The 57,671-nt window shown below is 65.2% G+C and carries 51 protein-coding genes and 1 tRNA gene (2 of these 52 cut by a window edge); 20 read left to right on the top strand and 32 right to left on the bottom strand.

Going from position 1 to position 57,671, the window contains the following annotated elements:
* Window positions 1-240, top strand: the 3' portion of a protein-coding gene (locus Q0949_RS13430; protein WP_299373047.1) for a VOC family protein. 171 nt of this gene lie to the left of the window's left edge; only the last 240 of its 411 coding nucleotides appear in the window; the start codon falls outside the window, past its left edge; it ends in the stop codon at window positions 238-240.
* Here Q0949_RS13430 and Q0949_RS13425 read toward each other — a convergent pair.
* Window positions 222-863: a ceramidase domain-containing protein gene (locus tag Q0949_RS13425; RefSeq protein WP_299373652.1), complete on the bottom strand. Its 642-nt coding sequence runs from the start codon at window positions 861-863 to the stop codon at window positions 222-224. The genes Q0949_RS13430 and Q0949_RS13425 overlap by 19 nt on opposite strands.
* Window positions 864-991: 128 nt before the next feature.
* On the opposite strand from Q0949_RS13425, the gene Q0949_RS13420 reads away from it, so the two are divergent.
* The gene (locus tag Q0949_RS13420) at window positions 992-1,684 is read left to right on the top strand and encodes a metal-dependent hydrolase (RefSeq protein ID WP_299373044.1); all 693 of its coding nucleotides are present in this window, start codon (window positions 992-994) and stop codon (window positions 1,682-1,684) included.
* A 41-nt stretch (window positions 1,685-1,725) separates the two neighbouring features.
* Here Q0949_RS13420 and Q0949_RS13415 read toward each other — a convergent pair whose 3' ends face one another.
* Window positions 1,726-2,175, bottom strand: coding sequence for a nucleoside deaminase (locus tag Q0949_RS13415; protein ID WP_299373039.1), 450 nt, complete (start codon window positions 2,173-2,175; stop codon window positions 1,726-1,728).
* 57 nt (window positions 2,176-2,232) lie between these two features.
* On the opposite strand from Q0949_RS13415, the gene Q0949_RS13410 reads away from it, so the two are divergent.
* The 9 genes from Q0949_RS13410 to Q0949_RS13370 all read left to right on the top strand — a co-directional run bounded on the left by Q0949_RS13410 (window position 2,233) and on the right by Q0949_RS13370 (window position 10,587).
* Window positions 2,233-3,030, top strand: a complete 798-nt coding sequence (locus Q0949_RS13410; protein WP_299373037.1) for a pseudouridine synthase — start codon at window positions 2,233-2,235, stop codon at window positions 3,028-3,030.
* Window positions 3,031-3,144: 114 nt separating this feature from the next.
* Window positions 3,145-3,963: a tellurium resistance protein TerC gene (locus Q0949_RS13405; protein ID WP_299373034.1), complete on the top strand. Its 819-nt coding sequence runs from the start codon at window positions 3,145-3,147 to the stop codon at window positions 3,961-3,963.
* A gap of 144 nt (window positions 3,964-4,107) precedes the next feature.
* The gene (locus Q0949_RS13400; protein ID WP_299373031.1) at window positions 4,108-5,004 is read left to right on the top strand and encodes a 5-bromo-4-chloroindolyl phosphate hydrolysis family protein; all 897 of its coding nucleotides are present in this window, start codon (window positions 4,108-4,110) and stop codon (window positions 5,002-5,004) included.
* Between the two features lie 18 nt (window positions 5,005-5,022).
* Window positions 5,023-6,219, top strand: coding sequence for a toxic anion resistance protein (locus Q0949_RS13395; RefSeq protein WP_299373028.1), 1,197 nt, complete (start codon window positions 5,023-5,025; stop codon window positions 6,217-6,219).
* Between the two features lie 9 nt (window positions 6,220-6,228).
* Window positions 6,229-7,191, top strand: coding sequence for a DUF2927 domain-containing protein (locus Q0949_RS13390; RefSeq protein WP_299373027.1), 963 nt, complete (start codon window positions 6,229-6,231; stop codon window positions 7,189-7,191).
* Window positions 7,192-7,215: 24 nt separating this feature from the next.
* Complete coding sequence (locus Q0949_RS13385; protein WP_299373025.1) at window positions 7,216-8,325, top strand: SPFH domain-containing protein; 1,110 nt, start codon at window positions 7,216-7,218, stop codon at window positions 8,323-8,325.
* A gap of 62 nt (window positions 8,326-8,387) precedes the next feature.
* Window positions 8,388-8,801: a hypothetical protein gene (locus Q0949_RS13380; protein WP_299373023.1), complete on the top strand. Its 414-nt coding sequence runs from the start codon at window positions 8,388-8,390 to the stop codon at window positions 8,799-8,801.
* The gene (locus tag Q0949_RS13375; protein WP_299373021.1) at window positions 8,798-9,916 is read left to right on the top strand and encodes a TFIIB-type zinc finger domain-containing protein; all 1,119 of its coding nucleotides are present in this window, start codon (window positions 8,798-8,800) and stop codon (window positions 9,914-9,916) included. Before Q0949_RS13380 ends, Q0949_RS13375 begins: the two co-directional genes overlap by 4 nt.
* Entirely contained in the window at window positions 9,913-10,587 is a 675-nt protein-coding gene (locus Q0949_RS13370) for a nitroreductase (protein WP_299373020.1), read from the top strand. Before Q0949_RS13375 ends, Q0949_RS13370 begins: the two co-directional genes overlap by 4 nt.
* 67 nt (window positions 10,588-10,654) lie before the next feature.
* Here Q0949_RS13370 and Q0949_RS13365 read toward each other — a convergent pair whose 3' ends face one another.
* From Q0949_RS13365 to Q0949_RS13350, 4 genes are all read right to left on the bottom strand, one after another.
* The gene (locus Q0949_RS13365) at window positions 10,655-11,848 is read right to left on the bottom strand and encodes an HlyD family type I secretion periplasmic adaptor subunit (protein ID WP_299373019.1); all 1,194 of its coding nucleotides are present in this window, start codon (window positions 11,846-11,848) and stop codon (window positions 10,655-10,657) included.
* Window positions 11,845-14,079 (bottom strand): ATP-binding cassette domain-containing protein, encoded by a 2,235-nt coding sequence (locus Q0949_RS13360; protein WP_299373018.1) that lies wholly within the window; start codon window positions 14,077-14,079, stop codon window positions 11,845-11,847. Before Q0949_RS13360 ends, Q0949_RS13365 begins: the two co-directional genes overlap by 4 nt.
* Window positions 14,076-15,398, bottom strand: a complete 1,323-nt coding sequence (locus Q0949_RS13355; protein ID WP_299373017.1) for a TolC family protein — start codon at window positions 15,396-15,398, stop codon at window positions 14,076-14,078. Before Q0949_RS13355 ends, Q0949_RS13360 begins: the two co-directional genes overlap by 4 nt.
* Before the next feature lie 160 nt (window positions 15,399-15,558).
* Complete coding sequence (locus tag Q0949_RS13350) at window positions 15,559-19,311, bottom strand: Ig-like domain-containing protein (RefSeq protein ID WP_299373016.1); 3,753 nt, start codon at window positions 19,309-19,311, stop codon at window positions 15,559-15,561.
* 223 nt (window positions 19,312-19,534) lie between these two features.
* Here Q0949_RS13350 and Q0949_RS13345 point away from each other — a divergent pair, with 223 nt between their 5' ends.
* From Q0949_RS13345 to Q0949_RS13315, 7 genes are all read left to right on the top strand, one after another.
* Window positions 19,535-20,638, top strand: coding sequence for a DUF4147 domain-containing protein (locus Q0949_RS13345; RefSeq protein ID WP_299373014.1), 1,104 nt, complete (start codon window positions 19,535-19,537; stop codon window positions 20,636-20,638).
* Window positions 20,639-20,687: 49 nt separating this feature from the next.
* Window positions 20,688-22,676, top strand: a complete 1,989-nt coding sequence (locus Q0949_RS13340; RefSeq protein ID WP_299373012.1) for a CocE/NonD family hydrolase — start codon at window positions 20,688-20,690, stop codon at window positions 22,674-22,676.
* A 127-nt stretch (window positions 22,677-22,803) separates the two neighbouring features.
* On the top strand, window positions 22,804-24,399 hold the full coding sequence (locus tag Q0949_RS13335; RefSeq protein ID WP_299373010.1) for an ABC transporter substrate-binding protein: 1,596 nt from the start codon (window positions 22,804-22,806) through the stop codon (window positions 24,397-24,399).
* Window positions 24,400-24,493: 94 nt separating this feature from the next.
* Complete coding sequence (locus tag Q0949_RS13330; protein ID WP_299373007.1) at window positions 24,494-25,450, top strand: ABC transporter permease; 957 nt, start codon at window positions 24,494-24,496, stop codon at window positions 25,448-25,450.
* Window positions 25,451-25,580: 130 nt separating this feature from the next.
* The gene (locus tag Q0949_RS13325) at window positions 25,581-26,396 is read left to right on the top strand and encodes an ABC transporter permease (protein ID WP_299373649.1); all 816 of its coding nucleotides are present in this window, start codon (window positions 25,581-25,583) and stop codon (window positions 26,394-26,396) included.
* Window positions 26,397-26,481: 85 nt separating this feature from the next.
* Entirely contained in the window at window positions 26,482-28,116 is a 1,635-nt protein-coding gene (locus Q0949_RS13320; protein WP_299373004.1) for an ABC transporter ATP-binding protein, read from the top strand.
* A gap of 146 nt (window positions 28,117-28,262) precedes the next feature.
* A complete protein-coding gene (locus Q0949_RS13315; RefSeq protein ID WP_299373001.1) occupies window positions 28,263-29,099 on the top strand; it encodes an alkaline phosphatase family protein in 837 nt (278 codons plus the stop codon).
* Window positions 29,100-29,105: 6 nt separating this feature from the next.
* Here the strand turns inward: Q0949_RS13315 and Q0949_RS13310 are convergent, their stop codons facing one another.
* The 16 genes from Q0949_RS13310 to Q0949_RS13235 form a co-directional block, all read right to left on the bottom strand.
* Entirely contained in the window at window positions 29,106-29,573 is a 468-nt protein-coding gene (locus Q0949_RS13310; RefSeq protein ID WP_299372998.1) for a hypothetical protein, read from the bottom strand.
* A gap of 146 nt (window positions 29,574-29,719) precedes the next feature.
* Entirely contained in the window at window positions 29,720-31,618 is a 1,899-nt protein-coding gene (locus Q0949_RS13305) for an acyl-CoA synthetase (protein ID WP_299372996.1), read from the bottom strand.
* A 206-nt stretch (window positions 31,619-31,824) separates the two neighbouring features.
* Entirely contained in the window at window positions 31,825-32,253 is a 429-nt protein-coding gene (lysM, locus tag Q0949_RS13300; RefSeq protein WP_299373646.1) for a peptidoglycan-binding protein LysM, read from the bottom strand.
* 70 nt (window positions 32,254-32,323) lie between these two features.
* Window positions 32,324-34,135, bottom strand: a complete 1,812-nt coding sequence (locus Q0949_RS13295) for an ABC transporter transmembrane domain-containing protein (RefSeq protein ID WP_299372993.1) — start codon at window positions 34,133-34,135, stop codon at window positions 32,324-32,326.
* Between the two features lie 98 nt (window positions 34,136-34,233).
* Window positions 34,234-34,307: transfer RNA gene (locus Q0949_RS13290), tRNA-Gly, on the bottom strand.
* A 43-nt stretch (window positions 34,308-34,350) separates the two neighbouring features.
* Window positions 34,351-35,412 (bottom strand): sn-glycerol-3-phosphate ABC transporter ATP-binding protein UgpC, encoded by a 1,062-nt coding sequence (ugpC, locus tag Q0949_RS13285; RefSeq protein WP_299372990.1) that lies wholly within the window; start codon window positions 35,410-35,412, stop codon window positions 34,351-34,353.
* Between the two features lie 3 nt (window positions 35,413-35,415).
* Window positions 35,416-36,252: a sn-glycerol-3-phosphate ABC transporter permease UgpE gene (ugpE, locus tag Q0949_RS13280; protein ID WP_299373643.1), complete on the bottom strand. Its 837-nt coding sequence runs from the start codon at window positions 36,250-36,252 to the stop codon at window positions 35,416-35,418.
* Window positions 36,253-36,272: 20 nt separating this feature from the next.
* The gene (ugpA, locus tag Q0949_RS13275; RefSeq protein WP_299372987.1) at window positions 36,273-37,154 is read right to left on the bottom strand and encodes a sn-glycerol-3-phosphate ABC transporter permease UgpA; all 882 of its coding nucleotides are present in this window, start codon (window positions 37,152-37,154) and stop codon (window positions 36,273-36,275) included.
* Window positions 37,155-37,212: 58 nt separating this feature from the next.
* Window positions 37,213-38,526: a sn-glycerol-3-phosphate ABC transporter substrate-binding protein UgpB gene (ugpB, locus tag Q0949_RS13270; protein ID WP_299372984.1), complete on the bottom strand. Its 1,314-nt coding sequence runs from the start codon at window positions 38,524-38,526 to the stop codon at window positions 37,213-37,215.
* A 146-nt stretch (window positions 38,527-38,672) separates the two neighbouring features.
* Window positions 38,673-39,053, bottom strand: a complete 381-nt coding sequence (locus Q0949_RS13265; protein ID WP_299372981.1) for a VOC family protein — start codon at window positions 39,051-39,053, stop codon at window positions 38,673-38,675.
* 69 nt (window positions 39,054-39,122) lie between these two features.
* Window positions 39,123-40,091: a D-2-hydroxyacid dehydrogenase gene (locus Q0949_RS13260; RefSeq protein ID WP_299372978.1), complete on the bottom strand. Its 969-nt coding sequence runs from the start codon at window positions 40,089-40,091 to the stop codon at window positions 39,123-39,125.
* Window positions 40,084-41,433 carry an MmgE/PrpD family protein gene (locus Q0949_RS13255; protein WP_299372975.1) on the bottom strand — a complete coding sequence of 450 codons (1,350 nt, stop codon included), beginning with the start codon at window positions 41,431-41,433 and terminating at the stop codon, window positions 40,084-40,086. Before Q0949_RS13255 ends, Q0949_RS13260 begins: the two co-directional genes overlap by 8 nt.
* A complete protein-coding gene (locus Q0949_RS13250; RefSeq protein WP_299372972.1) occupies window positions 41,430-42,176 on the bottom strand; it encodes an Asp/Glu racemase in 747 nt (248 codons plus the stop codon). Before Q0949_RS13250 ends, Q0949_RS13255 begins: the two co-directional genes overlap by 4 nt.
* Window positions 42,173-43,261: a histidinol-phosphate transaminase gene (locus Q0949_RS13245; protein WP_299372969.1), complete on the bottom strand. Its 1,089-nt coding sequence runs from the start codon at window positions 43,259-43,261 to the stop codon at window positions 42,173-42,175. The genes Q0949_RS13250 and Q0949_RS13245 overlap by 4 nt, the downstream gene beginning before the upstream one ends.
* Window positions 43,258-44,907, bottom strand: coding sequence for a hydantoinase B/oxoprolinase family protein (locus Q0949_RS13240; protein ID WP_299372966.1), 1,650 nt, complete (start codon window positions 44,905-44,907; stop codon window positions 43,258-43,260). Before Q0949_RS13240 ends, Q0949_RS13245 begins: the two co-directional genes overlap by 4 nt.
* Window positions 44,904-47,000 carry a hydantoinase/oxoprolinase family protein gene (locus tag Q0949_RS13235; RefSeq protein ID WP_299372963.1) on the bottom strand — a complete coding sequence of 699 codons (2,097 nt, stop codon included), beginning with the start codon at window positions 46,998-47,000 and terminating at the stop codon, window positions 44,904-44,906. The genes Q0949_RS13240 and Q0949_RS13235 overlap by 4 nt, the downstream gene beginning before the upstream one ends.
* Here Q0949_RS13235 and Q0949_RS13230 point away from each other — a divergent pair.
* The gene (locus Q0949_RS13230; protein ID WP_299372961.1) at window positions 46,999-47,124 is read left to right on the top strand and encodes a hypothetical protein; all 126 of its coding nucleotides are present in this window, start codon (window positions 46,999-47,001) and stop codon (window positions 47,122-47,124) included. The genes Q0949_RS13235 and Q0949_RS13230 overlap by 2 nt on opposite strands.
* 88 nt (window positions 47,125-47,212) lie before the next feature.
* Here the strand turns inward: Q0949_RS13230 and ccoS are convergent, their stop codons facing one another.
* The 10 genes from ccoS to fnrL all read right to left on the bottom strand — a co-directional run bounded on the left by ccoS (window position 47,213) and on the right by fnrL (window position 56,333).
* Window positions 47,213-47,365 carry a cbb3-type cytochrome oxidase assembly protein CcoS gene (gene ccoS / locus Q0949_RS13225; protein ID WP_299372958.1) on the bottom strand — a complete coding sequence of 51 codons (153 nt, stop codon included), beginning with the start codon at window positions 47,363-47,365 and terminating at the stop codon, window positions 47,213-47,215.
* Window positions 47,362-49,491, bottom strand: coding sequence for a heavy metal translocating P-type ATPase (locus Q0949_RS13220; protein ID WP_299372955.1), 2,130 nt, complete (start codon window positions 49,489-49,491; stop codon window positions 47,362-47,364). The genes ccoS and Q0949_RS13220 overlap by 4 nt, the downstream gene beginning before the upstream one ends.
* Window positions 49,488-49,943: a FixH family protein gene (locus Q0949_RS13215; protein ID WP_299372953.1), complete on the bottom strand. Its 456-nt coding sequence runs from the start codon at window positions 49,941-49,943 to the stop codon at window positions 49,488-49,490. The genes Q0949_RS13220 and Q0949_RS13215 overlap by 4 nt, the downstream gene beginning before the upstream one ends.
* 3 nt (window positions 49,944-49,946) lie before the next feature.
* The gene (gene ccoG / locus Q0949_RS13210; protein WP_299372951.1) at window positions 49,947-51,377 is read right to left on the bottom strand and encodes a cytochrome c oxidase accessory protein CcoG; all 1,431 of its coding nucleotides are present in this window, start codon (window positions 51,375-51,377) and stop codon (window positions 49,947-49,949) included.
* Window positions 51,378-51,549: 172 nt separating this feature from the next.
* Window positions 51,550-52,413, bottom strand: a complete 864-nt coding sequence (gene ccoP, locus Q0949_RS13205) for a cytochrome-c oxidase, cbb3-type subunit III (protein ID WP_299372949.1) — start codon at window positions 52,411-52,413, stop codon at window positions 51,550-51,552.
* A complete protein-coding gene (locus Q0949_RS13200; RefSeq protein ID WP_299144378.1) occupies window positions 52,413-52,604 on the bottom strand; it encodes a cbb3-type cytochrome c oxidase subunit 3 in 192 nt (63 codons plus the stop codon). The genes ccoP and Q0949_RS13200 overlap by 1 nt, the downstream gene beginning before the upstream one ends.
* Window positions 52,605-52,613: 9 nt before the next feature.
* On the bottom strand, window positions 52,614-53,339 hold the full coding sequence (gene ccoO, locus Q0949_RS13195) for a cytochrome-c oxidase, cbb3-type subunit II (protein ID WP_299372947.1): 726 nt from the start codon (window positions 53,337-53,339) through the stop codon (window positions 52,614-52,616).
* 12 nt (window positions 53,340-53,351) lie between these two features.
* A complete protein-coding gene (ccoN, locus tag Q0949_RS13190) occupies window positions 53,352-54,953 on the bottom strand; it encodes a cytochrome-c oxidase, cbb3-type subunit I (protein ID WP_299372945.1) in 1,602 nt (533 codons plus the stop codon).
* Window positions 54,954-55,106: 153 nt separating this feature from the next.
* Window positions 55,107-55,514, bottom strand: a complete 408-nt coding sequence (locus Q0949_RS13185) for a universal stress protein (protein WP_299372943.1) — start codon at window positions 55,512-55,514, stop codon at window positions 55,107-55,109.
* Window positions 55,515-55,592: 78 nt separating this feature from the next.
* A complete protein-coding gene (fnrL, locus tag Q0949_RS13180) occupies window positions 55,593-56,333 on the bottom strand; it encodes a transcriptional regulator FnrL (RefSeq protein WP_299372941.1) in 741 nt (246 codons plus the stop codon).
* Between the two features lie 59 nt (window positions 56,334-56,392).
* On the opposite strand from fnrL, the gene hemN reads away from it, so the two are divergent.
* Window positions 56,393-57,671 carry the 5' portion of an oxygen-independent coproporphyrinogen III oxidase gene (gene hemN / locus Q0949_RS13175; protein WP_299372939.1) on the top strand. Its footprint extends 74 nt past the window's final position, so the window shows 1,279 of its 1,353 coding nt (coding positions 1-1,279); it begins with the start codon at window positions 56,393-56,395; the stop codon falls past the right edge of the window.

Here is a 57,671-nt window from a genome sequence, read left to right as displayed (position 1 = left end):
ACGCATCTGGCGCAGAAGGATCCGCTGGCCGGGTTCAACGCGGGCCAGATGGTGAACCCGGTCAGCCATGGGCACATCGCCTACCGGACGGACGATCTGGCCGCGTTTCGCGCACATCTTGAGGAACAGGGCGTGCCCTATGCCGATTGGGGCAACCGGGCCGTGGCGGGGTGGGACCAGATCTTTTTCTACGACCCGGACGGCAATGTGATCGAGGTGCATCAGGTGTCAGAGACGTAGCGGCGATAGACCTCGATCATCCAGCCGAGCATGACCGCGTTCAGGATGTGCCACAGGAAATGCGTGCCCAGCGGCAGCTGTGTGCACAGCGCCTCATCCACCGATCGCGCGGTCAGCGACACCAGTAGGATAACGGCCCCGAGGACAAAGCCACGCGCGAGCCGTGGCGCGCGCCACCAGAGCAGGGCCGCATAGATCAGGATCAGGACCGGCACCGGCACATAGCCCGCCGACACGCCCAGCACCGGCAGGTATTGAAACAGCGGTATCGTCAAAGCGGCATAGGGCACGAAGAGCGCCGTGGCCCCCACCGCCCATACCGTCCGCATCCCCCAGACGTCGCGGTTGACGGCAAAGATATAGAACAGGATGAACGCCCCGATGGGTGCGACATCGGCGATGGCCGACCAGACCTGCGCATGGGTGTGAAACAGGTAACTGCCGATCCCGATCAGGCCCAGCACGACGCTCAGCACCCGCGCCATGGGCACGCCCGCGCTGCGCCGCCACATCCAGAGTGCGACAAGGACAAACGCCGCATTGGTCACGGCGTTCACCGGCTCGGCCCAGTAATCCGGCCCGACCCGTTCGCAATAGCCGTCGATCTGACGCAAGAGTTCCATGGCGTTCAGGTACGCCATAGCACCGGGTGGTCAAGATACGCGCCGCAGCACAGGTGAAAAATTTTGGGCCCAAGCCTTCCAAGGCCGTCCAGAGGCGGTAAGGTCATGCAAAACGAAAGGCGCATGACATGAACATTATCTGGCTGGGTCACGGCAGTTTCCGCATCGAGATCGGGGATCAGGTTCTGCTGATCGATCCATGGATAAACGGCAACCCGATGCTGCCCGAGTATCAGGTACCGGCCGCCACCGTGGGGGCCACGCATATCCTCGTCACCCATGGGCATTTCGACCACACGCAGGATGTTGCGGCCCTCAGCAAGGACACCGGCGTGCCGGTATCAGGGATGTACGAGCTGGCGCAGTTTCTCTTTGGTCAGGGCGCGGTCGAGGGGCACGCGTTCAACAAGGGCGGCACCATCGCCCTGGGCGACGTAACCGTGACGCTGGTGCCTGCCTCGCACAGCTCGTCCATCGTGGTGGACGGGCGCGCCGTCTATATGGGGCAGGAATGCGGGCTGATCATCCGCGGCGAGGACAAGTGCATCTACCTGTCCGGCGACACCGACATCATGGCCGACATGGACTGGATCGGGGATTTTCACAAACCGGATATCGGCATTCTGTCGGCGGGCGGGTATTTCACGATGGACATGGCGGGGGCGGCCTATGCGGCGCGGCGCTACTTCCACTTTGACACCGTCATTCCGTGCCATTACCGGACGTTCCCCCTGCTGGAGCAGTCGGACGCGGTGCTGCGCGATGGCTTGCCGGGCGTGACAGTGATCACCCCTGAGCCGATGCAGCCGATCACCCTCTAGCCTTTTTGAGCCATACGTCGGGCGTTGACCACCCCGGCTCCCTAGCGCCGTGCGGCAAAGAAATCCTGCAACAGGGTCTCGGCCTCGGCGGCGGCCAGGCCGTCGTAGACCTCGGGCGCGTGATGGGCCTGGGGGTGGGAAAAAACCCGCGCGCCGTGCGCGACGCCGCCCGATTTCGGATCCGACGCGCCGTAATACAGCCGCGCGATGCGGGCCGCGGCGATGGCACCGGCGCACATCGCGCAGGGTTCCAGCGTGACATAGAGGTCGTGCCCTATCAGCCGCTCGGACCCGGCGGCGGCACAGGCGGCGCGGATGGCCAGCAGCTCTGCGTGGGCGGACGGGTCGGACAGTTCACGGGTGCGGTTGCCAGCCTGCGCCACGATCTGTCCCCGCGGGGACACCACCACAGCGCCCACCGGCACCTCGCCCCGCGCGGCGGCGGCGCGCGCCTCCGCCAGCGCTTCTTGCATGAAAGACCGAAACTCCATCCCCCGTCCCTGCCACACCGCTTGCCCCGGACGCAAGCCACGGCTATTGCCCATCCCATGAGCAATGACACAAAACCCGGCGCGCGCATCGCCAAGGTGCTGGCCCGTGCCGGTATCGCCAGCCGTCGCGGTGCCGAAGAGATCATCACCGCAGGCCGCGTTGCCGTGAACGGCAAGGTCATCGACAGCCCCGCGCTGAACGTGACGGAGGCCGACCGGATCACCGTGGACGGCAAGCCGCTGGCCGCACCGGAGCCGGAGCGGCTGTGGCTCTATCACAAGCCCATCGGGCTGGTCACGACCGACCGGGACGAGAAAGACCGCAAGACGATCTATGACGCCCTGCCCGAGGACTTGCCGCGGGTGATGTCGGTCGGGCGGCTCGACATCAACTCCGAGGGGTTGTTGCTGCTGACCAATGACGGCGGCGTCAAACGCAAGCTGGAGCTGCCCTCGACCGGGTGGATGCGGCGCTACCGCGTGCGGATCAACGGGCGACCCACCGATGCCACGCTGGAGCCGTTGCGCCGGGGTGTCACGCTGGAGGACGGTGAGCGGTTCCAGCCGATGCAGATCACGCTGGACCGCCAGCAAGGCGCCAACGCATGGCTGACCGTGGGCCTGCGCGAGGGCAAGAACCGCGAGATCCGCCGCGCGATGGAAAGCGTCGGGCTGGTGGTGAACCGGCTGATCCGGGTGAGCTATGGCCCGTTCCAGCTGGGCGATCTGAAACCCGGCGCGGTCGAAGAAGTGCGCCGCCGCATTGTCCGCGATCAGCTGGGTCTGGAACCCGAAGTCAAGCCCACAGGCACCGCCACCAAGGCCCGCCCGCAGCGCCGCCGCCCGCGCCGCTAGGCCCAGATTTGCGCCCTTTGGCGCAGAATTCCCCCTTGCCCGCGCGGACGCACTGTCACATTCCTGTACCGGGGAACTGACACGCTGCGTGCGTATGGAACTGGGGAACGATCCATGGCCGACCTTTTGACAATTGAAAACCTTGGCAACCTGCTGATGCTCTGTTTCTTGCAGGCGGTGCTGGGGTTCGACAACCTGTTGTATATCTCGATCGAGAGCCAGCGCGCGCCGGTTGCGCAACAGGCCGCCGTGCGGCGCTGGGGCATCATTCTGGCCGTTGTGCTGCGGGTTGTGCTGCTGTTCACGATGATCCAGCTGATTGACGCGATGGCCGAACCCTTTGTGGTGCTGGATTGGGAGGGTGTGATCACAGGCGGTGTGAACTTTGCCACCTGCGTGTTCATCTTTGGCGGTATTTTCATCATGTACACGGCCGTCAAGGAGATCGGCCACATGCTGACCATCGAACATCTGGACACGGATGTGGAGGCCAAATCAGGCAAGTCCGCAGCCCAGGTGGTGATGCTGATCGTGTTGATGAACCTGATTTTCTCGTTTGATTCCGTGTTGTCGGCGCTGGCGATCACCGATGTCTTCATCATCCTCGCCACCGCGATCCTGCTGTCGGGGCTGGCGATGCTGCTGCTTGCCGACGGGGTGACGCGGTTTCTTGAGAAGAACCGGATGTACGAGGTGCTTGGCCTGTTCATCCTGCTGATTGTCGGCGTCGTCCTTTTGGGCGAGGCCGGACAGGCCGCGGCCCATGCGATGCATGACGACACACTTGCGCTGCGCGTCTTTGGCTACGAAGTCATTCCGATGTCCAAAACGACCTTCTATTTCTCGGTTCTGGTGTTGGTCGCGGTCGAGGTGATCCAATCGGGCTATACCCGCAAGTTGAACGCTGAACGCCGCACCGGCGCGCGCCACTAGTGCAGCACCGTCAAAGCACCTATACTTATGTGATCTGTTCGGGGGACATGATGGAAACTACGGCCTTTCAGAAGATTGCCTTTGTCGTGCTGCTGGCGCTGATGTTCGGTGTGACCACCGGCGCGCTCGGGGGGCTTTGAGGCGATGGCCAAACGTTTTGGCGGCAAATACAGCCCCGACGGGGCGGCACCCGAGGCCACCGAACGCGCGGCCTATGACCGGGCGCGGGTCGACCCGGTGGGCGCGCGTGCAAACCTGATGTTTCTGCCTGCGGTGCCGATGGTGTTCCTGTCGCTGAATGACGGGGCCATTGGTCTGATGCTGGGGCTGGTCGCGGCGGGCATCCTGACGCTGGGCGCGTGGCTGCTGCGCGGCGGGTTGGTGGCCGAGGCCGCCTATCACGAGCGCAAGGTGGCGCGGCGGCCTGCGATCCCGCGCAAGCTCTTTTCCGCCGTGCTGACCGGTGTGGGCATCGCCATCGCCGCCTACAGGTCCGAGCCGGGGTTGGTGGCGCCGATCCTCTTTGGCGCGGCAAGTCTGGGTCTGCACATCGCGGCCTTTGGTCTGGACCCGATGCGCGACAAGGGCATGGAAGGGGTCGATACGTTCCAGCAGGACCGCGTGGCCCGCGTCGTCGACGAGGCAGAAGCGCATCTGCGCGCCATGACGGATGCGATGAAACGCGCCGAGGATCGCCAGATGGAGCGCAAGCTGGAGCAGTTCCAGACCGTGGCCCGCGACCTCATTCGCACGGTCGAGGAAGACCCGCGCGACCTGACGGCGGCGCGCAAGTATCTGGGCGTGTACCTGATGGGTGCGCGTGATGCGACGGTCAAGTTCGCCGACATCTACGCGCGCACCCGTGATGCGCAGGCCCGCACCGATTATGCCACGCTGCTGGATGATCTGAGCGACAATTTCGCCGCGCGCACGCGCAAGCTGTTGGTCGAGGACCGCAGCGATCTGAATATCGAAATCGACGTGTTGCGCGACCGGCTGCAACGCGAAGGGGTGCGCATTGCCCCTGACGACAACTCTTGAACAGTAAGGTGACCCATCATGTCTGATACCATCCGTCAAAAGGCTGAAAGCGCGCTGGCGCAAGTCGAGGAAGTGACCGCCGTGGTCCTGCCTGAACCCAAGGACGCGAACGCAATCGTGCCGCTGGAGCAGGCCGACGCGCCGCTGGGTGCCGAGATCCGCGCCCGCATGGACGAGATCGACATGGGCGACACGCAGTCCATCGTGGCCTTTGGCTCCGCCGCGCAGGCCGAGTTGCAGACGATTTCGCAGGCCATGCTGACGGATGTGCGCAACAAGGATGTGGGCCCTGCGGGCGACAGCCTGCGCAACATCGTGACCACGATCCGCGGCTTTTCCATCTCGGAACTCGATGTGCGGCGCGACAGGTCGTGGTGGGAAAAACTGCTCGGCCGGGCCGCGCCCTTTGCCAAGTTCACCGCGCGTTTCGAGACGGTGCAGGGGCAGATCGACAAGATCACCGACAACCTGCTGGCGCATGAGCATACGCTGCTCAAGGACATCAAGTCGCTCGATCTGCTCTATGAAAAGACCCTGCAATTCTACGATGAACTCGCCCTCTACATCGCTGCGGGCGAAGAGAAGATTTCCGAGTTGGATACGACGGTAATCCCTGCCAAGGAGGCTGATGTCGAGGCCGCGGCCGAGGATGACAAGGTCATGGTGGCGCAAGAGCTGCGCGATCTGCGGGCTGCGCGCGACGATCTGGAGCGTCGGGTGCACGACCTGAAACTGACGCGGCAGGTGACGATGCAGTCGCTGCCCTCGATCCGCCTGGTGCAGGAGAACGACAAGAGTCTCGTGACCAAGATCAACTCGACCCTCGTGAACACCGTTCCGCTGTGGGAAACCCAACTGGCGCAGGCCGTCACCATCCAGCGCAGCGCCGAGGCCGCCGCCGCCGTGCGGGACGCCAATGATCTGACGAATGAGCTGTTGACCTCGAACGCGGCGAACCTGCGGACGAGCAACGCCGCCATCCGTCAGGAGATGGAGCGCGGTGTCTTTGACATCGAAGCGGTCAAGAAGGCCAATGCCGACCTGATCGGCACCATCGAGGACAGCCTGCGCATCGCCGACGAGGGCAAGGCCAAGCGGGCCGCCGCCGAAGAGGACCTCAAGAAGATGGAAGCCGATCTGCGCGACACGCTGGCCTCCGCCAAGGCGCGCAAGGACGGTGTCGGCGACACCGCCGGCACCGCGGTTCCGGGCTGATCCGGGCACGTGCTGGGGACGTATGCCAAACGCAAGGTGACCCTGTGGGGCGGTCTGGCCGCCCTGCTGAGCCTTGCGGCATGCGATCTGTTTACGCCGGTCGAGCCGGTGCTGACCCCGCGCGTGCGCCCTGCCGGACTGGCCCCGCCGCCTGCCCCGCCGGTGCAGGCGACCTCTGAACAAAGTGCGGCCCTGCGCAGTTTTCTGGCGCAGGTGCAGCGCAGCCAGCTGACCGCCGGTCTGCTGCGTCAGGACGGGGGCGGGCCCGACACGCCCTTTACCGCCGACATGCTGGCGCGGAATTTCGAACAGATCGTGTTTTTTAGCGAATACACCAGCAGCGGCCAGCGCGCCGGTGCGCCCAGCGTCCTGCGCCGTTGGTCCGGGCCGGTGCGCATGGGCATCGTGTTCGGCGCGTCCGTTCCGCCCAGCCAGCGCAGCCGCGACACCGCCGATGTCGCCGCCTACGCCCAGCGGCTGGCGCGCGCGACGGGGCACCCGGTTTCGGTGGCACCTGACCCTAATTTCCTTGTCTACTTTGTCAGCGAGGATGACCGCGTCGATACCCTGAACCGGACGGCCACCGACCTGCCCGGCGTCACCCGCACCAATCTCGCAGCGGTGCGCAACCTGCCCGATGACGCCTATTGTGCCGTCGCGGCCTATGCCGCCGGGGCCGATCAGGCGGCCTATACCGCCGCCGTGGCCGTGATCCGTTCCGAAAACCCCGATCTGCTGCGCCTGTCCTGCATTCACGAAGAGCTGGCCCAAGGCCTTGGCCTTGCCAATGACAGCCCCGGCGCGCGCCCCTCGATCTTTAACGATGATGACGAATTCGCACTGCTGACCGATCACGACGAACACCTGCTTGCCATGCTTTACGATGACCGCCTGGCCACGGGCGTCAGCCTGGCCGAGGCCCGCCCGGTTGTTCGCATCCTCGCACGCGAGGCCACCCAAGGCCCGCTCTGACCTCAGACCAAAGGAGACCCGCATATGGGCATTTTCGACTTTCTCTCCGGTGAATTCATCGACGTCATCCACTGGGTCGACGACAGCCGCGACACAATGGTCTGGCGCTTTGAGCGCGAGGGCCATGCGATCAAGTACGGGGCCAAGCTGACCGTGCGCGAGGGGCAGGCCGCCGTCTTCGTGCACGAAGGCCAGTTGGCGGATGTTTTCACGCCGGGTCTCTACATGCTCGAGACCAACAACATGCCGATCATGACGACGTTGCAGCACTGGGATCACGGGTTCAAAAGCCCGTTCAAATCCGAGATCTATTTCGTCAACACCACGCGGTTCAACGACCTGAAATGGGGCACCAAGAACCCGATCATCTGCCGCGACCCCGAATTTGGCCCCGTGCGTCTGCGCGCCTTTGGCACCTATTCCGTCAAGGTCGCGGATCCGGCGAAGTTCCTCGTGGAGATCGTCGGCACCGATGGTGAATTCACCATGGACGAGATCAGCTATCAGATCCGCAACATCATCGTGCAGGAAATGTCGCGCAGCCTCGCAAAATCGGGCATTCCCGTGCTGGACATGGCCGCAAACACCCGCGAGCTGGGCCAACTGGTCGCCAAGGAAATCAGCGCACAGATCGCCGAATACGGACTGACCCTGCCCGAGCTTTACATCGAAAACATCTCGCTGCCCGCCGCGGTTGAGGAGGTGATGGACAAACGGTCGTCCATGGGCGTGATCGGAAACCTCAACGAATACATGCAATTTCAGGCCGCCGAGGCCCTGGGCCGCGAAGGCGGAGGTGCAGGTGACGCGATGCAGGCGGGTCTTGGTGCGGCGATGGGCCTGCAACTGGGCCAGCAGGCTGCATCGGGTCCCTGGGGGGCGGCACCCGCGCGCAGCGCCGCCGCAGCCCCGCCACCGCCGCCCGTCGAACATGTCTGGCACTTGGCCGAAAACGGCGAGACCAAGGGCCCGTTTTCCAAGGCGCAACTGGGCCGCATGGCTGGCGCAGGTGAGTTGAGCCGCGACACCTATGTCTGGACCGCCGGCCAGGATGGCTGGATGAAGGCCGAGGACGTGACCGAACTGGCGCAGCTTTTCACCATCATGCCGCCCCCCCCGCCGCCGGGGATCTGACTGGTCCGGGCGGCCTGCCCGTCCTAAGTATCCCCTGACTGCCACGGAAAGGAGCCGCACAGATGCGCCGCACGGCCACGATCACGCTGCACTGGACCAGCTTTGTGCTGCTTATCCTGCTGGTGGCCGCCGGGCCACTGCCGGGGTTGGTCTGGGCGTTTGGCATCAGTGGGCTGGCGATGTGCGTATGCGCGGTCCTTGCCGGGCTTTTGAACGGGCCGGGTCCAAAGCTGGAAGGGGGGCTGCGCCGCGCGCATCCATGGCTCAGTTGGGCCATGTATGTCGGGCTGGGCGGGGTCGCCGGTCTGGGCCTTTGGGTGCAGCTGCGCGGCGGCGACATCGCACTGGCACCGATCTATTTCTACCTGATGTCCGCCTCGGCCCTTCATGCGATTTTCCACCTGTGGCGGCACACCGCACTGGGCGACGGCGCCCTGCGGCGCATCACGCCCACAGCCATCCACGGTGTCCTATGACCGACCTGCCCGACCTCAACGGCCCGCGCGATCAGGCCGACCACCGCTTTCCCTGCGACAATTGCGGCGCGGATTTCCGGTTTGACCCGGCGGCCGGCACGCTGATCTGCGATCACTGCGGCAACACGCATCCGATCGAAGGCACGGGCGGCCCGGCCCTGACTCCCATTGCCGAACTGGATTACCGCGCCGCGCTGAACGCCGATCTGCCCGCCGCCGAGATCGAGGAAACCCGCGTCTCCACCTGCCCCAATTGCGCGGCACAGGTGGAATTCGACGCCGACATCCACGCCACCGAATGCCCGTTTTGCGCCACGCCCGTGGTCACGGACACCGGCGCGCACCGGCACATCAAACCGCGCGGCGTGTTGCCCTTTGCACTGGCAGAGCCGCAGGCGCGCGCCGCCATGACCGAATGGCTGGGCAGCCTGTGGTTCGCGCCGTCGGGCTTGCAGGACTATGCCCGCAAGGGCCGCGCGATGCAGGGAATATACGTGCCCTACTGGACCTTCGACGCCGACACGCGCAGCGCCTATACCGGCGAACGCGGCACCGTCTATTACGAGACACGCACCGTGATGCGCGACGGCAAACGCACGCAGGTGCAAGTGCCCAAGGTGCGCTGGCGCGCCACTCGCGGCAAGGTCGCGCGGTTCTTCGACGATGTGCTGGTGCTGGCCTCCAAATCCCTGCCCAAACGGTTCACCACCGGGCTGGAGCCTTGGGATCTGAGCGCGATGGAGCCCTATGCCCCGGAGTTCCTCGCAGGGTTCCGCGCCGAAGGTTACGCAGTGTCCCTCGAGGAGGGTTTCGAGGAGGCCCGCGCGCACATGGACCAGGTGATCGCCCGCGATATCAAGTTCGACATCGGCGGCGACCGCCAGCGCATTCATTCGGTTGACACGAAAATCGGCGCGATCACCTTCAAACACGTGCTGCTGCCCGTGTGGCTCGCAGCCTACAAATACCGGGGCGAAACCTACCGCTTCGTGGTGAACGGCCGTACCGGACGGGTGCAGGGCGAACGCCCCTGGTCAGCGATCAAGATCGCCATCGCCGTTGTCGCGGGCCTGATCGTGGCCGGTGCCGTCGGGTTCATCCTGGCGCAGCAATGACCGATTATGACAGCCTCCTGGCGACCCTGCGCGCCCGCTTTTCCTGCCGCGCCTTTCGTCCCGATCCCGTGGCCGATGACGTCATCACCCAAATCGTCGATGCCGCCCGCCATGTGCCCAGCTGGTGCAATGCGCAGCCCTGGCAGCTTATCATCACCAAAGGTGCAGCAACGGACCGTTTTCGCGACGCGCTCTATGCCACCGCTGAAACCACCGCGCCTGCGCCCGACATGCCCTGGCCCGAGGGCTATCCCGACATTTACGGCGACCGCCGCCGCGCCTGCGGGTTCCAGCTTTACGACGCGGTGGGGATCGAGAAAGGGGATCGCGCCGCCTCCGCCCAACAGATGATGGAAAACTTCCGCCTCTTTGGCGCGCCGCACGTGGCCATCGTCACCGCACCGCGCGTGCTGGGCCCCTATGGCGCCCTGGACACCGGCGGCTTTGTCACAGCCTTTTGCCTGGCCGCGCAGGCACTGGATGTGGCGACAATCCCGCAGGCCGCCGTCGCGGCCCAGGCGCCTTTCGTACGCGATCACTTCGACGTGGCGAAGGACCAACTGATCCTCTGCGCCATCTCCTTCGGCCACGCAGACCCGGATCACCCGGTCAACGGCTTCCGCACCGACCGCGCCACCACGGACGCAATCATCGACTGGCGCACAGAGTGATCAGGAAAAAGGGTCGGCGGGTGGGCGCCTTTTGCCCCGCAGGGGCAAAACAGACCAGCCCCCGACCTCAGGGTTCGCGGAACGCTTCGCGCGACTTGTAAAGCGGCTTCATCAGGTACTGCAAAACCGTCTTGGCACCGGTGTGCAACTCGACCTCGGCCTGCATGCCGGGGCGCATGGAAATCCCCCGTTGCCGGTCGGTCAGCGCATCCACATCAACCCGCACGGTCACCTTGTAATGCGCATCACCGTCGGGCTTGCGCTCATCCTTGAACGTATCGGCCGAGATCAGCTTTACCTCACCCTTCAGCGCCCCATAGATTGTGTAATCATAGGCATTCAGCTTGATTGTCGCCTCCTGCCCCGGCCGCACACCGGCGATGTCCTTGGGCGCCACCCGCGCCTCGACAAACAGTTCTTCGTCCAGCGGAATGATCTGCAGGATCTCTTCACCGGGCCGCACCACGCCACCGATGGTCGTCACGCTCAGATTGTTCACGATCCCGCGCATCGGGCTGACCAGCACGGTCCGGTTCAACTGGTCCTGCGCGGACTTATAGGTCTGGCGCAGCGTTCCCAACTCCTTGAGCGTGTCGGAATAGGTCTGCGCCCGCTCCAGCTCGGTCTGGGTCATGATCTCGTCCAGCTTGATGCGCGCATCCGCATGGGCCTTGCGCGCCCGCGTCACCTCGATCAGCGCCACGATCTTGCGATCGAGCAGATCCTCGAGCAGCGCCTTTTCCTTTTCCGCCTGATCCAGCACCCGCTGCGCACCTTCGCGGCGGCTCAGGAAATCGGTCTGACGGGCCTGCAACAGCGCGCGTTCACTGGCCACTAGGCCCGGCATCCGCGCCTCGAGCGCGCCCGGCACCACGAAATCGAACTGCCCCGCCAGTTCTGCCTCCAGCCGCAACTGGCGCACTGCCAGCGCGGTGATCTGGTCCTGAAGGTCGTCCGCCTGGCTCTGGAACTGGGTGCCTTGCAGCCGGGCCAGCACGTCGCCCGTTTCCACAACGTCACCCTCGGCCACGGCCAGTTCGGCCAGAATGCCACCTTCTAGGTTCTGGATGATCTGCGGGCGCGAGGATGAGATCATCTCGCCCGACCCGCGCACAATCTCGTCCACCCAGGCGAAGGCCGCCCACAGGATGAACACCAGCACCGCCGCACCGCTCAGCCAAATGACCAGCGACGGCCCCCGCATCTCGGTGCCCAGTTGGTCGCTCAGATGCGTCGGCACATTGGTGGGTGCGGCACTCATGCGATCTTTCCTTTCAACGGCACAGCCTTGCCGATATGGGCCAGCACCTCATCGCGCGGCCCGTCAATCGTCATCCGTCCGTTTTGCAGGATCAGGGTGCGGTTGGTCAGCGACAGGATCGGCACGCGGTGCGTGGCGATGATGGCCGTGCGGTCCTCCATCCACGTCTCCAACCGGCTGACCAGCGTCGTCTCGAGCGTCTGGTCCAGCGCCGCGGTCGGTTCATCCAGCAGGCACACCTGCGGATCCTGCAACCACAGCCGCGCCCAGCCGATCGACTGCCGCTGCCCGATGCTCAAGCCCTGACCGCCATCCAGAATGTCCAGATCCAGCCCCTTGTGGTGCCCTTTGACAAAGGGACCGAGGCCCGCGAAATCCAACGCGGCATAGAGGCGATCATCGTCGCGCTCCAGCATGGTCAGGTTCAGGTTGTCGCGCAGCGTGCCAGAAAACAGCCGCACGTCCTGCCCCAGATAGCCGATCAACCGGCGCAGGTCGCGGGGTTCGATCTGGCTCATATCCGTGCCGTCGATCAGCACGCGGCCCTTGGTGGGCGCATAGACGCCCGACAGGATTTTCAGCAGCGACGACTTGCCCGCCCCGTTCGATCCCAGAACGGCCACGCGCTGGCCCGGCATGATCTGCACACCCGGAATGTCCAGCGTCGGCGCGCCATCGTCCTCGTATTGGAACTGGACCTCGCGCAGCTCGAAATGCCCCTTGAGCGCCTCGCGGCGCAGGTAGGTGCGGCTTTCATCCGTGTCCTGCGGTGCGTCGGCAATGGCGTCGAGCCCGTCAAGCGCGGCCTTGACGTTGCCCCAGCGCGCCATGGTTCCCGCCAGTTGCGTCAGCGGCGCCAGCGTGCGGCTGGTCAGGATGCCCACGGCGATGATCGAGCCCACGGTGAACTGTCCGGCAAAGACCAGGTACGTGCCCGCGATCACCGCCGCCACATAGGTCATTTGCTGCATGCCTTGGCTCCAGAACGTGAGCGCGGAGGCGAGCCTGCGTTGTTCGGAGGATTTCATCGCACTTAGCGTGGTCAACTCCTGCCAGATGCGCATCACGCGGTCCTCGGCGCGCTGGGTTTTCACCGTGTCGCGCTCGAATATCGCCTCGTGCAGCAGGCGCGAGGATTTTGCAGAGGCCCCTTGGGTTTCCTGCGTCAGGCGCAGCATCCGTTTCTGCATGAAGAACCCCGGCACCACCATCAGCACGCCGCCCAGGATCAGCACCCAGACCACCGGCCCGGCGATGGACGCCACCAGCAGGAGAAAGACAAAGATGAACGGGATGTCGGCGATGGTGCCGATGGTCGAGGCGGTAAAGAACTCGCGTACAGACCCGAACTCGCGCATCGCGCTGAATGTCATCGACGGCGATTGCCCGCGCAGGTCGGAGCGCATGCCCATCACCCGTCCCATCAACAGGCGCAGCACCGACAGCTCGATCTGCCGCCCGGCTCCGTCCATCAGGCGGGCGCGCGCGATCTTGATAAACGCCTCGAGCAGCAGGGCCAGACAGGCCCCCGCCGCCAGAACCCACAGCGTCGCCTCGGACTGATGCGGGATCACCCGGTCATAGACCTGGAGCGAGAACAGCGCGACCGCCACGGCCAGCAAGTTGGCCACGAAGGACCCCAGCGCGATCTCGGCCAGTGCCTTGCGGAAATTGTAGAACTGCCCCCAGAACCAATGGGCGGGCTTGGCTTCGGTCTTGTGGGTTTCGGCCACGCGCGCCAATGGTGCCTCGGCGCGGACGACGAGCCCGGCAAAGAACGGCGCGAATTCCGTCATGGCGACCTGCGCGCGGTTGTCGGTGCAGGTCTTGTCATAGATGATCAGATCGCCGCGCGTCTGTCCCAGCACCAGCACGACCTGCCCGCTGGTCATATAGGCCAGCGCGGGCCACTGATCGGCGGTCAGCGCTTCGATGGTGCGCACCTGCGCGATCAGCCCTGCGGCCTTGAGCCCGTCAGCGATGGCGTCCGCCTCGACCGCGTCACTGGCCCCCTGCGACGTCGCCGTGCGCAGCGCCTCGTAGATGTCGGAACGCGCGGTGTTCACGCCCAGAATGCCCGCCAGCGCCACCGATAGATCCGCGCGGGTGCGCAAGCGGTCCTCGAACCGGTTGGCATTGTCGGCTTTCGGTGTTTCCTTGGTTGGCGCGGCCTTGATGCTGGCGCGGTTGCCGTTGGTGATGGTCAGGGTAAAGGGCCGCCGCTCGGTCAAATCTGATCTCCATCCGCCAGAACGCCCTGTACGCGGGCCAGTTCGACCTGCAACCGCAGGGCCTCGTATTTCAACGTCACTTCGGACGCCTGGCGGCGCGCAAAGGTTTCATAGACGCCGACAACATCCATGACCTGACGGCGCCCCGCCTCGTATTGTTCCTGAAATAGATCCAGATTGGCCTTGGCCTGCCCGGTCAGCCCGCGCGCCTCACCGGCCTGACGACCTTTGGCCGCGACCTGCCCTTCAAGCTTGCGCAGGCTGCGGTTGGCGTCCTCGTTGGCCTGGGCCACCTGACGGCCTGCCGCCTCTTTGGCCGCTTCGATGGATTTGAGCCGCGCGGATGTGCCCAGCCCGAAATTCGCGCCGCCCACGGTGATGCCCGCGCCGCTGTTTTCGCCCACGGTTGCCTGTGCGTTGATGCCGGGCAGCTGGCTGGCGCGGTCGATCTGGGCCTGAGCGATGCTGCGTTCCTTCTCGGCCTCGGCGCGGGTCACGGCCAGCGGCTGGGCCGCCTGCGCGCTGATTGCCAGCGTCTCCAGCCCGCGCACGTCGTCCAGCGGCTGGATCGCCATGGCGTTCAGTTCGGCAATGGCGGTGTGCGACGCTTCCTCGCTGGCGGCGATGTCGGCACGGATCTCGGACAGTTTCTGTCGGATCACGTGCAGGTCGGACATGTCGGACACGCCACCGCGCACCCGCTCGGACATGATGTATTCGAAATGCTCCATCTCGCGCAGGGTCGCGCGGTGCAGGGCGGCGGCCTCTCGACCTTCGGCGGCGGTCAGGTACAGCTCGAGCCCCGTCGCCACCCGGTCATTGGTGTCTTCGGCCAGCGCCACGGCGGCCACCTCGACATCGGCCTTGGCAAAGGCGCGTTCGCCTTTCTTGCGGCCGTTGTCGAAAATCACCTGATCCACGACGATCTGGGTGATGATATCCCCCAGTGAATTCAAAGAGATACGCGGCCCGATGGTGGGCAGCCAGTTCTTGGAGGCGGCCTCTGCCCGCAGCCGGGCGGCGCGCAATTCCGTTTCCGCAGCACGCGCATTTGCCGCCAGCACCGCGCCGGAGACGCGGTCATAGGCGCTGCCTTCCGGCAGCACGGACCGGCGCGCCAGAAGGCCCGCGATCACAACGCTTTCTGCATTGAGGGTTTCGTCATTAGCTGTGGGCGTCTGCGCCAGCGCGGCCACCTTGGTGCCACCCGCGCTTGACGCCTGCACCTGCGCGTCCGCCCCACCGCTCAGTTTGGACACAAACGGCACACCGCCGGTTTCCCCCAAACATCCCGCCGTGAGCGAGACAGCGGCAAACATCGCCGCAACCTTGATACCACCTTGCCCCATAGTCCTGTCCCGTTTCGGGTTTATCGTTTTTGGAGGTGGGCGCGGTTACGGACCCCGGTCCGCGCCTCTTGTCTTGCTGGAAAATGCTCGATTTGTTCTTGTTGTTGCTTGCCCAGTGAAAGTTTCGTTATCAGCCGATGGCCGTGTTGACCGTGATGTCGTCGTCGAGGATCACCGTGCCTTCGGTGCCCAGGCTGTAGACGTCGTAGGTCTGACCTTCGACTGTCGTCGAGCCGGTGCGCGTGGCCCCCGCGATGGTGACCGTATCGTCGGACCCGCCGTGGATGGTCAGCGTGTTGGTGCTGTCGGACAGGTCCAAGAGCTGCGCCTCGGTGATGGTCAGGTTGGCCTCTTCTGCGAATTGCAGTTCGACCGCCTCGATCTGGTAGTTGCCAAGGGCCGGGTTCGACAGGTCCACGCTGGAATTGGCGCTTTCGTCGTCGAGCACCACGTAGGTGCCGCGCGTGTTGCCTGCGGCGTCCTCGGAGGTGACAACCAGATGCGAGCCGTCCGGCACGTTGGTCTGGAACTGGAAGTTCGTCTCGCCCAGCGGATCGATATCGACCTGCGTTGCGACCACGTCTGTCACCGAACCATCGCCGTTCACCTGTGCCACGCTCAGATCGCCATCGCTCTGCTCGGTCGAGATGCCACGGATGCCGTCGCCATCGCGGGTGTAGCTGGCGATGACCGGGCCTTCGGGGGCTTCGGTGTCGATGCGCAGCGTGTCGCTGATGGTGTCGGTGTTGCCGACCGCATCCGTCGCCATGACGGTGATGGCGGCGTCGTATTCACCCGCCGGGATGGCAGAGGCCGGAATGTCGAGCGACCAGTTGCCATTGACGTCCACGACCGCGGCCAGGACCGTGCCGTGGAAGTCGACCATGACGGTGGAGCCCGGTTCGACCTGACCGCCCAGCGCAATGCCGTCGCGGGCCTCGTCGCCGCTGATCACGTCGTCGGCGGTCACGGTGTCCTGGATGTCGAGCGTGTTGACCAGCGTGTCGACACGCACGGTGTCGGTCACGGTGGCCACGTTGCCCGCGATATCCGTCGCGGTGACAGAGACATCCATGACATATTCGCCTTCGGGCACCTGGCTGGCCGAGAACGGCGCCTGCCAGTTGCCATTGGCGTCCACGATGGCCTGCACCGTGTGCAGACCCATGGTCACGGACACGGTAGAGCCCGGCTCGGTAGTGCCGGTCAGGACCACGCCGTCGGCGCGTTCGGCGGCGGAGATGATGTTGTCACCTTCGATGACGTCTGCCGCGACCGACAGGTTGTCCACCCGTGTATCGACGTGGACGGTGTCGGTGACGGTGGCCACGTTGCCTGCGGCGTCTGTGGTGGTCGCGGTGATTTGCGCGTCATAGGTGCCCGGGGTGATCTGACCCGCGGTATAGAACGCCTGCCAGACGCCGTTGCCATTGGCCACGACCTGATGCGTCACGCCGTGCAGTGTCACGCTGACCAGTGCGCCGGGATCGGAGGTGCCGGACAGGATGACGCCGTCACTGGCCTCGACCTCGTTGATGACGTCGTCGCCCTCGACGGGGCCGTCCAGTGTCAGGCTGTTGGCCTCGGTGTCGACGTTGACCGCCTGGGTGACGTCGCGGGTGTTGCCTGCGGCATCCGTCGCGGTCGCGACCAGCGAGGTGGAATAGGTGCCTTGCGGGATCGCGCTGCTTGGGAAGGACGCGGTCCACGACCCATCGGCGGCCACGGTTGCAGTTGTCGTCGCGTTGCCCAGCTGAACCACGAGGGTGGAGCCCGGTTCGGTCACGCCTGTGACAACCAGACCTGCGCCCGCCTCGGTCGCATTGATGGTGGCGTCGCTGCCGCCTGCGGTCGAGGTAAAGTTCAACTGGTTGACCAGTGTGTCCACGTCCACGGTACCCGTGGCAGTGGCCCTGTTGCCGTTGGCGTCCGTGGCAACGGCGGTAACAGTGGCCTGCGTTTCGCCGGTGGGGATGTCGGAGGCGAGGAAGTTCGCCGTCCAGTTTCCGTTGGCATCGACGGTCGCGGCACGGGTGACCCCGTTGAAGGTCACATCCACGGTCGCGCCCGGTTGTGCAGTGCCGGTCAGCGTGACGCCATCGGCGGCCTCGGCGGCGTTGATCACGCCGTCACCCTCGACACCTGCGGTGGCGACGGTGACATTTGTGATTGTGTCCACGGCAACGGTGCCGGTCGATGTGGCCGTGTTGCCCGCGGCATCGGTGGCCACGGCGGTGACGGTGACATCGGTTTCGCCAGTGGGCAGTTCGGCGACAGTGAAATCCGCGCTCCATGTGCCATCGGCGGCGGCTGTGACGGTTCGCGTGAACCCGTTGAAGGTCACGTCGACGCTGGCGCCCGCCTGTGCGGTGCCCGTCAGCGTGATGCCGTCGCTGGCCTCGAGCGCGTTGACCACGCCGTCGCCTTCGACCGTGCTGGTATTGATGCTGACATCGGTGATCGTGTCGATATTGATCGATCCGGTCGCCGTCGTCGAGTTGCCGTTCGCGTCCGTTGCCACGGCCGTGATCGTGGCCTGTGTCTCGCCTGTGGGCACTTCGTTTGCGGAATAATCCACGCTCCACGTGCCGTCGGCTGCAACAGTGGCGGCGCGGGTGATGCCGTTGAAGGTGACCTGAACGGTGGAACCTGCCTGCGCCGTGCCGGTCAGCGTGATGCCGTCGGATGCCTCGAGCGCGTTGACGGTGCCGTCGCCTTCGACGGTGCTGTCGTTGATGGTCAGCTCTGCAACCGTGTCAACCACAAGCACATCGGTGATGGTGGTCGAGTTGCCAAAGGCATCGCGCGCCACAACGGTCACGCCGGTGTCGTATTCGCCATCCGTCAGGGTGCCCGCCTGCCATGTCGCAGACCAGTTGCCATCTGCGTCCACCGTGGTGGAGCGGACAACGCCCGCGATGGTGATATCAAGCGTGGCACCGGGCTCGCCCGTGCCTGTCAGGGTCACACCGCTGGACAATTCGTCGCCATTCACGACGTGGCCGACGCTGTCCACCCCTGTGGAGATCGAAACCTCGGGCGGGGTTGTGTCGATGACGATCGTGCCGCCGGTCAGCGTGCTGGTGCCGCCGCCTGAATGGGTAAAGGTCGCCACGGGCTGCACCGTGCCATCGGCGGGGAATTCATCGTCGTCATAGGTCACGGACCACGTGCCATCGTCGGCAATAACAGTCGTGATGACCACGCCGCCCACATCAACGGACACATCGTCGCCCGGCTGGCCTGTGCCGGTGACCGTGATGACATGCGTCGACGGATCGTCGCCACCGACATTCGTCGTTGTCCCGATACCGTTGATGGTCGGGTCAGCGGGCGGCTGACCGCCGCCTCCGCCACCACCGCCGCCGCCGCCAGCAAGCAGGGCCGCACCACCCAGAGCCGCAGCACCGGCACCCAGACCGCCGCCGCCAAGCCCCAGCAGCGCCGCACCAAGCATCGACACTTCTTCGTCGCCGCCAACCGGCACGCCGACCTGCGCAACCTCGGTCCGACCCAGATAGATCAGATCATCCGACGGGCTCCACTTGCCCCACTGCTCGGTCGGTCCGTATTGCGCGTAAAGCGCGCCATCGGATGTTTCGACAAAAGCGACTTCGTTCAGGTAACCGTCTGCCGAAATAAACAGCCGGTTCGTCTCACCGAAGTCGTTGAAGTAATTCTCGAGCGTGATTGTACGCCCATCCACCAGCGTGATGATCAGGTCATCGCCGCTGCGCTGTTGTCCCGCCAGATCGATCTGACGCAAATTCAGGGAAATTTCTTGTCCGCTGGTCAGCCCGATGGAGGTGTTTCCATCCTCTGGCACGACTCCACGCTGTAATGCGCCCGCACCATCGCGGACGACGAAATCAATCGCCTTCATAACACCACCACTCTCGCCTCAGGCCGCGTTTTCGCGGTCCCTTTGATTACGCTGTCGCCGACATTATTCGCCGTGCTGACCACTCTTTGTGCCCGCAGTGATACGCGAAGAGCGAATCAAGAGCTAGAGTCTTTTTGCCAAGGCATCACAATTTCCTGCAATTACGGGTACATGTTGTGGCGAATCGGACTCAGTCCGAGGGGCGATGCAAAAGGAATTGGCGATGTCGAAGGCGGTAGATGTGGTGTCACTTTGGTGGGCGGGCGTGGAGGCTGTTCGCGGAGACAAGGCCGTTGACCGCAGCTTGACCGACGCGCCCTGCCCCCGCCCCGACCGGATCATCGCCGTGGGCAAGGCCGCCGCAGCCATGGCCAAACCGGCCGCCGCGCGGTGGCCGGACGTGCCGTGCCTTGTGGTCACCAAATACCACCACGGGGCCGATGCGCCCGCCCACGCCACGGTGATGGAAGCCGCCCACCCGGTCCCCGATGCCGCGTCGCTGGATGCGGGCCGAGCGGTGCAGGAGGCGGTGGCGGCCTGCGGGGCCGGATCGCATCTGTTGATGCTGGTGTCTGGCGGCGCCTCGGCGCTGGTCGAGGTGCCGGTGGACGGACTGTCGCTGGACGACCTGCGCGCCGAGACCGATGGCCTGCTCGCGTCTGGCGCGCCCATTGGCGAGATGAACGCCCACCGCACGGCGCGCTCGCAGGTCAAGGGCGGCAAGCTCCTCACCGGGTTTGCTGGTGCGCGCGTGACGACGCTGGCCCTGTCGGATGTGGAAGGCGACGCGCTGGCCACCATCGGGTCGGGCATCGGTGACGCGCCTGCGCAGGCCCCGTTCGACTTTCACCCCCGGATCGTGGCCAGCAACGCCATCGCCCGCGCCGCCGTTGCCGCGGCCAGCCCGGTCCCGGTCCAAGGCAATGAAGAAACGCTCTATGACGACGTGGCCGTGCTGGCCCCGCGCATCGCGGCCGCGCTCAAGACCGCCCGGCCAGGCCTGCATATCATGGGCGGAGAGCCGGTGGTTCACCTGCCCGACGCGCCCGGCATGGGTGGGCGCAACATGGCGCTGGCACTGGGGCTTGCGCGCGAGATTGCGGGCACCGAGGGCCTGCGCATTCTTGTCGCCGGAACCGATGGCACGGACGGCCCCACGGATGCCGCGGGTGCGCTGATCGATGGCGACACATGGGACGACAGCGGCCATGCGGCCCTGGCAGCGGCAGATGCCTATCCGTGGCTCGCGGCGCGCGGCGTTCTGGTCAAGACCGGGCCCACGGGCACCAATGTGATGGATCTCGCGATCGCGCATATCGAGGGGTGACGCCGCAGCCGCGCTTGACAGGCTTGCCAAGCCGCTCAACGGTGCGGACATGAAAAACAGCCTGCGCCCCATCGAAGAACATCCCGACATCGGCATCACCATGCCCGATGGCACCCGCCTGTCCGCCCGGTTGTGGCGGCCCGTCGATGCGGCGGACGATCCCGTGCCGCTGATCCTCGAACACCTGCCCTATCGCAAGCGCGACGGCACCTGCGCGCGCGATGCGCTGACCCATCCGTATTTCGCCGCGCGCGGCTATGCGTGCCTGCGCGTGGACATGCGCGGCAACGGCGACAGCCACGGACTTATGGCGGACGAATATACCCAGACCGAACTGGACGACGCCGTATCCGTGATCGAATGGGCCGCAGCCCAGCCGTGGTGCAACGGCCATGTGGGCATGATGGGGATCAGCTGGGGCGGGTTCAACAGCCTGCAGGTCGCGGCCATGGCGCCCGAGGCACTCAAGGCGATCATCACGCTGTGTTCGACCGTGGACCGCTTTGCCGATGACATCCACTACAAGGGCGGCTGCCTGCTGAACGAAAACTTGGGCTGGGGCGCCACGATGTGGAGCTATTCGTCCCGCGCGCCCGACCCCGCCCTGCGCCCCGACTGGCGCGAGATGTGGCTGGACCGGCTGGAGAACGAACCCTTCCTGCCCAGCACGTGGCTGCGCCACCAGACGCGCGACGCCTATTGGCGGCACGGATCGGTGATCGACAGCTATGGCACCATCAAGGCCAAGGTGCTGGCGGTAGGCGGTTGGGGCGACGCCTACAAGAACGCGGTGCCGCAGATCGTCGATGCCCTGCCGGGGGCCAAGGGGATCATCGGACCCTGGGTGCACAAATACCCGCATTTCGCCGTGCCCGAGCCGCGCATCGGCTTTCTGCAAGAGGCGCTGCGCTGGTGGGATCGGTGGCTCAAAGGGGTCGAAACCGGGGTCGAGGACGACCCGGACCTGCGCGCCTATATCATGGACGGGGTGCGGCCTGCGCGCTGGTATACCGAACGGGCGGGCCACTGGGTCGGACAGCCCGCCGGTGCGCTGCATGACGGCGCGGATCACATCGACCTAAACCTGGGCGCGTCCGAGATACTGGGCAGGACCCCGGCGGTTCTGGATGCGGTCGTGGCGTCGCCTTCCGACACCGGGGCCGAAGCGGGCGAATACTGCGCCATCTGGCTGGGCCCGGAATTGCCCGGTGATCAGCGCGGCGACGATGCGCAATCGGCCTGCTGGACCAGCGCACCGTTGGAACAGGACATGACGATCCTCGGTGCACCAAACGTCCACCTGACCCTTGCCAGCGACCAGCCACAGGGGCAGATCGCGATCCGCCTCAACCACATCCACCCCGACGGGGCCAGCACGCGCATCACTTACGGGGTCCGCAACCTCAGCCACCGCCACAGCGCCGCAGCGCCCGAACCGATGCCCGTAGGCGAGGACACCGAGATTACGGTTGCGCTGGATCACATCGGATATACCGTGCCCGCCGGGCACCGCATCCGCATCGCGATCAGCACCGCCTATTGGCCGCTGATCTGGCCCGCACCGGGTGCAGCAACACTGACCATCCGGGGCGGCACCGTCCGCGTACCACAGACCACCGGACCGACGGATTGTCCCCCCTTTGCCCCGCCCGAGGCCGCGGACCCGTGGCAAACCGAAACCCTGCGGCCCGAGGCGCACACCCGCCGCCGCGAAACGGACATGACCACCGGCGTTGTGTCGCTGGTGATCGAGGATGACTTTGGCAAGCTGCGCGATCTGGATCACGGGTTGATCAACGGATCGGTGGCGCGCGAGCGCTGGGACATCCACCCCGATGACCCGCTATCCGCGCGCGGCCTCTGCCACTGGACGGACGAGCTTGAGCGCGACGGCATCCGCCTGCGCACCGAAACCCGATGCGAGATGTGGTCGGACGCCGCAAATTTCCACCTGAGCGCGAAACTGGACGCCTACGAAAACGACACGCTGATTTACACACGCGATGTCACAGACAGCATTCCAAGAAATGAAATCTAGGTGATGGTCGGGCCGTGGGCGCAAAGGGCCGGTTTTAACCCTTGCGACCTAGCCTCAAATGCTTAACGTCAAGGCATAACCACTCAAAATCCGCGCAAAGACGCGGGACGCCAACCGGGAGACGTATATGTCCAAAGAACTCGAAACACTGTCCGCACGCGTTGCGGCTGGCACGATGACACGTCGTGAATTCATGTCCAAAGCCGCCGCCCTCGGGGTCACGGCCGCCGTTGCATCCACGATGCTTGCCCAATCTGCCCAAGCCGCGACACCCGTCGCGGGCGGCACCTTCAAGATGGGTGTTCAAGGGGGCGAATCCACCAACAGCCAGGACCCTGCCACATGGGCCTCCGATGTGCCGATCGCCGGCGGTCAGCTCTGGGGCGAAGGTCTTGTCGAGGTCGAAGCCGATGGCTCGCTGACCGGTCTGGTCGCGGAAAGCTGGGAAGGCTCCGCCGACGCCAAGACATGGCGCTTCAAGATCCGTCAGGGCATCACTTTCTCCAACGGTCAGGCCGTCACCTCCGAAGACGTGATGAAGACCATGGAGCGTCACTCCAACGAGGATTCCAAGTCCGGTGCCCTCGGCATCGTGCAGGGCATCGAAAGCATGCGCACCGACGGTGACGTGTTCGAGGTCACACTGGGTGTCGGCAATGCCGACCTGCCCTACCTGATGGCCGACTATCACCTGATGATCCAGCCCGGCGGCGGTTTTGACGACCCAACGGCTGCCATCGGCACCGGCGCATATGTGTTGGAAAGCGATGAGCCCGGCGTACGCATGGTGGCCAAGCGCCGCGACGATTACTGGGGCGGCGACCAGACGGTCACGGCGCACTATGACACGGTCGAGGTCATCGTTCTGAACGACGCCACCGCCCGCACCGCGGCGCTGCAATCGGGTCAGGTCGACACGATCAACCGGGTCGAGCCCAAGATCGCCAAACTGCTGGACCGCGCTCCCACCGTCGACGTGCTGTCCACCGCAGGGCGCGGCCATTACGTGTTCATCATGCACATCGACACCGCTCCGTTCGACGAAAACGAGCTGCGTCTGGCGCTGAAACACGCGCTCAACCGCGAGGAAATGGTCGAAAAGATCCTTCAAGGCTACGGCTCCATCGGGAACGACATGCCGATCAACGCAGCCTACCCGCTGTTTGACGACACGATCCCGCAGCGGACCTTTGATCTGGAAAAAGCGGCCGAGCACTACAAGAAGTCCGGTCACGATGGCTCGCCCATCATCCTGCGCACCGCCGATGGCGCCTTCCCCGGCGCGGTCGATGCCGCAGCCCTTTTCCAGCAGTCGGCCCAGGCCGCCGGTATCCCGCTGGAAATCAAGCGTGAGCCCAATGACGGCTACTGGTCCGAAGTGTGGAACGTGCAGCCCTTCTGCTGCTCTTACTGGGGTGGCCGCCCGGTGCAGGACCAGATGTACACCACCGCCTACCTGTCCTCCGCCGACTGGAACGACACGCGCTGGAAGCGCCCTGAGTTCGACGAGATGCTGCTCGCAGCCCGCGCCGAACTGGACGAAGCCAAGCGCAAGGAGATCTACTCCAACATGGGTCGCATGCTGAACGAAGAGGGCGGCCTGATGGTGCCTATGTTCAACGACTTCGTCGACGCGGTCTCGACCAAGGTGCAAGGTTGGGAGAGCGACCCGAACGGTCCCCAGATGAACTGGTACGCCTTCAAGAAGACCTGGAAAGCGTAAATCCACACAACCGCGCCCGGACCGATCCGGGCGCGGTTTTTCGTTGCCCCGCGGGGCACGCCGCTGACCTCCACCCCATCAGGATCCCGCAGTCATGCACCCCATCCTCCGACTTGTCTTGCAACGCCTGGGCCTCGGCCTGTTGTTGTTGCTGGCCGCCTCCGCGCTGATTTTCGGACTGACCGAAATTTTGCCCGGCGACGCCGCCCAGGCCATCCTGGGCCAATCCGCCACCCCCGAAAGCCTCGCCAACCTGCGCGAGGAAATGGGCCTGAACCGTCCCGCGTTCACCCGCTATGTCGAATGGCTGGGCGGGATCGTGACCGGCGACATGGGCACCGCCCTGACCAACAAGCTGCCCATCGGTGAACAGGTCGCCCGGCGCATGTCCTCGACCCTGTTCCTTGCCTTCTGGGCTGCGATCATCTCGGTCCCGCTGGCCATCCTGCTGGGCCTGATCGCGGTGCGCTACCAGAACCGCTGGCCGGACAAGCTGATCTCCGGCATCACGCTGGCCTCGATCTCGCTGCCCGAATTCATGATCGCCTATATCCTGGTGTTCTTCTTCGCGGTGAAACTGTTCTGGGCGCCGTCCTTTGCCTCCGTCTCACCGGGCATGCCGCTGCTGGACCAGCTCCACGCCATCTCGCTGCCCGTGGCCGTTCTGACGCTGGTGGTGCTGGCGCACATGATGCGCATGACGCGTGCCGCCATCCTCAACGTGATGCAATCGGCCTATATCGAAACCGCCGAACTCAAAGGCCTCACGACCTTTACCGTGATCCGCAAACACGCCTTTCCCAACGCAATCGCCCCCATCGTCAACGTGGTGATGATCAACCTCGCCTACCTCGTGGTGGGTGTCGTGGTGGTCGAGGTTGTGTTCGCCTATCCCGGCATGGGCCAGTACCTCGTGGACGCAGTGGTCAAACGCGACGTGCCCGTGGTGCTGGCCTGCGGCGTCATCTTTGCCGCCGTCTATATCATTCTCAATATTGTCGCTGACGTGGTGTCCATCCTGGCCAACCCAAGACTGAGGCACCCCAAATGAGTTTTTCACCGAAAAAACTCATTTCGTGCGACCAAGCGTATGCGCACGCATGCGCGGGGAGGCACCCATTTGCCAATCTGGGTGCCAAACAAAGCCTCACACCACCAAAAAAGATGGGCCTAACCCCATGCTGAAAAACATTCCCCTCTCCGCCGCCATTGGCCTGATCATCACCGGCACCTATTTCCTCGCCGCCATCTTCGCAGGCGTCATCGCCCCCTATGGCATGGCCGAAGCCGTGGGTGACGTCTGGGAGCCCTCCTCCGCCGAACACTGGCTCGGCACCGACCAGATCGGGCGCGACCTGCTGACCCGCATGATCTACGGCGGGCAGACCACGATCTTCATCGCCACAGCCGCCACCATCCTCAGCTTCACCACAGGCGCGGTTCTGGGCTTCATCGCCGCCGTGTCGGGGGGCTGGATCGACCAGTTGATGAGCCGCCTCGTCGACCTCTTCATGTCGATCCCCTCGCTGATCCTTGCCCTTGTGATCCTCAGCTCGATCGAGGCCACCGTACTGACCCTCATCGTCATCATGGGCCTACTGGACAGCACACGCGTCTACCGCCTCGCCCGCGCCGTGGCCGTCGACATCTCCGTCATGGACTATGTCGAAGCGGCCCGGCTGCGCGGCGAAAAGCTCGCCTGGATCATCTTCCGCGAGATCCTGCCCAATGCGCTGTCGCCTCTGGTCGCCGAAATGGGCCTGCGCTTCATCTTCATGGTGCTCTTCATCTCGACCCTGTCCTTCCTCGGCATCGGTGTCCAACCACCGCTGGCCGACTGGGGCGGCATCGTGAAAGAGAACAAGGAAGGCATCAATTTCGGCATTGGCGCGGCTCTCTACCCGGCCGTCGCCATCGCCACGCTGGCCATCAGCGTGAACCTGATCGCCGACTGGATCCTGAACCGCACCACATCGCTGAAAGGGGGCCGCGGATGATCCATGCAGGATGGTGGGCAGATTGCCCACCCTACATACAGACCCGTAGGGTGGGCAATCTGCCCACCAGCCCGGAGCCGAAATCATGACGACACCACTTCTCCAAGTCCGCGGCCTGAAAATCGGCGCAACAGTCTATCCGCCCGGCGAAAAACCCCATGACATCGAAATTGTGCACGGCGTCGATTTCGACCTCGAGGCAGGCAAGGTCCTTGGCCTGATCGGCGAATCCGGTGCCGGCAAGTCCACCATTGGCCTGGCCACCATGTCCTACGGACGCGGCGGCGTGGAACTCACCGGCGGCACGGTCAAGGTCAATGGCCGCGACGTGATCTCCGCCAGCGCCCGCGACATCCGCAGGCTGCGCGGGGCCGAGGTCACCTACGTCTCCCAATCCGCAGCCGCCTCTTTCAACCCGGCCAAGCGCATCATGGAACAGGTGATCGAAGCCGCGGTATTCCAGGGCAAGTTCTCCAAATCAGACGCCGAACAGCGCGCGCGGGACCTCTTTGCCAAGCTGGGCCTGCCCGACCCGAACAATATCGGCAACCGCTACCCCCACCAGGTCTCGGGCGGCCAACTGCAACGCTGCATGACGGCGCTGGCGCTCTGCCCCGAACCCGACCTCGTGGTCTTTGACGAACCGACCACCGCGCTGGATGTGACCACCCAGATCGACGTCCTGAAGGCGATCAAGGACGCCATCCGCGACACCGGCGTGGCCGCGCTCTACATCACCCACGACCTCGCCGTCGTGGCGCAAGTCAGCGATCACATCATGGTCCTGCGCATGGGCGAAATGGTCGAATATGGCACCACCGACCAGATCATCAACGCGCCCAAGGAAGAATACACCCAAGCCCTCGTCTCGGTCCGCTCGATCACCCACGAGGAAAAGCAACCGACCGAACCGGTGCTGCGCGTCGAAAACATCACCGCCCGCTACAAGGGCACCAATTTCGACGTCCTGCACAACGTGAACGTCGATCTCAGCCCCGGCCAAACCCTCGCCGTGGTGGGCGAAAGCGGCTCGGGCAAATCCACCCTCGCCCGCGTGATCACCGGCCTCCTGCCCCCCCGCGACGGCACCATCACCTTTGCGGGCCGCACGCTGACGCCGGATCAACCCTCCCGCAGCCTCGAAGACCTGCGCGAACTCCAGATGATCTACCAGATGGCCGACACCGCCATGAACCCGCGTCAGACCGTGGGCACGATCATCGGCCGACCGCTCGAATTCTACTTCGGCCTCAAGGGCGCGGAAAAACAGAACCGCATCCAGGAATTGCTGGACGAGATCGAACTGGGCAGCGGCTTTCAGGATCGCTATCCCGCCGAGCTCTCCGGCGGCCAGAAACAGCGCGTCTGCATCGCCCGCGCGCTGGCGGCCAAGCCCAAGCTGATCATCTGCGACGAGGTCACCTCGGCCCTCGACCCGCTGGTGGCCGACGGTATCCTCAAGCTGCTCCTCAACCTGCAAAAGATCGAGGACGTGGCCTATCTCTTCATCACCCATGACCTCGCCACGGTGCGGGCCATCGCCGACAGCATCGCCGTGATGTATCAGGGCCGCGTGCAACGCTACGGCACCAAGTCCGAAGTGCTTACCCCGCCGTTCGACGACTATACCGACCTGCTGCTCAGCTCGGTGCCGGAAATGAAACTCGGCTGGCTCGAGGACGTGATCGCCAACCGCAAGATGGAAAGTGCCGGCAACTAAGCGCCTGCGGGACGGCGGGTGGGGCGAATTTGGCAAAGCCAAAGAGCGTCACCCCGCCGTCCCCGCACCCCCCTTTGCACTTCTGCACAGATGACCCCGCCCCCCGACACCGCTAGGCTAGGGCCAGAAACCGGGACCCGATTGCCATGACCACTAAACTCCTTCTGATCATCCTCGACGGCGTGCCCCTGCGCAATTTCCGCCGCCTCTTCGGCAATCTCGAAGGCTGGGTCGACAGCGGCGACGCCCAGACCTGGACCCACCGCAGCGTGCTCCCCTCGATCTCGGCCTCCTGCTACGCCTCCATCCACACTGGCGTCGCACCCGCAGACCATGGTTGCACCGGCAATGGCAACGTTTTCCGCCTCTCGCACCCGGACGTCTTTGCCCAGGTCCGCAAGGGCGGCGGCACCACGGGCGCGGTCGCGCATTCCTTCTGGTCGGAATTCTTCAACCGCGCGCCCTTCGACGTGGTCCGCGACATCGAATATGACGAACCGGACAGCGCCTCGATCAACCACGGGCGCTTTCACACCATGACGGGCTATGACCACACCAACCAGATGACACCGTCGGATGTCGACCTCTTCGGTACCCTCACCAACCTCTGCGCGCGCTTCGATCTCGACTATGCGATGCTGCACACCTGCACCCTCGACAGCATGGGCCACCGCTTTTTCCACGACTGTCAGGAAATGGACCACGCCTGTTTCGTCATGGACGAAATGCTGGCCCCCTTCATCCCGCGTTGGCGCGGCATGGGCTACGAGGTGATCGTGACCGCCGACCACGGACAGGACGACCGCGGCCATCACGGCGGGCGGGGTGCCTTGCAACAGGAAACCGCGCTCTACTATTTCGGCGCGGCCAAGGGGCCGGAGCCCGACACGGTCATAGACCAGCTCCAACTTGCGCCGACGATCCTGCACCGGCTCGGCGCGCCGGTGGCTGATACCATGCGTGCCAAACCCTTCCTGACATGACGTCTCTCAGGTGACGGCGGCCTTGTGCGCGGCAAAGACCTGCGCCAGCCGCGCAGCCTGCTGCAAGCCCTGCACCTGCCGGTGCAGATTGCCCGCCCCGTCAAACAGCAGCAGCGTCACATGTGGCACGTTGTACCGTCGGGCAAAGGCCGCGCCCGAAGGCGTGGTGATATCCGCCACCAGATAGGTCATGCCGCAATCGTCGAAATCCCGCAGCGCCGCGCGGGTCTGTTTCTGCAAGGCGGTGCAGGTCGGGCATTGCGGGTCGTGGATCTGCACGATGGCCGGGCTGCCCTGCCCCACGCGGGCCAGATCATGTTCGGCGGCATAGGTGCGGAACGAATTGGCGCCCCAGATCCCGCTGCCCACCACCACGGCCGAGGCCACGGCCCCGCCGGACAGGACCGAGCGGCGCGACAGGGTTGCGGCTTTCGGCGCCGGTGCTGCCTTGGTGCGTTTGCGGGATTTGGGCATCGGAGCCTCCGGGCTGATCTGACATTGCCCGCACCCTACCCCAAGGCCGCGGCCCGCTCCGGTCACGTCTATGTCATCAGACAGGAAAAGAACGCGCACATGGTCCCACGTGCGCGCCCCCCCCCCTAAATCCGGTCCGGGCAGTCTTACTCCGCCGCCATTGCCGCGCTGTCCAGCTCCCATGGGCGGATGAAATCGCCCAGAACGGTCTGGATCGCGTTCTCGCTCGACCCGCCGGCGGCGATCTGCGCCACAAGCCCGCGTTTCTTGTCGTCGATCACCGACACGACCCGCGCGTCCAGCCCGGCCTCTGACAGGGCGGCATTGTAGATGCGGGTGATCGCATCCTTGCGCAGATCGGGCTTGAACACCTTGCCCACGGCAGTCTTGGGCAGCTCGTCGAGGATCGTCATATGCTTGGGCTGCGCTGCGCGCTCCAGCACATGTTCCTTGCAGAACGCCATAAGCTCATCCGGGGTGGTGCTGGCCCCATCGACCAGTTCCACATAGGCACAAGGCACTTCGCCCGAATGTTTGTCCGGCTGACCAATCGCCCCGGCAAAGGCCACGGCCTCGTGGCCCAGCAGCGCCTCTTCGATCTCGGCGGGGTCGATGTTGTGCCCACCACGGATGATCAGATCCTTGGCGCGGCCCGTGATCCAAAGATACCCATCGCTGTCAAACCGACCCAGATCGCCCGTGCGCAGGTATTTTTCGTTGTAGTAGAGATCGTTGTTCTTTTCGGCCTCGGTATAGGTGTTGCCCGGCCACACGCCCGGATTGCTCACGCAGATCTCGCCGATCTCGTCCACGGCCACCTCGACCGGACCATCGGGCGTGCCCTTGTAGATCTTGACGTCCGTATAGGGGAACGGAATGCCCACGGACCCGATCTTCTTTTCACCGTCGATAGGGTTGCCCGACACAAGGCAGGTCGCCTCGGTCATGCCATACCCTTCCACGATCTCGACCCCCGCTGCCGTCTCATAGCGCTTGAACAGCTCCTGCGGCAGTGGCGCCGACCCGGAGAAGGTGGATTTCACCGTACCGATATCCGCATCGATCGGGCGCTGCATCATCGCGGCAATCGCGGTAGGCACGGAGGCGATGAACGTCACCTTCCAACGCTCGGTCAGCTTCCAGATGTTGTCGAACACACCCTCACCCCGATAGCCCTGCGGCGTCGGGAAAATGCAATGCGCGCCGGAGGCCAGCGCGCCCATCATCATCACCTGCGCGGCCATCACGTGGAACAGCGGCAAGGGCGCGAGGATATTGTCATTCTCATTCAACAGAACCGTGGCACCGATCCATCCGTTATAGACCATGCCCGAATACTTGTGCTGCGCCACCTTGGGCATACCCGTGGTGCCGCCGGTGTGGAAATAGGCCGCCACGCGGTCTTCCTGCACATCCTCGAACTGAAGCGTCTTGGGCTGCTTGGCCACTTCGGAGTTGAAATCGTGGTAATCGACGCCCGGTGCCTTCTGCATCTTGGGGCGGATCAGCGGGATGATCAGGGATTTGATGCCCGACACATGGGTCAGCAGATCCACCTCGAGCACCGATTTGACGTTGGGCGCAAGGCTCACCGCCTTGGCGGTCTTTTCGGCCACATCCGTCTTGGGGAAGGCGCGCAGGGTCACGACGACCTTGGCACCGGTCTCGCGCAGGATCGCACCGATCTGTTCGGCATCCAAGAGCGGGTTGATCGGGTTCACGATCCCCGCCGTGGCCCCGCCCAGCAGGGTCAGCACCGTTTCGGTCGCATTGGGCAGAACAAAGGCCACCACATCCGTGGGTCCAATGCCCATGCTGCGGAACAGGTTCGCGGTCTGGGCCGTGCGGTCGCGCAGCTGTGTCCAGTTGAGCGTCTCCGCCTTGGACTTCGGATCCGAGAAGATCTGGTAGCTGACCGCGTTATGCGTCGGAAACCGCGTCGCGGTGTCGCTGAGCATGCCAAAGACCGTCTTGGCAACGTTGCGGTCTTCCCACGGCATCTCGTTTTGAATGGCGTCGCGATCCGCGATCCCTGCAAATGGCATAGTTATCCTCCCTGTGCGCCGTCTATGTGCGGCATCGTGTCTCTTCCCTTGAATTCAAAATGCGGCGGATTGCAGTAATGTGCAAGGATTGCGGTCCGTGCCGCAACCGTAGGGACGCCGCGTCAAACCATATGACCTTGGGTCACGAAAAAGGCGGCAGGCCCAAAAGACCTACCGCCCTACACCGCCATTTTTGGCGTATTGGGTCAGTCCTGCGGAATCCGCAGCACCTGACCGGGATAGATCTTGTCCGGATGCGTCAGCATCGGCTTGTTCGCCTCAAAGATCTTTTCGTAATGCGCGCCGTTGCCGAGCGTCGCGGCCGAGATGCCCCACAGCGTGTCACCGGGCACCACTGTGTGGAACACCGGATCGGTGTCGCTGGGCACGTCATCCTCGACGGCCGCCACACCTTCGACATTGCCGACGGCCAGAATGACCTTTTCCTTCATTTCCTGGCTGACGGCGGTACCAGACACCTTGACCTTGTCGCCCTCGACCGTGATGTCGAGGCCGCTGTCGTCCAGACCCAGATCCTTGATCTCGTCCTTCAGCGTGCCGCCATCCAGCTCGGCCGCGTCATCGCCGCCGAACAGTTTCTTTCCCTTGCCTTTGACAAAGCTCCACAATCCCATAGCCATCCCTCTCAGTTTTATTTGCTATGATTTCGTCTGACCACGGCAGAGGGGCGACCGGTAAGGGGAATTATTCCGCGGCGATGCCATCCGTGAACTGCAAGCGCGCCAAACGGGCATAAAGCCCGCCTTCGGCTACCAATTGATCATGTGGACCCTGCGCGACGACGCGGCCCTGATCCAGCACCACGATACGGTCGGCCTTTTTCACCGTCGCCAGACGGTGCGCCACGATCAGGGTGGTGCGTCCGGCGGCGAGGGTATCCACCGCCTCCTGCACAGCCCGCTCGCTTTCGGCATCAAGCGCGCTTGTCGCCTCGTCCAAAAGCAGAACCGGCGCGTCCCGCAGGATGGCGCGTGCAATGGCGATGCGCTGCTTTTGCCCACCCGACAGCATCACGCCGCGCTCGCCCAGAGGGCTGTCATAGCCGTCTGGCAGACCGGTGATGAACTCATGCGCCGCAGCGGCCCGTGCTGCGGCCTCGATCTCGGCCTGGCTGGCTCCGGGGCGGCCAAAGGCGATGTTCTCCGCCGCCGAGGCGGCAAAGATCATCGGATCCTGCGGCACCAGCGCGATATGGGCGCGGAACGCCTCGCGCGCCATGTCCGCCACGTTCACCCCGTCAAGGCAGATCCGCCCCTCCTGCGGGTCATAGAACCGCAAGAGCATCTGGATGATCGTCGTCTTGCCCGCGCCCGACGGCCCGACAAAGGCCACGGTTTCACCCGGCTGGATGTCCAGCGTCACGCCGTCCAGCGCATTGATCGCGGGCCGCGCCGGATAGGCAAAGCGTACATCCTCGAACCGGATATGCCCCCGCACGGGCGCGGCCAGCACCTGCGGCGCGTCCACATCCCGCACCGCATCGCGCGTCTGCAACAGCTCGACCAACCGTTCCGTCGCCCCTGCCGCACGCTGCAATTCGCCGATGATCTCGGACAGGGCGGCCACTGCGCCTGCGACCATCACCGCGTAAATCACGAACTGGATCAGCGCGCCCATGGTCATGGCGTCAGACCGCACGTCATTGGCCCCGATCCACAGCACACCCACGATGCCCACGAACACGAGGAAGATGACGATGACCGTCATCGCCGCCCGCGTGGTGATCCGCCGCTTGGCCGACCCATAGCTGGCCTCGGTCACATCCGAGAACATCGCCCGGCTGGCCGCCTCATGGGTGAACGCCTGCACCGTCTGCACCGCGCTCAGCTGTTCGGAAGCGCGCCCCGACGAGGCCGCAATCCAGTCCTGGTTCTCCCGGCTCAGCACCCGCAGGCGACGACCCAGCACGAGGATCGGCACCACCACCGCCGGCACGATCAGCAACACAAGCCCCGTCAGCTTGGCCGAGGTCAGCAGCATCAGCACCAGCCCGCCCACAAAGATCAGCACATTGCGCAGCGCGATCGAAATGGACGACCCCACGACGCTCAGGATCAGGGTCGTGTCGGTGGTGATCCGGCTCAGCACCTCGCCGGTCATGATGTTTTCATAAAAGCTCGGCGACATGCCGATGACGCGGTCGAACACCGCCTTGCGAATGTCCGCCACGACCCGTTCGCCCAGCCGCGTGACCAGCGCATAGCGCAGGCCCGTGCCAATCGCCAGCAGCCCGGCAATGCCGATGGCCGCAAGAAAATAAAGGTCCAGTACCGCCGCGTCCGCCGTGTCGAAATTGTCCACCACGCGCCGCACCGCCAGAGGCAGCGTCAGCGAGATGATCGCCGTCGCAACCAGCGCCGCAATCGCGGCCGCCATCAGCTTCCAATAGGGTTTCAGAAACGGCACCAGCGCGCGCAAGGCCCCGATCTTCTTGGATTTCTCACGCTCCTGCTCCCCTGCATTCGGGGGTGTCGGTGCGGTCGTCTGATCAGTCATGCGGTCTCCGTGCGATGCGCGTGCTCTGCACATGGCCGCAAGCTGGCTGTCAGGTCAAGTGGACAGGGCGGCGCAGGCCGGATCGAAGGAAAAATTTCTGGAGCGGGCGGCGGGAATCGAACCCGCGTCATTAGCTTGGAAGGCTAAGGTCTTACCACTACACAACGCCCGCTCTGCGTGCCGGAATTAAGTGATGCGCCCTGCAAGGTCAAGGGTCAGCGTGGCCCGTTTCGGCGCAATCCGGTGTGCGCGTCAAACAGATGCGCCTGCCCGGGCTGGACGGAAAACCGGATCTCCTGCCCGTCGCCGCGCGCCACGTGAACGCCGGGCAAACTGGCGGTAAAGGGCTGCGCGGCACCGTTCAACGTGCCATGAAACAAGGTGTTTGCGCCCAAGGGCTCGGTCATCTGCACCCGCAGGGTCAGTGGCCCCTCCGCGTCCTGCACCACGTGTTCGGGCCGGATGCCGACCTTGACCGGCCCGTCCGCGCCCACCCCGGTGGCCACGGTCAGCTCTCCCAGACGCACCTGCCCACCGGACAGGTCCGCATCCATGATGTTCATCGCCGGGCTGCCGATGAACTGCGCGGCAAAAAGGGTGCGCGGTGTTTCGTAAACCTCGAGCGGGGTGCCGATCTGTTCGGCCACACCGCCGTTCATCACGATCATGCGATCCGCCATCGTCATCGCCTCCACCTGATCGTGCGTCACATAGAGCGACGTCACCCCCAGCTTGGCCTGCAAATCGCGGATCTCCAGCCGCATCTGCACCCGCAACTTTGCGTCGAGGTTCGACAACGGCTCGTCAAAGAGGAACACGGCAGGCTCACGCACGATGGCACGGCCCATGGCGACGCGCTGGCGCTGCCCGCCCGACAACTGCTTGGGTTTGCGGTCCAAGAGCGCCTCCAGCTGCAACAGCCGCGCGGCCTCCTCGACCTTGGCGTTGATCTGCTCCTTGGGCATCTTGGCGATCTTCAGCCCGTATCCCATGTTCTGGCGCACCGACATGTGGGGATACAGCGCATAGTTCTGAAACACCATCGCGATGTCACGGTCCATGGGCTCACGGTCATTGGCGCGGGTGCCACCGATCATCACATCGCCCGACGTCACCGTCTCCAACCCGGCCACCATCCGCAACAGCGTCGATTTCCCGCAGCCCGACGGGCCCACGATCACGATAAATTCGCCATCCGCAATCTCTGCGCTGATGCCGTGGATCACGTCCGTCGGGCCAAAGCTCTTCTTGACGTCGTTCAGGGTCACTGTCGCCATGGTCTATTTCTCACTGTCCACAAGGCCGCGGATAAAGAGCCGCTGCATCCCCACCACCACGATCACCGGCGGGATCATCGCCAGGATCGAGGTGGCCATGATCACCGGCCAATCGGCCACATCATCGCCTGACGGGAACATCTGCTTGATCCCCATCACAATCGTATTCATCTCGGGATCCGTCGTGATCAGCAGCGGCCACAGGTACTGGTTCCAGCCGTAGATAAACAGGATCACGAACAGCGCCGCGACATTCGTGCGGCTCATCGGCACCACGATATCCCAGAAAAACCGCATCGGGCTCGCCCCGTCGACGCGCGCGGCCTCGGCCAGCTCATCCGGGATGGTAAGGAAGAACTGGCGAAACAGGAACGTGGCCGTCGCCGACGCGATCAGCGGAAAGATCAGCCCGGAATAGCTGTTCAGCATCCCGAACCCCGCGACCACCTCATAGGTGGGCACGATCCGCACCTCGACCGGCAACATCAGCGTCAGAAAGATCATCCAGAAAAAGATATTGCGCCCCGGAAACCGGAAATAGACAATCGCAAAGGCCGACAGGAGCGAGATGACGATCTTGCCCACCGCGATGCCGATGGCCATCACGAGGCTGTTGATCAGCATCGTCGACACCGGCACGTTCACCCCTGAAAACAAGGCGGCGCTGTAGTTCTCCCAGAACTGGTCGCCCGGCCAGAGCGGCATGGGCGGGCGCACGATCTCGGGCTGGGTCACGGTCGACGCGACAAAGGCCAGCCAGATCGGGAAAAAGATCACCAGCACGCCGAGGATCATGAACACATGCGTCAGCCACAGCCCCGCACCACGCTTTTCCACCATGCCATGCACATCCTTTGCCATCAGTAGTGCACCCGCTTCTCGATGAACTTGAACTGGATGATGGTCAGCAGGCCCACCACGATCAGCAATATGACCGACTGCGCCGAGGACGACCCCAGATCCTGCCCCACAAACCCGTCGGAAAACACCTTGTAGACAAGGATGGTCGTCGATTGCTGCGGCCCGCCCGCGGTGATCGTGTGGATCACGCCAAAGGTCTCGAAGAACGAATAGACCACATTCACCACCAGCAGGAAGAATGTCGTGGGCGACAAAAGCGGCAGCACGATGGTCCAGAACCGCGTCCAGAACCGCGCCCCGTCGATGGCCGCCGCTTCGATCACCGACCGCGGCACAGCCTGAAGTGCGGCAAAGAAGAACAGGAAGTTATAGCTGATCCGCCCCCAGGCCGAGGCCACGACGACAAGACCCATCGCCTCGCCCCCGTTCAGAACGTGGTTCCAGTCATAGCCCAGGTTGCCCAGATACCACGACACCACGCCCACGCGCGTGTTGAACATGAACAGCCACAGCACACCCGCCACCGCCGGTGCCACCGCATAGGGCCAGATCAGCAGCGTCCGGTACACGCCCGATCCCTTGATCAGCCGGTCCGCGATCACGGCCAGAAACAGCGCGGGGATCATCGAGCACAAGGTCACGAGGATCGAAAACACCGCCGTCGTCAGGAACGACGCGCGGTAAAACCTGTCCGTCAGAAGGAATTCGAAATTGCCCAGTCCCACGAATTGCGAGGACAGGCCAAAAGGGTCGGGAATGAACAGCGATTGCCAGATCGCCTGCCCCGCCGGATAGAAAAAGAACACCGCCGATATGATGACCTGCGGCGCAATCAGCAGCGCCGGCAACATCCATCCACGAAACGTCACGCGTTTTTCCACGCCGCCGCCCCCCTGTCATGCAAAAGGGCAGGCCGTGCACCGGTCTGCCCCCCTTGGGTTAGCGGTTGGCGGTCTCGAACCGACGCAAGAGCGCGTCACCGCGCGCCTTGGCGCTGTCCATCGCCTCCTGGGCGGACTTGTCACCGGCCCAGATCGCTTCCAGCTCTTCGTCGATGATGCCGCGGATCTGGTCAAAGGATCCCAGGCGCAGGCCCTTGGAATTGGCCGTGGGTTCCTTGGCCGTCATTTGGATGACCGCGATGTCGGTGCCGGGGTTCTGTTCATAGAAACCTGCCGCACGCGTCGCCACGCCTGCCTCTGCGGTGATCGGCAGATAACCGGTATTCTGGTGCCACGACGCCTGCACGTCCGACGTCGACAAGAAGCTCAGGAATTCCCCCACGCCCTTGTACTCTGCGTCCTCATGACCCTCCATGACCCACAGCGATGCCCCACCGATGATGGTGTTCTGCGGCGCGTTGCCGACACCCTCCCAATAAGGCAGCGGGCGCACATCGAAATCGAACTCCGCCTCGGAACTGATGCCCGCATAGCCCGCCGAGCTTTCGGTAAAGAGCGCGCATTCGCCTGCGCGGAAGTTGGCACCACCCTCATTGCGGCGACCGGTATAGATGAACTTGCCATCCGCAGCCCATTCGCCCATCGCGGTCAGGTGCGCCACTTGCGCCGGACCGTTCAGCATCAACTCGGTGTCGAGCCCGGCAAAGCCGTTGTCCTTGCTGGCAAAAGGCACGTCGTGATAGGCCGAGAAGTTCTCGAGGTGAATCCAGCTTTGCCATGCGGTGACCAGGCCGCATTCCTCGCCGCCAGCCTTCAGCGCATCGAGCGTCTCGCCGACTTTCTGCCATGTGGACAGGTCTGTGTCCGGATCAACGCCTGCCGCCGACATGGCGTCGCGGTTCACCCACAGAACAGGCGTGGACGAGTTGAACGGCAGCGACAGCATCTCGCCCTCGGTCGAGGTATAGTACCCCTTGACCGCGCCGATATAGGCGTCCGGATCAAAGGTGGCCCCGCTTTGCGCCATGACTTCGTGCACGGGCTTGATCGCGCCACCGGCGGCCATCATCGTCGCCGTGCCCACTTCGAACACCATCAGGATATGCGGCTGTTCACCGGCGCGAAACGCGGCAATGCCTGCGTTCAGCGTCTCGGAATAGTTGCCCTTGTGGCTTTCCACCACGGTATAAGCGTCCTGGCTTGCGTTGAATTCCTCAACCTGCGCCTTGACCAATTCACCCAGACGTCCCGTGAACGCGTGCCAGAATTGCACTTCGGTTTCTGCGGCCGCCGCCAAGGGCGACAGCAACGCCGTGGACGTGGCCAGCACGCCAAACAAAGTCTTCTTCATATTTTCCCTCCAAGGCACCGACGTGGTGCGCATTGCACATGCCGTTTTGCGCACGGCTTTGTGACAACTCCATAACGCTACACCCGGATTGCGAGAAAATACAAGGTCTTGCCTGTGACGGCGTGGTGACGGGCGCCACGGCGCTGTCAGTGAGCGTCAGGAAAATCCACGTGGATGTGGTTGCCGTCGGGGTCCCAGATGTTAAAGGCGACCATGCCTGTATCGGCGATGGCCGACTTGCGGAACCGTTCACCACGATCCAGCAAACGTGCCTCGAACGCCGGTGCACCGCGGGCGGTAAAGGCGAAATGCTCCATCTTCAGCGCGGCCTCCGATCCGATGCCCGGATCGCCCTCGACCCCCACCAGATGCACCACAACCGTGTCGCCCGCACAAAGCCACGCGCCAGGAAAGCCGAAATCAGGCCGCGGCCCGACCTCAAGGCCCAGCATCTGCGTGTACCAATCGATCATCGTCTCCAGCTGCGCGGTGCGCAGGTTCACATGGTCCAGTCGTTCGATCTGCATTGTCTCGGGTCCCATCCTGCCGCCGGTCGGCACAGTGTCTCAGCCACGCGGCACAAGGTCAAACACCCATCAATAGCCCCGCACCGGATCAACCACATTGCGTAAGTCCGCCCCCGCCTGCCAGCGCGTGACATTGTCCACAAAGATGTCAAAGGACGCGGTCTCCCACCCGTCATAGACCGACGCGCAATGCGGCGACAGGATCACGTTGTCCATGTCCCAGAACGGGCTGTCCTGCGGCAGGGGTTCGACCTCGAACACGTCCAGAACGGCCCCGCCGATCGCACGGGCCGCCAGCGCGCGGGCCAGCGCCGTCTGATCCACCACCCCGCCGCGCGACACGTCTGCCAGCACCGCGCGGGGCCGCAGTGCCGCGATCTGCGCGGGCCCGATCATGGCGCGTGTCCGGTCCGTCAGCGGGGTGCACACGGCGACGAAATCCGCACGCGGGATCAGCGTATCGAGCTGATCCGGCCCGTGCACCTCGTCCACATTCTCCATCGCTGCGGGCCGCGCCCGCGTGCCGATCACGTGCATGCCAAAGGCCCGCGCCCGCGCCGCCAGCGCCTGCCCCGTCTGGCCCAACCCCACGATCAGCAGCGTCGCACCGGCCAGAGGCCGCACCGTGCGCGCGCGCCAGACGCGCTGTGCCTGATCTGCGGCCAGCCCCGGAATATCCAGGGTAAAATGCAGGAACCCGCCCAGCACGTATTCCGCCATCATCCCCGCCGCGACACCGGCCGCGTTGGTCACGGTGGTCCGTTCCGGATCCCACAGACCGAAATGGTCGGTCCCCACCCCGCCATTGCACACCAGCGCAGGCCCGCGCGGCCCGAAGAGCGCCGCACGCGGATAGCCCGGCGTGCCCGCAAAGCGCACGGTATAAACGATCTGCGGGGCAAACTGCGCGATCAGGTCGGGCAAATCCTCATAGGTCGTACAGAGCTGAACCTCCGCCTCCGGCACCGCGGCATGCAGCCGTGCGGTTAACCCGTCCGGTGCATCCGTGTGCAGCACCACGCGCAAGCGATCAGCCATGCTCGGCCCCCTCCAATGGTGCGTGGATCAGCGCCAGCAGATCGGCAAACCGCGTCTGCGGGTCCTGCAACCGGTCGGTCATCTGCCACAGGGCCGCCTTGCGCGCGGGCGCCATCGGGCCGGTAACGGCGTGAAACTTCTCCTCGATCTCGGACCGCTGCATCGGCGCCTCGGGGCCACCGCGCGCATGCACATCCCCCGACGACAGGACCCGCCCGTCGCGCAGGTGCAGCGTCACATCCGACCACCGCCCCAGCGGGAACCGCTCGGAATGGCGCGCCGCTTCGGTCACGCGGATGCGCCCGATCGCCTCGGCCACGGCAGCGTCGCGCAGGCCCGCCCCCGCGATATGCTCCGGCCCGATCCAGCCACGCACCAGCCGCACCGCCAGCGCAAAGGGCAGCGAATATTGCGCCTGCGACGTCGTCTCGGGCATCTGCGCAAAGAGGGCCGCGGCCTGGGCAAAGGTGTGCACCTCGATCTCCGCCACATCGTCCGCCTTGAGGTCATTGTCCCGCATCAACAGGCCCAGCGCGTCAATCGCGGCATGGGCCCAGCGGCAGATCGGATAGGGCTTGATGTAATTCTGCGTGATCGTCCACGTCTCCCCCAGATCGCCCCAGAACGGGGCGGCCTCTGCGCTGTCGACGGTTATGGCAGGCGCGCCCTGAAACCCGTCCTCGGCCAGAAGGCCCGCCATCATCCCCACCAGCGCGCCCATCCCCGACCCGTCATGCAGCATCGTCGGATTGGCAATCTCGCGCATCATCTGGCTGCGGGGGCCATGATATTCGGCAATGCCCAGCGCGTGGCGCAGGGTCTCGGCGTCGTGCCCGCGCAACCGCGCCACCATCGCCGCCACACCCAGCGCATTCCACGCCCCCGAGGTGTGGTAATCGCTGACCGTGTTGTGCAGCGTGATCGCCGCCCGCGCCGACAGCTCATAGGACATCACCAGTGCGGCAAGGCCTGCCCGCCCGCTCAGGCCCGGCAGATGCTCGGCCAGCGCACATAGCGCGGGCACAACCGCGCAGCCGATATGCCCCTTGGTGGGGTTGTACCCGTCATGTGCGTCCAGATTGTCGATCTGCGTGGCCGCCGCAAAACACGCGCCGGACAGCGACGCCCGCCGCCCATCGAAGAGAAGCGTCGCGGCATCCTCGGCGCGCGCCGCACCGTGAAACCGCACCGCATGAGCGCGCGCAATCCGCGCCACCTCCAGCGACGCGGCCCCCGCGGCCACACCCAGCGTGTCGATCAGCAACAGCGCGCCCATGTCGATCGCCGCCTCGGGTACCGCACGCTCGTCCAAGGCAAATTCGGCAATCTGGTCAAACCTCATGGCACGTCCCCCTCCAGCAACCGGCCATAGCCGCGCAGCGGCGCATTCCACCCCATCAGTTGCAGCGCCTGAAACACCATGGCCTGATTGGACGAGATCACCGGCTTGCCCAGCTCTGCCTCAAGCTGGCCCAGAATCTCGACGCTGCGCATGTCCGTACACGACAAAACAATGGCTTCCGCGTCCGCGTGATCGGCGCGACGGCCCAGCGCCAGCACATCCTCGGGCGTCAGCGCACCCTGCCCGGTGTTGTCCAGCACCCCGTCGAAATCGACCCGCTGCACGCAAGCGACACCCTGATCCGCCAGAAAGGCCAGCGCCATGTCGTTGATCCGTGCCACGTAAGGCGATGCAAAGCCGATGCGCCCCGCCCCCAGATGCGCCAGCGCCGCCACCAGCGCCCCTGCCGCCGTGACCGTCTGCGCGCCGCTGCGTGCCTTGATCCGGGCGGCCAGATCGCGGTCGAACGCCGGCCCATGGGTCAGCGTCGCCGACGTGCAGCCATAGAACACCACGTCCGGCTGCACCCCCACCAACAGATCGAGCGGCCCACTCAGATCCGCGGCGCCGAGGCCCTGCATCTGCCCTTCGTCCGGGATCTCGTCCGCGTCATAGCCGCCCATGCGCGCGATATGCACCGACACGCCCGGCGGGGCCAGCAGCGCCATGTCCGGCTCAAGGTTCGTGTTGGTAAAGGGCACCAGCACCCCGAACCGGGCGCGTCCGCGCGATGGATGGGTCATGGTCTGTCCTCCTCCTCCTCTTGCCAGGCGGCCAGCGCCTCCAGCGCCCGGCCCAAATCCGCCGGACCTGCAAGCGTCATGCGCAACGCATGGGGCAGGCCCGCGCCCCCCTGCGCCCGCAGGAAAATGCCGCGCGCCCGCAAATACGCATCCGCCCGCGCCGCCCGCGCGGCCGTGCCGATGTCGATCAACACAAAGTTGGTGAAACCGGGTAGGCAGGCCAGCCCGATCCGCTCCAGTCGCGCAACCGCGGCCTCCCGTGCCTGCGCCGTCTGCGCACAGGTGGCGCGCATATAGGCCTGATCGCGCATCGCCGCCGCCGCTGCGGCCTGTGCCACGGCGCCGATGTTGTTGGGGTTCATCACCTTGCGCACCTCTGCGCCGATGGCCGCCGGAAACAGGCCCCAGCCCACGCGGAACCCCGCCAGCCCATAGGCCTTGGACAGGGTGCGCAGCATCACGGTGTTGCCCGCCTCCACCATGTCGAAAGGGGACGGTTCCAGATGGTCGGCAAATTCGCCATAGGCCTCGTCGACGATCAGCAGCACATCGTCGCGCAGCCCGGCCCGCAAGGCGCGGATCTCCGCATTGGGGATGCGGGTGCCCGTCGGGTTGCCCGGATTGGCCACGCAGACAACTGCCGTATCCGCCCGCTGCGCCTCCAGCAGGGCCGCGACGTGCACGACCCCGCCCGTCTCGGGCGCGGCGTCACAGCACGCGCCCGCCATGGCCGCCGCCGTGGCAAAGAACGGATAGGCATGCGCCGGGGCCAGCACCGCACGCCCCGGCCCGGCATAGGCCCGCATCAGGCACCCGATCAGGTCCAGCGACCCCGCCCCGCACAGGATGCCGCCCGCATCGATCCCATGCACCGCCGCAATGGCGCGGCGCAGATCGGTCCAGTCCGGATCGGGATAAAGCGCACCCTGCCCCAAGGTCTCCGCCGCCGCGGCGACGGCCGCAGGGCTGGGCGGACACAGGCTCTCGTTCTGCGACAGCGACAGCAGCGGCACACCGGGCGGCGCGGCCAGATCGGCCAGCGCATAGGGGGCCATCGCAGCGATGTGGGGATGCGGGCGGGTCATGGCGTGCCTCCATAAAGGGTCCTCGCCGCCTCCGCGCTCACCAGCCCATCGGCCACGTCGCGCGCCACAGCGGCCGCGTCGCGCGCCTGCGCAGGGCCGAACCCACCGCCGCCGGGGGTTTCAAAGACCAGCGTGTCGCCCCCCGGCACCCGCACCGTGCCCTTGCCCGGCAGCGGCGTGCCTTCCGCCCCGATGCGAATGCGCCCCGGCGCGCCCGCACCCCCGCCATGGCGGCCATTGGCGGGGGTCTGCACACGCTCCACCGACAGGAACACCAGCATGTCCTGCCCATCCGACGATTGCAGCACGATCTTCTGACCCAGCCCGCCCCGCCGGGTGCCCGGCCCACCGGAATCGCAGCGCAGGGCGCGTTCGTGGAACAGGATGGGGGCCGCGGCTTCGGCGGTTTCGACCTGACTGCCCCAGACACCGCTGGGAAAGGCCGTGGCCGACAGCCCGTCGCTGGCGGGACGCGCGCCCGTGCCGCCATTGAACACCAGCTCCAGCGCAAAGAGGTCACCGCCCCGGTCCACCGCCTCGGGCACGTGACGCAAAGGCAGGTCATACATGCAGGACGCGCCCTCGGCCGGGACCCGGTCCGGCACGGCCTGCGACAGGCAGCCATAGACCAGATCCGGCGTCATCTGCCCGATGCTGTGCCGCATTGCCACCGGCGCGGGGCGCTGTGCGTTGAGGATGCAGCCCGGCGGGGCCGTCACCCGGAACGGCTCCAGCGATCCCGCATTGTTGGGAATGTCCGCCCCGATGATGCAGCGCAGCGCGAACACCGAATAGGCGGTCGCATAGTTCAGCGGCACGTTGATCCCCTTGCCGACGCACGGGGCCGTGCCCGCAAAATCCAGCGCCACGTGGTCCTCGGCAATGCGCAGCGACGCGGCCAGATCGATCGGCGCGTCATAGCCGTCGACCCGCAGCACGCTCGACCACACCCCACGCGGCAGGGCGGCGATGGCCTCCAGCGTGCCGCGCCGCGAGGTGTCGATGATATAGGCCGACAACCGCTCCAGATCGGCGATGCCGAACTCCTCCATCATCTGCACCAACCGCGTGGCCCCCGCCTCGCAACAGGCGATCAGCGCATAAATGTCGCCCTCATTCGCCACCGGTTCGCGCGAATTGGCCTTCACGATCTCCATCAGCAGGGTGTCCAGCACACCCGCACGCACCAGCGCACAGGGCGGGATCAGCAGCCCCTCGTCATAGATGTCCGCGCCCTCGGGCCCCATGCCCAGCCCGCCGAGATCCACCAGATGCGAGGTACACGCGGTGAAGCCGATCACAGCACCACCGTGGAACACCGGCATCATCAGCAGGAAATCGTTCAGATGCCCCGACGCGATCCACGGATCATTGGTCATGTAGATGTCGCCGGGCTGCATCGCGGCCACGTCAAAGCGGGCGCGCAGGGTCTTGACCGCCTCGGCCATGGTGTTGATGTGCCCCGGCGTGCCCGTGACCGCCTGCGCCAGCATCCGACCTTGCGCGTCAAAGATGCCCGCAGAAATGTCACCGCACTCGCGCACGATGGGGCTGAACGCCGCGCGGATCAGCGCCTGCCCCTGTTCCTCGACCACCGCCAGAAGGCGGTTCCACATCACTTGCAGACGGGTATCGGGCAGGCTCATGGCGCAGTCTCCTCTGGCAGGCGGGTCAGCCAGAGACATCCGGCCCCGTCCATTTCCGCGGCAAAATCCGCGCTGACAAATGTGGTGGTCTGCGGCTCGGTGATCAGCGCAGGCCCTGCCACCCGGTCGCCGGGCCGCAGGTCCGCGCGGTCAAAGACCCCCGCCGCACGCCAGTCCCCCGTCACATCACACAGCACCTCGCGGGTCCGTTCAGGCGCAACAATGGCACGCGGCGCAACCACCGCCACCGGGGCGACATCCCCGGGCGGTGTCGACACGGATATCGCCCAGTTCAGCACCTCGATCACCATGCCCGGCACCGTGCGGGTGAACTGGCGGCTGTACTCGGCCTCGAACCCGGCGCGCAGCACCTCCACATCACCCGGCTCCAGCGGCCTGTCGGGCAGCGGGATCTCGATCTCGTGGCCCTGCCCCCGGTAGCGCATGAAGGCCACCCGCCGCACATGCCGCGCCGATCCGCGCGCGCCCGCATCCACGACCCGTTCGGCCTCGGCCTGCATCTCGGCGAAAAACGCGTTCAGACCGGGGATGTCCAAACCCTCCAGCAGACTGTGCCGCGACCGTACGATCTCGAAGGACACGGGCGCATGAAGGAACCCGACGGCGGATCCCACACCCGGATCACGGGGGATAAGGATGCGCCGGATCTGCGACCGCCGCGCCACCCGCGTGGCATGTAGCGGCCCGTTGCCGCCAAAGGCAATCATCACCCGCGCGCCCAGATCCTTGCCCGATTCCACCGCGTGCATCCGGCCCGCACTGGCCATGTTCTCGTCCACGATGTCGCTGATGCCAAAGGCCGCGCGGTCCGCCGCCACCCCCAGCGGCGCGGCCACATCGCGCGCCACGGCGGCCCGTGCCGCATCCTCGTCGATGGCCAGGCGTCCCTCGGCAAAGCGCGCGGGGTCAATCAGCCCCTGCACCACATCCGCATCCGTCACCGTCGCCTGCACGCCCCCACGCCCAAAGGCGGCAGGCCCCGGCTCGGATCCGGCACTGTGCGGGCCGACCTGCACCCGGCCAATCCGGTCCACCCGCGCAGTGGACCCGCCGCCCGCGCCGATCTCGATCATCTCGATGACCGGAATGCGCACCGGCATGCCCGACCCTTTGACGAACCTTTCCGCGCGGGCAATCTCGAACCGGCGCGCCGATTGCGGGCGGAACCCGTCGATCAGGCACAGCTTGGCCGTGGTCCCCCCCATGTCAAAGGACAGCACCTCATCCGCCCCCGCCTGCTGCGCCAGCCGCGCGGCCAGGATGGCACCCCCCGCCGGGCCCGATTCCACCAGCCGGATGGGCAGCTGGGCCGCCGTCGCAACCGTGGTCATCCCGCCCCCCGCCGTCATCATCAGGATCGGACAGCGCAGGCCCGCCGCCTCGAACCGGCGCTGGAAGGCGTCGAGGTACTGCGCCATCAGCGGCTGGATATACGCGTTGGCAATGGTCGTGCACAGCCGATCGAACTCGCGCGCCTCGGGGCTGACCTCATGGCTCAGTGACAGGGCCACATCCGGCAGATGCGCGCGCAGCAGCGTGGCAAGGCGGCGCTCGTGGGCGGGGTTGGCATAGCTGTGCAAGAGGCAGATCGCCACCGCCTCGACCCTCGCGGCGCGCAGGGCGGCGGCAAGGGCCGGCACCGCCTCCTCGTCCAGCGGCGCGCGGACCGCGCCGTGCACGTCCACCCGTTCGCCAATGGTAAAGGCCCGCGCCCGCGGCACCAGCAGATCCGGCTTTTCGATGTCGATGGCATATTGGCTGTACCGCCGCTCATAGGCGATCTCGAGGATATCGCGGAACCCTGCCGTGGTGATCGTGGCCACCCGCGCGCCGCGCCGCTCGATCAGCGCATTGGTGGCCAGCGTCGTGCCGTGGATGAACCCCGTGATATCGGACCAGTCTGCCCCGACACGCGCCAGCACATCGCCCGCCCCGTCCAGCGCGCCATCGGCAGGCATGGCCGGGGTCGTCGGCGTCTTGGCCGTAGCCAGAACGGCGCCTGCGTCGTCCATAAGAACAGTGTCGGTAAACGTGCCACCGATATCGATGGCAAGGCGCAAGGCGTGGGTCATGGCAGGGATCGATCAGCAAGGGGCGCGGCCCGAGGCGGCGGGCGCAGAACAGGTGGGGGCGGTCAGGCCCCTGTCTGCACCACCAGATCACAGCCGGTCGCGCGGCGTGACATGGGGTTGGTGACGGATCTCAGCATCGGCGCGTGCCCTTGCGTTGTTTGTACGCCGATCATGGAACGCACCTTGCGCGCCGGTCAAACGATTTCTGCGCCTCAGCCCTCGGGCGCGCGGTCCTCCAGCAGGATCCGGGCCGCATCGCCTGCGGGATCATCATATTGGTCGTGCCGCAGGGTCCAGACAAAGGCCACCAGCGCCCCCAGCCCCAGGATCAGCGAACACGGCACCAGCACCACAAGGATATTCATCGGCTTGCCCTCGTTCTCAAAGCGTTCAGCGTCACGGTCAGCGAACTGGACGACATCGCCAGCGCCGCCATCAACGGGCTGGCAAACCCCGCCAGCGCCAGCGGGATCGCCACGGCATTATAGGCCGCCGCCAGCGCGAAATTCTCCAGGATGCGGCGGCGGGCACTGCGCGCGACGCCCACGACATGCGGCACGCCCGACATCTTCTGGCCCAACAGGACCACATCGGCGGCGTTCTGGCTCGCCTCCAGCGCGGTGCCGGGCGCGATCGACGCCCAGGCCTCGGTCAGGGCCAGCGTGTCGTTCAGCCCGTCGCCCACCATCACCACCTTGGCCCCGCCCGCCTGCAAGGACCGGATCAGCGCCTGCTTGTCCTCGGGTCCGACACTCGCATGGACCTGGCCCACACCCAGCGCGCGGCCCACGCGGTCTGCATTGCCGGCACGGTCCCCGGTCAGGATGTGAAGATCAAGGCCCATGGCCCGCAGCGCCTCAAGCGCCTGCGCCGCATCCGCCACAGGCCGCTCGACGCGGGCCAGCGGATAGGTCTCCGCGCCCACGCGCAAAACCGTGCCCGCGCCCGCCCCCAGCCAATCCGCAGCCCCCAGCGCCACGGACACATCGCCCCAGACCGCGCGCACCCCGCGCCCGCGCAGCTCTTGCGCCTCTTGCAGATCCACCGCCTCGACCCCCTCCAGCGCGGGCAGCAGGCTGCGGCTCAAAGGGTGTTGCGAGGCCTGCGCCAGCGCCTTCAGCACCCCGCGCGCCACGTCGGGCAGTTCCGCAGGCGGCACCAGAACGCTGTCGCTCAGCGTGCCGGTCTTGTCGAACACGACCGTGTCCACCTCTGCCAACCGCTCCAGCGCGGTCTCGGATTTGACCAGAACGCCCGCGCGGAACAAGCGTCCCGTGGCCACTGTCGCCACCGCTGGCACCGCAAGGCCCAGCGCGCAGGGGCACGTGATGATCAGCGTCGCAATCGCGATGGTCAGCGCATGGTACGCATCCCCCGACCCCCACCACCAGCCTAGAAAGGCCGCCAGCGACAGCCCGTGCACCAGCGGCGCATAGACCCCCGCCGCACGGGTGGCGAGGCTGGTGTACCGGCTGCGCGCACCCTCGGCGGTGGCGGCCAGCTGCACCAGACGGCGCAGGGTCGACCCCTTGGCATCGACCCGCGCGCGCAGGGTCACGGGGCCGGTCAGCACCACCTCCCCCGCCACCAGCGGCGCACCGCGCGCTACCGACACCGCGTCGCTCTCTCCGGTCAGGGCGCTGCGATCAAGCTGCGCACGCGCGGTCTCAAGCACGCCGTCCACCGGCACCCGCCCCCCCGCCGCCAGCCACAACACATCGCCCGCGCGCACCGCGTCGACCGGTGTGCTCTGATGCGCCCCGTCCACAACGCGCATCACCCGGTTGGGCTCCAGCGCGGCCAGATCCGCCGCCGCCGACCGTGCCGCCCGCCGCATCCGCGTCTCAAGCACCCGCCCCCCCAGCAGGAAAAACGTCAGCGACAGTGCCGCATCGAAATAGGCATGCGCCCCGCCCGTCATCGTCTCATAGAGCGACAGACCGCAGGCCAGCACAATCGCCAGCGAGATCGGCACATCCATGTTCAACCGCCCCACCCGCACCGCACGCCACGCCGACCGGAAAAACGGATCGGCACAGTACAAAGCGGCGGGCAGCGCAATCGTCGCAGCGATCCAGTGCATGAAATCCCGCGTGCTGTCGCTGGCCCCGGACCAGACGGCCACGGACAACAGCATCACGTTCATCATCGCGAACCCCGCCACCCCAAGGCGCAGCATCAGCCCGTCATCCGCCGACGGCGCACCGGTCCGGCGCGCCTCGTGCGCCTCGAACCCGGCGGCAGCCAGGGCGGCGATCCACGGCGACGGGTCCGCGCCGGGCGTGGCGGTGATGGCCACCCGCTTGCGGCTGAGGTTCACGCGAGCCGCGGTGATGTCATCGCGCGCGGCCAGCACCTCTTCGACCGTGCGGATACAGGCGGAACAGTGGATCGTGGGCAAAACCAGCTCGTGCGTGGGCAGGCCCGCAGGCGCGCGCCCCTCGGCCATCGGCGCGCCCGCAACGCAGCCCGGACAGGCGGCCATGGTCATGACGGCACCCGCAACACGATGCGCTGGCGAAACCGCGTACCATCCGGCGCCACGGCCTCAAGCCGCAGGTTCCAGTTGCCGGGGGCCAGCGCCGGAATATCCGCCACGAACCGTGCGCCGTCATGGCGGAAGACCGGCGTGATATCCGCCCCCACATGGGTCGCGCGCCCCAGCGTGGCTGCCGTCACATGCGGCACCACCGGCCCCACCGCGTCATCCACATACAGCGCCAGTAGACCGCCCCCGACCTCGGCCCGCACGTCCCAGCCCAGCGCCTCCTGTGCGGCGCGATCCGCCTCGAACGCCTGGCTCACCACATAGGAATTGCGCGTCTCCAGCCCCGGAAAGGTCGCAACCGCCTGAAAGGCCAGCGTCAGGTTGACCCCGATGATCACCGCAAACGCGCTGCCAAAAATCGCCAGCACATGCCAGCCGTTAAGCTCCCGGATCATCTCTCAGCCCTTTCCGTTGAAAATGGTGGCCACACCGGCCCGGTCGTCCGTCTCCACATCCTCGACCCACAGGCGCAGGTCGGTCGTGGCCTGTGCGGCGGCGGCATCCTGCGGGCGGGCGATGACATAGACACGCGCCTGCAATGTCTCGTTGGCGGGCACGGCCACATGGTTGGGCACCCGGCCTTCCGTCTCCACATCGATGCGCAGGATCTCGTCCGAGGTCAGCATGACGCGAAACTCCCGGTCCTCCGCCGTCAGGTTGCGGATGCGCAGCGTGTAGGTGTTGCGCACCGACCCGTCCGACAGGGTCACGAATTGCGGATTGCGCACCGGCTCCACCGTCATGTCGATGTCCGACCGGATGAACAGCGCATAGACCAGCGCCACACCGATCAGCGACCACATCGCGGTATAAAGGACCGTGCGCGGGCGCAGCACGTGCTGCCAGATCGGGCGCGGCTGCACCCCTTGGGCCTCTGCCGCCTCGTCCGACAGTGCGAGATAGTCGATCAGGCCACGCGGCTTGCCGATCCGCGCCATCACCTCGTCGCAGGCATCAATGCACAGCGCGCATGTGATACACTCCATCTGCTGCCCGTCGCGGATATCGATGCCCGCCGGGCAGACGTTCACGCAGGCCATGCAGTCGATACAGTCGCCGCGCTGGTCCGCATCCTCCGCCTTCATGTGTTTGCCGCGCGGCTCTCCCCGCCAGTGGCGATAGGCGACGGTCAGCGTGCTTTCGTCCATCATCGCCGCCTGAATGCGCGGCCACGGGCACATGTAGTTGCAGACCTGCTCGCGCATGAACCCGCCAAACACAAACGTGGTCGCGGTCAGCACGAGGATGGTGGAATAGGCCACCAGCGGCGCTTGAAACGTCACCAGATCACGCGCCAATGTCGGCGCATCCGCGAAATAGAACACCCAGGCCCCACCCGTGGCCATGGCGATCACGAACCACACGACCCACTTGGTCACCCGCAAGCGCAGCTTACGCACCGACCAGCCCGCATTCCACAGCCGCACCCGCGCGTTGCGGTCCCCCTCGATCCAGCGTTCCACGAGGATGAAAAGGTCGGTCCACACCGTCTGCGGACAGGCATAGCCGCACCAGACCCGGCCCAGCGCGGAGGTGAACAGGAACAGGCCCAGCCCCGCCATGATCAAGAGACCAGCCACGAAATAGAACTCATGCGGCCAGATCTCGATCCAGAAGAAATAGAACCGCCGCCCGGCCATATCGATCAGCACCGCCTGATCCGGCAGGTTCGGCCCCCGGTCCCAGCGGATCCACGGGGTCAGGTAGTAGATCGCGAGGGTCACCCCCATGATCCACCATTTCAGCGTGCGGAATGTGCCCTTGACCCGGCGCGGAAAGATGGGCGCGCGCGGAGCATAGAGCGGCGGAGGGGCTGCGTCTTGTGGCATGTCATTTGTCCTGTTCGTGGCCCGACCATGGGCCGACACGCCGCCCGCGTCCTTGATCTGGATCAACGGCACGGCGCAAATCAAAGAATTCCGGCCCCCGCTAGGTACGAACAGGACGGGGGCCGGAACCGGGGCGCGCCCTCCTCCGAACGCGCGCCACGCAAGGGCGGGGCTATTCGCCGCCGCCCAACTGGTGCAGATACAAGGTCACCGCCTTGATCTCGTCTTCGTCCAGACGCGCACCCCATGGGGGCATCACGCCAAAGCGGGAATAGGTGATGGTCTGCGTCAGCGTCTCGCGATCCCCGCCATAAAGCCAGATTGCATCGCTCAGCCGTGGCGCACCCAGATCACGGATGCCCTCGCCCGCCTCTCCGTGGCACGCGCTGCACTGCTCCTCGAACAGCACCGCACCCTGCCCGGCCAGACCCGCATCATGATCCTGCCCCGACAGTTGCCGCACATATTCCACCGTGGCCGCGATCTCGCCGTCCTCGAGGATCTCGCCAAAGGCCGGCATCTCGGACCAGCGCGCGTCAGGGTCCACCTCGTTGCGGATGCCGTGACGCACGGTGTAGGCAATCGCCTCCAGATCGCCGCCCCACAACCAATCGTCGTCCAGCAGGTTGGGATAGCCCTTGGCCCCCGCCGCCCCCGATCCGTGACACTGCGAACAATGCGCGGCAAACACCGACGCGCCCCCCGCAACCCCGTAGCGATGCGCCGGATCATCAGGCGCCAGCGTCGCCAGATCCGCCGTCGCCAACCGCTGCGCGACTTCAGCATTCTGCGCATCCACCGCGGCAATCTGCTCGGCCACCTCGGCCCGCGTGGAATAGCCCAAGAGGCCCGCCGTCGCCGAGTTGACCAACGGCCAGGCCGGAAACGCCACCGTATAGGCCAGACCCCACACGACCGTCCCATAGAACGTCCACAGCCACCAGCGCGGCAGGGGGTTGTTCAGCTCCTTGATGCCGTCCCATTCGTGGCCGGTGGTGTCGGTGCCGGTCACCTGATCGATATCCTTGTCCGCCATCACTTGGCCTCCGGGTCCTGGGGCTGGGCCGGAGCCGCAGCGTCATGTCGAAAGGGGATGCGCGCGGCCTCTTCATTGGCGGGCCGCGCACCGGGGCGGAACGCCCATAGGCAAGCGGTGACATAGAAAATCACCATGGCCAGCAGCACCCAGCTGTCCGCCAGCTCACGCAGAAAGGTATAGGTCTCCATCTTTGCCTCCTATCGGCTGACATCGGGGGTGAAGGTCGAAAAATCGACCAGCGTGCCCAGCATCTGCAAATACGCAATCAGCGCGTCCATCTCGGTCAGCTCTGGCTGCCCATCGAAATTCGCGACCACCGCACCGGGATAGCGTTCGACCACCCCGTCCCAGTCGGCATCCGGATCGGCCTGCGCCCGGAAATCGGCCTCTGCCGCGTCAATCATCGCGTCGGTATAGGGCACGCCCACAAAGCGGTGCGTCTTGAGCAGCGCCTCGATCTGGTCACCCTCGATCACCGTCCGGCCCAGAAAGGCGTATTTCGGCATGATCGATTCCGGCACCACGGATTGCGGGTCGTTCAGGTGGTCCACATGCCAGGCATCCGAATACCGCCCGCCCACACGGGCCAGGTCCGGCCCCGTCCGCTTCGACCCCCACTGAAACGGGTGGTCGTATTTGGACTCGGCGGCCAGCGAATAATGCCCATACCGCTCCACCTCGTCCCGCATCGGGCGGATCATCTGGCTGTGGCACACGTAACACCCCTCGCGGATGTAGATGTCGCGCCCGGCCAGCTCCAGCGGACTATAGGGCCGCACGCCGTCCACCTCTTCGATGGTGTTTTCCAGATAAAACAGCGGCGCGATCTCCACGATGCCGCCAATGGTCACCACCAGCAGCGAAAAGATGAACAAAAGCGTTGGGCTGCGTTCCAGAACCTGGTGTTTTTGAAGAAATCCCATGATCTCTCTCCTTTATGCGGCTTGAGGGGTGGGGGTGGTGACGGCCACGGGCTTGCCGCCCCGGATGGTCATCCACATGTTCCACACCATGATCACACCGCCCGCGAGGTAAAGAACCCCGCCCAGCCCGCGCACCACGTACATCGGGAACTTGGCGCTGACGGTGTCGGCGAACGAGTTCACGAGGAAACCCTGCGCATCCACTTCGCGCCACATCAGGCCCTCCATGATGCCGGTCACCCACATGGACGCGGCGTAGAGAACGATGCCAATGGTCGCGAGCCAGAAGTGCCAGTCGATCGCCTTCATCGAATACATCTGCGCCCGGCCCCACAGACGCGGCGTCAGGAAATAAAGCGCACCAAAGGTGATCATCCCGTTCCAGCCAAGTGCGCCGGAATGCACATGCCCAATGGTCCAGTCGGTGTAATGCGACAGCGAATTCACCGCCCGGATCGACATCATCGGCCCCTCGAATGTGGACATGCCATAGAAGGCGAGGCTGATCACCATCATCCGAATGATCGGATCGGTGCGCAGCTTGTCCCACGCGCCCTGCAACGTCATCAGACCGTTGATCATCCCACCCCACGAGGGCATCCACAGGATGATCGAAAACACCATGCCCAGGGTCGAGGCCCAGTCCGGCAGTGCGGTGTAATGCAAATGGTGCGGACCCGCCCAGATATATAGAAAGATCAGCGCCCAGAAGTGGATGATGCTCAGTTTATAGCTGTAAACGGGCCGCTCGGCCTGTTTCGGGACAAAGTAATACATCATCCCGAGGAACCCGGCGGTCAGGAAAAAGCCCACGGCGTTATGGCCGTACCACCACTGCGTCATCGCATCCTGCACGCCCGAAAACACCTGCACGGATTTGGACCCAAAGATCGACACCGGAATGCTCAGGTTGTTCACGATATGCAGCATCGCAACCGTGATGATGAAACTCAGCAGGAACCAGTTCGCCACATAGATATGCTTTTCCTGCCGGCGGAAAATCGTGCCCAGATAGACGGCGAGGAACGCGACCCAAACGATGGTCAGCCAGATGTCCACATACCATTCCGGTTCGGCATATTCCTTAGACTGCGTGGCCCCCAGAACATAGCCGGTCGCGGCCAGAACGATGAACAGCTGATAGCCCCAGAACACGAACCATGCGAGGTTCCCGCCCCAAAGGCGCGCGCCACAGGTCCGTTGCACGATATAGAACGACGACATGATCAGCGCGTTGCCGCCAAAGGCAAAGATCACCGCCGACGTGTGCAACGGGCGCAGGCGGCCAAAGTTGGTGAACGGCTGGCCCCAGTCGAAATTCAGCGCCGGAAAGGCCAGCTGAAACGCGATCACCACGCCCACGAGAAAGCCCACGACGCCCCAGAACCCGGTGGCGATCACGCCCGCGCGGATCACCCCGTCCATATAGCCGCTGGTGTCCGTCGTGCTGGGCGCGGTGTCGAGTTGGCGCACCTGCCAGATGAACATCCCCGCCGCGATCACCATGATCAGCGCCGCGTGCACCTTATAGGCCAGGTCATGTCCCCAATCCGCGCCAATGGCGGCCAAAACGGCGACAAGGCCCAGCAAAATGAGTTTAACGTAATCCCACATCGTCTGTCCTTTGCATATGCGCACAGCGTTAACCTTGCCGTGCGCTTCCTGCGCGTCTTCGCACTGTCCCCGCGGGGACAGCGCACCTGTTCGCAGTTTGGGTGATAGGGTGGCCCGACCCGGCCCGCGTTGATCTGGATCAAGCCGTCGCGATTATCGGATCACATGCACTGCGCAATGTGCATGGCGCACGACCCAGGCCGCGGTGGATCCCAACAGCAGGTCCGACATCACGGGCCGGTGCGAGGCGATGATGATGCAATCGGCACCGTTCTCTTCGGCCCAGTTGGTGATGCCCCGCCCCGTGGGGCCTTCGGTCACGGCTGTACGCGCGCCGTCAAAAGTGCCTGCCAGTTCCATCAGGCGCGCGCCGATCTTCTCGCGGCTCTGCGCCATCATTTCGACCGGAACGAACTCGGCGACATGGATGGGCATCTGTTCCATCACGTGCAGGAACGTCACATGTGCCCCTGTTGCGGCCAGCTTGCGCGCGACCGCAACAGCGCCCTCGATGTCACGCCCGTCTTCGAATGCGACCGGGATCAGGATATTGGTATACATGATGGTCCTCCTTCTTGGTGTCCAAAAGGAGGTCTAGGCGCACATGGAGGCCCGCGCGTTGATATGGGTCAATTGCGCCTAGATCAGCGGCCCGCCGTCGCTGTCATCGCCGGTTTCCATCAGCAATGTCTCAAGATCGGGGATGTGCACCACCCGGTTGCCATCGAGCGCGATAACCCCGTCCTTGCGCAGCCCGGTGAACTGACGGCTCACCGTCTCAATTGTCAGGCCGAGGAAATTTGCCATCGTCTCGCGGCTGATCGGCAGCTCCAGCCGCGAGGTGTCGCCCATCACCTGGCCATCGGGGTGCATCGTCCGCTTGGCCATCAGCATCAGCAGGCTCGCGATCTTTTCCCGCGCGGTCTTGCGCCCCAACAGAAGCATCCAGTCGCGCGCCGCGTCGAGCTCGTCCAGCGCCATCTCGAGCAAGCGTTCCTGCACATGCGGGATCTCGATCAGCAGTGCCTCGAACGGTTTGCGCTGGAAACAGCACAGCGTCACCTCGGACACCGCCGTCACATCATATTGCAACGTCGCCCGCCCCGGCCTGCCGATGAAATCCGACGGCAGCAAAAGGCCCACCATCTGCGTGCGCCCATCCTCGATTGCACGTTCCAGCGTTGCCGTGCCCGACACCACCGACGCCACCACGTCCAGAGCGTCGCCGCGCATCGCGATGGTCTGACCGGCGGCATAGGTCTTGTAGAACTTGATCTCGTTCAACCGCACCAATTCGTCGTCATCACAGCGCGCACAGACCGCGCGGTGCCGGATCGGACAACTGGAACAGGTGGGCGCGGCAGCCAGCGACAGCGTCATCACGCGCCCCTTTGATCTGGGTCAAGGCGCAGGGCGCCAGACAAAGGCACGATGGGCATATGAAACATGTCTCCGACCTATCCCGATTTGGGCTTTTCGATGCCAAGGTGCCGCGATTTACCAGCTATCCGCCCGCCAATTGGTTCAGCGAGGACATCACCGCGGATCACGTGCGCACCTGGCAATCCACTGCCCCCGAGGATGCAGAGATTTCGCTTTATGTCCACATTCCGTTTTGCCGCAGACTGTGCTGGTTCTGCGCCTGCCGGACCCAAGGCACCCGCAACGACGCGCCGCTGGCGCCCTATGTCGACCGCGTTCTGGCCGAGGCTGCGCGCGTGCGCGCGGGCTTTGGCGCGGGCGTGCGGGTGCGGCGGCTGCATCTGGGCGGGGGCACGCCGACGATCCTGTCCGCGCCGCTCCTTGACCGGCTCTTGACCGGGCTGCGCGCGGTCTGGGGCTTTGACCACATGGACGAATTCTCGGTCGAGGTGGACCCGACCGATGTGGGGCCTGCGCGGCTGGCGATGCTGGCCCGGCACGGGCTCAGCCGCGCGAGCCTCGGCATTCAGGATTTCGACCCGCAGGTACAGGCCGCCATCGGGCGCGCGCAATCGCAGGCCCTGACCCAAGAGGTCGTCGATGACCTGCGGGGCCTTGGCATCGGCGCGCTGAACTTTGACCTGCTTTATGGGCTGCCGTTCCAGACGGCGCAGACGCTGGACACCACACTCCGCGCGGCCCTCGCCATGGCGCCCGCGCGCATCGCGCTCTTTGGCTATGCCCACGTGCCGTGGATGTCGAAACGGCAATCGCTGATCCCCACCGATGCGCTGCCCAAACCGCAGGCGCGGCTGGCGCTGTTCGATCAGGCACGGCGTACGCTGCTGGGTCAGGGGTACATCCAGATCGGCATTGATCACTTTGCGAGGGCTCACGACCCGCTGGCACAAGCCTTTCACGCGCGCAGCCTGCGGCGGTCGTTTCAGGGTTATACCGACGACACCGCGCCGTGGCTGGTGGGGCTGGGGGCCTCGGCGATCTCGACCTACCCGCAGGGCTTTGCCCAGAACATCCCGGTGACCGGGAAATACGCGGCCCAGGTGGACACAGGCGCGCCCGCGATCTGGCGGGGATATGGGCTGAGTATGCATGACCGGCGCAAGGCCGATCTGGTGGAGCAGCTGATGTGCTATCACGCCGCGACCCTGGATGCAGAGCAACGGGCGGATGCGGGCATCATGGCCGACATCGCCCGCATCGCCGACCGATTTGAGGGCGCGGTGACATGGGACGGCGCACGGCTGGAGATTGCGCGGTGGGCGCAGCCGCTGGTGC

The organism is uncultured Tateyamaria sp. (genome assembly GCF_947487805.1).
Lineage (GTDB): Bacteria > Pseudomonadota > Alphaproteobacteria > Rhodobacterales > Rhodobacteraceae > Tateyamaria.
The sequence above is the reverse complement of the archived record's forward strand: the minus strand, read 5'-3'. Positions and strand labels throughout refer to the sequence as shown.

Bases quoted from the DNA above. Each gene is read 5' to 3' on its own strand.
- Q0949_RS13425 (WP_299373652.1), bottom strand. From the start codon at position 863: ATGGAACTCTTGCGTCAGATCGACGGCTATTGCGAACGGGTCGGGCCG.
- Q0949_RS13420 (WP_299373044.1), top strand. From the start codon at position 992: ATGAACATTATCTGGCTGGGTCACGGCAGTTTCCGCATCGAGATCGGG.
- Q0949_RS13415 (WP_299373039.1), bottom strand. From the start codon at position 2,175: ATGGAGTTTCGGTCTTTCATGCAAGAAGCGCTGGCGGAGGCGCGCGCC.
- Q0949_RS13410 (WP_299373037.1), top strand. From the start codon at position 2,233: ATGAGCAATGACACAAAACCCGGCGCGCGCATCGCCAAGGTGCTGGCC.
- Q0949_RS13405 (WP_299373034.1), top strand. From the start codon at position 3,145: ATGGCCGACCTTTTGACAATTGAAAACCTTGGCAACCTGCTGATGCTC.
- Q0949_RS13400 (WP_299373031.1), top strand. From the start codon at position 4,108: ATGGCCAAACGTTTTGGCGGCAAATACAGCCCCGACGGGGCGGCACCC.
- Q0949_RS13395 (WP_299373028.1), top strand. From the start codon at position 5,023: ATGTCTGATACCATCCGTCAAAAGGCTGAAAGCGCGCTGGCGCAAGTC.
- Q0949_RS13385 (WP_299373025.1), top strand. From the start codon at position 7,216: ATGGGCATTTTCGACTTTCTCTCCGGTGAATTCATCGACGTCATCCAC.
- Q0949_RS13380 (WP_299373023.1), top strand. From the start codon at position 8,388: ATGCGCCGCACGGCCACGATCACGCTGCACTGGACCAGCTTTGTGCTG.
- Q0949_RS13375 (WP_299373021.1), top strand. From the start codon at position 8,798: ATGACCGACCTGCCCGACCTCAACGGCCCGCGCGATCAGGCCGACCAC.
- Q0949_RS13370 (WP_299373020.1), top strand. From the start codon at position 9,913: ATGACCGATTATGACAGCCTCCTGGCGACCCTGCGCGCCCGCTTTTCC.
- Q0949_RS13365 (WP_299373019.1), bottom strand. From the start codon at position 11,848: ATGAGTGCCGCACCCACCAATGTGCCGACGCATCTGAGCGACCAACTG.
- Q0949_RS13355 (WP_299373017.1), bottom strand. From the start codon at position 15,398: ATGTTTGCCGCTGTCTCGCTCACGGCGGGATGTTTGGGGGAAACCGGC.
- Q0949_RS13350 (WP_299373016.1), bottom strand. From the start codon at position 19,311: ATGAAGGCGATTGATTTCGTCGTCCGCGATGGTGCGGGCGCATTACAG.
- Q0949_RS13345 (WP_299373014.1), top strand. From the start codon at position 19,535: ATGTCGAAGGCGGTAGATGTGGTGTCACTTTGGTGGGCGGGCGTGGAG.
- Q0949_RS13340 (WP_299373012.1), top strand. From the start codon at position 20,688: ATGAAAAACAGCCTGCGCCCCATCGAAGAACATCCCGACATCGGCATC.
- Q0949_RS13335 (WP_299373010.1), top strand. From the start codon at position 22,804: ATGTCCAAAGAACTCGAAACACTGTCCGCACGCGTTGCGGCTGGCACG.
- Q0949_RS13330 (WP_299373007.1), top strand. From the start codon at position 24,494: ATGCACCCCATCCTCCGACTTGTCTTGCAACGCCTGGGCCTCGGCCTG.
- Q0949_RS13320 (WP_299373004.1), top strand. From the start codon at position 26,482: ATGACGACACCACTTCTCCAAGTCCGCGGCCTGAAAATCGGCGCAACA.
- Q0949_RS13315 (WP_299373001.1), top strand. From the start codon at position 28,263: ATGACCACTAAACTCCTTCTGATCATCCTCGACGGCGTGCCCCTGCGC.
- Q0949_RS13310 (WP_299372998.1), bottom strand. From the start codon at position 29,573: ATGCCCAAATCCCGCAAACGCACCAAGGCAGCACCGGCGCCGAAAGCC.
- Q0949_RS13305 (WP_299372996.1), bottom strand. From the start codon at position 31,618: ATGCCATTTGCAGGGATCGCGGATCGCGACGCCATTCAAAACGAGATG.
- lysM (WP_299373646.1), bottom strand. From the start codon at position 32,253: ATGGGATTGTGGAGCTTTGTCAAAGGCAAGGGAAAGAAACTGTTCGGC.
- Q0949_RS13295 (WP_299372993.1), bottom strand. From the start codon at position 34,135: ATGACTGATCAGACGACCGCACCGACACCCCCGAATGCAGGGGAGCAG.
- ugpC (WP_299372990.1), bottom strand. From the start codon at position 35,412: ATGGCGACAGTGACCCTGAACGACGTCAAGAAGAGCTTTGGCCCGACG.
- ugpE (WP_299373643.1), bottom strand. From the start codon at position 36,252: ATGGTGGAAAAGCGTGGTGCGGGGCTGTGGCTGACGCATGTGTTCATG.
- ugpB (WP_299372984.1), bottom strand. From the start codon at position 38,526: ATGAAGAAGACTTTGTTTGGCGTGCTGGCCACGTCCACGGCGTTGCTG.
- Q0949_RS13265 (WP_299372981.1), bottom strand. From the start codon at position 39,053: ATGCAGATCGAACGACTGGACCATGTGAACCTGCGCACCGCGCAGCTG.
- Q0949_RS13260 (WP_299372978.1), bottom strand. From the start codon at position 40,091: ATGGCTGATCGCTTGCGCGTGGTGCTGCACACGGATGCACCGGACGGG.
- Q0949_RS13255 (WP_299372975.1), bottom strand. From the start codon at position 41,433: ATGAGGTTTGACCAGATTGCCGAATTTGCCTTGGACGAGCGTGCGGTA.
- Q0949_RS13250 (WP_299372972.1), bottom strand. From the start codon at position 42,176: ATGACCCATCCATCGCGCGGACGCGCCCGGTTCGGGGTGCTGGTGCCC.
- Q0949_RS13245 (WP_299372969.1), bottom strand. From the start codon at position 43,261: ATGACCCGCCCGCATCCCCACATCGCTGCGATGGCCCCCTATGCGCTG.
- Q0949_RS13240 (WP_299372966.1), bottom strand. From the start codon at position 44,907: ATGAGCCTGCCCGATACCCGTCTGCAAGTGATGTGGAACCGCCTTCTG.
- Q0949_RS13230 (WP_299372961.1), top strand. From the start codon at position 46,999: ATGGCAGGGATCGATCAGCAAGGGGCGCGGCCCGAGGCGGCGGGCGCA.
- Q0949_RS13235 (WP_299372963.1), bottom strand. From the start codon at position 47,000: ATGACCCACGCCTTGCGCCTTGCCATCGATATCGGTGGCACGTTTACC.
- ccoS (WP_299372958.1), bottom strand. From the start codon at position 47,365: ATGAATATCCTTGTGGTGCTGGTGCCGTGTTCGCTGATCCTGGGGCTG.
- Q0949_RS13220 (WP_299372955.1), bottom strand. From the start codon at position 49,491: ATGACCATGGCCGCCTGTCCGGGCTGCGTTGCGGGCGCGCCGATGGCC.
- Q0949_RS13215 (WP_299372953.1), bottom strand. From the start codon at position 49,943: ATGATCCGGGAGCTTAACGGCTGGCATGTGCTGGCGATTTTTGGCAGC.
- ccoG (WP_299372951.1), bottom strand. From the start codon at position 51,377: ATGCCACAAGACGCAGCCCCTCCGCCGCTCTATGCTCCGCGCGCGCCC.
- ccoP (WP_299372949.1), bottom strand. From the start codon at position 52,413: ATGGCGGACAAGGATATCGATCAGGTGACCGGCACCGACACCACCGGC.
- Q0949_RS13200 (WP_299144378.1), bottom strand. From the start codon at position 52,604: ATGGAGACCTATACCTTTCTGCGTGAGCTGGCGGACAGCTGGGTGCTG.
- ccoO (WP_299372947.1), bottom strand. From the start codon at position 53,339: ATGGGATTTCTTCAAAAACACCAGGTTCTGGAACGCAGCCCAACGCTT.
- ccoN (WP_299372945.1), bottom strand. From the start codon at position 54,953: ATGTGGGATTACGTTAAACTCATTTTGCTGGGCCTTGTCGCCGTTTTG.
- Q0949_RS13185 (WP_299372943.1), bottom strand. From the start codon at position 55,514: ATGTATACCAATATCCTGATCCCGGTCGCATTCGAAGACGGGCGTGAC.
- fnrL (WP_299372941.1), bottom strand. From the start codon at position 56,333: ATGACGCTGTCGCTGGCTGCCGCGCCCACCTGTTCCAGTTGTCCGATC.